50 protein-coding genes and 2 pseudogenes (2 of these 52 only partly in view) are annotated in these 57,671 nt (G+C 51.3%); 21 read left to right on the forward strand and 31 right to left on the reverse strand.

All coding sequences use genetic code 11. From position 1 onward, the window contains the following. The 7 genes from nagA to NNL38_RS21760 form a co-directional block, all read right to left on the reverse strand. Positions 1 to 423, reverse strand: the start of a protein-coding gene (nagA, locus tag NNL38_RS21730; RefSeq protein ID WP_255390947.1) for an N-acetylglucosamine-6-phosphate deacetylase. It extends 771 nt beyond the left edge of the window; only the first 423 of its 1,194 coding nucleotides appear in the window; it begins with the start codon at positions 421 to 423; the stop codon falls past the left edge of the window. Then, the gene (agaF, locus tag NNL38_RS21735) at positions 413 to 853 is read right to left on the reverse strand and encodes a PTS galactosamine/N-acetylgalactosamine transporter subunit IIA (protein WP_255390948.1); all 441 of its coding nucleotides are present in this window, start codon (positions 851 to 853) and stop codon (positions 413 to 415) included. The genes nagA and agaF overlap by 11 nt, the downstream gene beginning before the upstream one ends. 72 nt (positions 854 to 925) lie before the next feature. Then, positions 926 to 1,810: a PTS N-acetylgalactosamine transporter subunit IID gene (gene agaE / locus NNL38_RS21740; RefSeq protein ID WP_255390949.1), complete on the reverse strand. Its 885-nt coding sequence runs from the start codon at positions 1,808 to 1,810 to the stop codon at positions 926 to 928. Further along, on the reverse strand, positions 1,800 to 2,576 hold the full coding sequence (gene agaW / locus NNL38_RS21745) for a PTS N-acetylgalactosamine transporter subunit IIC (protein ID WP_255390950.1): 777 nt from the start codon (positions 2,574 to 2,576) through the stop codon (positions 1,800 to 1,802). Before agaW ends, agaE begins: the two co-directional genes overlap by 11 nt. A gap of 18 nt (positions 2,577 to 2,594) precedes the next feature. Further along, positions 2,595 to 3,068 (reverse strand): PTS N-acetylgalactosamine transporter subunit IIB, encoded by a 474-nt coding sequence (gene agaV / locus NNL38_RS21750; RefSeq protein ID WP_255390951.1) that lies wholly within the window; start codon positions 3,066 to 3,068, stop codon positions 2,595 to 2,597. A 52-nt stretch (positions 3,069 to 3,120) separates the two neighbouring features. Next, complete coding sequence (locus NNL38_RS21755; protein ID WP_255390952.1) at positions 3,121 to 4,290, reverse strand: SIS domain-containing protein; 1,170 nt, start codon at positions 4,288 to 4,290, stop codon at positions 3,121 to 3,123. Further along, the gene (locus NNL38_RS21760; protein ID WP_255390953.1) at positions 4,287 to 5,591 is read right to left on the reverse strand and encodes a D-tagatose-bisphosphate aldolase, class II, non-catalytic subunit; all 1,305 of its coding nucleotides are present in this window, start codon (positions 5,589 to 5,591) and stop codon (positions 4,287 to 4,289) included. Before NNL38_RS21760 ends, NNL38_RS21755 begins: the two co-directional genes overlap by 4 nt. Before the next feature lie 247 nt (positions 5,592 to 5,838). On the opposite strand from NNL38_RS21760, the gene NNL38_RS21765 reads away from it, so the two are divergent. Together NNL38_RS21765 and agaR are read left to right on the forward strand one after the other, a co-directional pair. Further along, positions 5,839 to 6,804: an ROK family protein gene (locus tag NNL38_RS21765; protein WP_255390954.1), complete on the forward strand. Its 966-nt coding sequence runs from the start codon at positions 5,839 to 5,841 to the stop codon at positions 6,802 to 6,804. Between the two features lie 164 nt (positions 6,805 to 6,968). Continuing rightward, the gene (gene agaR / locus NNL38_RS21770; protein ID WP_255390955.1) at positions 6,969 to 7,751 is read left to right on the forward strand and encodes a transcriptional repressor AgaR; all 783 of its coding nucleotides are present in this window, start codon (positions 6,969 to 6,971) and stop codon (positions 7,749 to 7,751) included. A 60-nt stretch (positions 7,752 to 7,811) separates the two neighbouring features. Here agaR and NNL38_RS21775 read toward each other — a convergent pair whose 3' ends face one another. Together NNL38_RS21775 and NNL38_RS21780 are read right to left on the reverse strand one after the other, a co-directional pair. Beyond that, positions 7,812 to 7,958, reverse strand: coding sequence for a hypothetical protein (locus NNL38_RS21775; protein WP_255390956.1), 147 nt, complete (start codon positions 7,956 to 7,958; stop codon positions 7,812 to 7,814). After that, entirely contained in the window at positions 7,955 to 9,064 is a 1,110-nt protein-coding gene (locus tag NNL38_RS21780; RefSeq protein ID WP_255390957.1) for a Gfo/Idh/MocA family protein, read from the reverse strand. Before NNL38_RS21780 ends, NNL38_RS21775 begins: the two co-directional genes overlap by 4 nt. 340 nt (positions 9,065 to 9,404) lie before the next feature. On the opposite strand from NNL38_RS21780, the gene NNL38_RS21785 reads away from it, so the two are divergent. From NNL38_RS21785 to NNL38_RS21825, 9 genes and pseudogenes are all read left to right on the forward strand, one after another. Further along, entirely contained in the window at positions 9,405 to 10,649 is a 1,245-nt protein-coding gene (locus NNL38_RS21785; RefSeq protein ID WP_255390958.1) for an ABC transporter substrate-binding protein, read from the forward strand. 63 nt (positions 10,650 to 10,712) lie between these two features. Next, a complete protein-coding gene (locus NNL38_RS21790; RefSeq protein WP_255390959.1) occupies positions 10,713 to 11,615 on the forward strand; it encodes a carbohydrate ABC transporter permease in 903 nt (300 codons plus the stop codon). A 13-nt stretch (positions 11,616 to 11,628) separates the two neighbouring features. After that, positions 11,629 to 12,498 (forward strand): carbohydrate ABC transporter permease, encoded by an 870-nt coding sequence (locus tag NNL38_RS21795; protein WP_255390960.1) that lies wholly within the window; start codon positions 11,629 to 11,631, stop codon positions 12,496 to 12,498. Between the two features lie 31 nt (positions 12,499 to 12,529). After that, positions 12,530 to 13,738: pseudogene (locus NNL38_RS21800) on the forward strand (ABC transporter ATP-binding protein). 495 nt (positions 13,739 to 14,233) lie between these two features. Continuing rightward, a complete protein-coding gene (gene rimJ, locus NNL38_RS21805) occupies positions 14,234 to 14,767 on the forward strand; it encodes a ribosomal protein S5-alanine N-acetyltransferase (RefSeq protein WP_255390961.1) in 534 nt (177 codons plus the stop codon). Positions 14,768 to 14,877: 110 nt separating this feature from the next. Next, positions 14,878 to 15,681: a carbon-nitrogen hydrolase family protein gene (locus NNL38_RS21810; protein ID WP_255390962.1), complete on the forward strand. Its 804-nt coding sequence runs from the start codon at positions 14,878 to 14,880 to the stop codon at positions 15,679 to 15,681. Between the two features lie 31 nt (positions 15,682 to 15,712). Continuing rightward, positions 15,713 to 16,087: a VOC family protein gene (locus NNL38_RS21815; protein WP_255390963.1), complete on the forward strand. Its 375-nt coding sequence runs from the start codon at positions 15,713 to 15,715 to the stop codon at positions 16,085 to 16,087. Between the two features lie 58 nt (positions 16,088 to 16,145). Then, positions 16,146 to 16,658 (forward strand): GNAT family N-acetyltransferase, encoded by a 513-nt coding sequence (locus NNL38_RS21820; protein ID WP_255390964.1) that lies wholly within the window; start codon positions 16,146 to 16,148, stop codon positions 16,656 to 16,658. Between the two features lie 124 nt (positions 16,659 to 16,782). Beyond that, the gene (locus NNL38_RS21825; protein ID WP_255390965.1) at positions 16,783 to 17,265 is read left to right on the forward strand and encodes a 2-thiouracil desulfurase family protein; all 483 of its coding nucleotides are present in this window, start codon (positions 16,783 to 16,785) and stop codon (positions 17,263 to 17,265) included. A gap of 105 nt (positions 17,266 to 17,370) precedes the next feature. Here NNL38_RS21825 and NNL38_RS21830 read toward each other — a convergent pair whose 3' ends face one another. Then, complete coding sequence (locus NNL38_RS21830) at positions 17,371 to 18,183, reverse strand: aminotransferase class IV family protein (RefSeq protein ID WP_255390966.1); 813 nt, start codon at positions 18,181 to 18,183, stop codon at positions 17,371 to 17,373. A gap of 132 nt (positions 18,184 to 18,315) precedes the next feature. On the opposite strand from NNL38_RS21830, the gene NNL38_RS21835 reads away from it, so the two are divergent. Further along, positions 18,316 to 19,305, forward strand: coding sequence for a LysR substrate-binding domain-containing protein (locus NNL38_RS21835; protein WP_255390967.1), 990 nt, complete (start codon positions 18,316 to 18,318; stop codon positions 19,303 to 19,305). Positions 19,306 to 19,317: 12 nt separating this feature from the next. Here the strand turns inward: NNL38_RS21835 and NNL38_RS21840 are convergent, their stop codons facing one another. The 3 genes from NNL38_RS21840 to NNL38_RS21850 all read right to left on the reverse strand — a co-directional run bounded on the left by NNL38_RS21840 (position 19,318) and on the right by NNL38_RS21850 (position 23,356). Then, a complete protein-coding gene (locus NNL38_RS21840; RefSeq protein WP_255390968.1) occupies positions 19,318 to 20,232 on the reverse strand; it encodes a pirin family protein in 915 nt (304 codons plus the stop codon). Between the two features lie 131 nt (positions 20,233 to 20,363). Next, positions 20,364 to 20,858: a hypothetical protein gene (locus tag NNL38_RS21845; protein WP_255390969.1), complete on the reverse strand. Its 495-nt coding sequence runs from the start codon at positions 20,856 to 20,858 to the stop codon at positions 20,364 to 20,366. Positions 20,859 to 21,082: 224 nt separating this feature from the next. After that, the gene (locus NNL38_RS21850) at positions 21,083 to 23,356 is read right to left on the reverse strand and encodes a multiheme c-type cytochrome (protein ID WP_255390970.1); all 2,274 of its coding nucleotides are present in this window, start codon (positions 23,354 to 23,356) and stop codon (positions 21,083 to 21,085) included. A 365-nt stretch (positions 23,357 to 23,721) separates the two neighbouring features. Between NNL38_RS21850 and NNL38_RS21855 the strand changes: the two genes are divergently transcribed. Beyond that, complete coding sequence (locus tag NNL38_RS21855; RefSeq protein WP_255390971.1) at positions 23,722 to 25,245, forward strand: arylsulfatase; 1,524 nt, start codon at positions 23,722 to 23,724, stop codon at positions 25,243 to 25,245. 83 nt (positions 25,246 to 25,328) lie between these two features. On the opposite strand, the gene NNL38_RS21860 is transcribed toward NNL38_RS21855, so the two are convergent. Continuing rightward, positions 25,329 to 26,255 (reverse strand): HAD family hydrolase, encoded by a 927-nt coding sequence (locus NNL38_RS21860; protein WP_255390972.1) that lies wholly within the window; start codon positions 26,253 to 26,255, stop codon positions 25,329 to 25,331. 307 nt (positions 26,256 to 26,562) lie between these two features. Here NNL38_RS21860 and NNL38_RS21865 point away from each other — a divergent pair, with 307 nt between their 5' ends. Then, complete coding sequence (locus NNL38_RS21865; RefSeq protein ID WP_255390973.1) at positions 26,563 to 28,158, forward strand: sensor domain-containing diguanylate cyclase; 1,596 nt, start codon at positions 26,563 to 26,565, stop codon at positions 28,156 to 28,158. Positions 28,159 to 28,235: 77 nt separating this feature from the next. Here NNL38_RS21865 and NNL38_RS21870 read toward each other — a convergent pair whose 3' ends face one another. Continuing rightward, positions 28,236 to 29,132, reverse strand: a complete 897-nt coding sequence (locus NNL38_RS21870) for a PhzF family phenazine biosynthesis protein (protein ID WP_255390974.1) — start codon at positions 29,130 to 29,132, stop codon at positions 28,236 to 28,238. Positions 29,133 to 29,273: 141 nt separating this feature from the next. After that, positions 29,274 to 30,944 carry an amidohydrolase gene (locus NNL38_RS21875; protein WP_255390975.1) on the reverse strand — a complete coding sequence of 557 codons (1,671 nt, stop codon included), beginning with the start codon at positions 30,942 to 30,944 and terminating at the stop codon, positions 29,274 to 29,276. A 391-nt stretch (positions 30,945 to 31,335) separates the two neighbouring features. Here NNL38_RS21875 and NNL38_RS21880 point away from each other — a divergent pair, with 391 nt between their 5' ends. Then, positions 31,336 to 31,809 (forward strand): MaoC family dehydratase, encoded by a 474-nt coding sequence (locus NNL38_RS21880; protein ID WP_255390976.1) that lies wholly within the window; start codon positions 31,336 to 31,338, stop codon positions 31,807 to 31,809. An 89-nt stretch (positions 31,810 to 31,898) separates the two neighbouring features. Here the strand turns inward: NNL38_RS21880 and NNL38_RS21885 are convergent, their stop codons facing one another. The 8 genes and pseudogenes from NNL38_RS21885 to NNL38_RS21920 all read right to left on the reverse strand — a co-directional run bounded on the left by NNL38_RS21885 (position 31,899) and on the right by NNL38_RS21920 (position 39,285). Continuing rightward, positions 31,899 to 32,549: a Qnr family pentapeptide repeat protein gene (locus NNL38_RS21885; RefSeq protein ID WP_255390977.1), complete on the reverse strand. Its 651-nt coding sequence runs from the start codon at positions 32,547 to 32,549 to the stop codon at positions 31,899 to 31,901. A 126-nt stretch (positions 32,550 to 32,675) separates the two neighbouring features. Beyond that, positions 32,676 to 32,869, reverse strand: a pseudogene (locus NNL38_RS21890) (integrase core domain-containing protein); the annotation flags it as partial. 99 nt (positions 32,870 to 32,968) lie between these two features. Beyond that, positions 32,969 to 33,862: a helix-turn-helix domain-containing protein gene (locus NNL38_RS21895; protein WP_255390978.1), complete on the reverse strand. Its 894-nt coding sequence runs from the start codon at positions 33,860 to 33,862 to the stop codon at positions 32,969 to 32,971. A gap of 243 nt (positions 33,863 to 34,105) precedes the next feature. Continuing rightward, positions 34,106 to 35,944 carry a TonB-dependent receptor gene (locus NNL38_RS21900; protein WP_369414643.1) on the reverse strand — a complete coding sequence of 613 codons (1,839 nt, stop codon included), beginning with the start codon at positions 35,942 to 35,944 and terminating at the stop codon, positions 34,106 to 34,108. After that, positions 35,902 to 36,276 carry a hypothetical protein gene (locus NNL38_RS21905; protein WP_255390979.1) on the reverse strand — a complete coding sequence of 125 codons (375 nt, stop codon included), beginning with the start codon at positions 36,274 to 36,276 and terminating at the stop codon, positions 35,902 to 35,904. The genes NNL38_RS21900 and NNL38_RS21905 overlap by 43 nt, the downstream gene beginning before the upstream one ends. Before the next feature lie 189 nt (positions 36,277 to 36,465). Further along, positions 36,466 to 37,977 carry an ABC transporter ATP-binding protein gene (locus NNL38_RS21910; RefSeq protein ID WP_255390980.1) on the reverse strand — a complete coding sequence of 504 codons (1,512 nt, stop codon included), beginning with the start codon at positions 37,975 to 37,977 and terminating at the stop codon, positions 36,466 to 36,468. 4 nt (positions 37,978 to 37,981) lie between these two features. Continuing rightward, a complete protein-coding gene (locus NNL38_RS21915; RefSeq protein WP_255390981.1) occupies positions 37,982 to 38,698 on the reverse strand; it encodes an energy-coupling factor transporter transmembrane component T in 717 nt (238 codons plus the stop codon). After that, entirely contained in the window at positions 38,698 to 39,285 is a 588-nt protein-coding gene (locus NNL38_RS21920) for an MptD family putative ECF transporter S component (protein ID WP_255390982.1), read from the reverse strand. The genes NNL38_RS21915 and NNL38_RS21920 overlap by 1 nt, the downstream gene beginning before the upstream one ends. A 397-nt stretch (positions 39,286 to 39,682) precedes the next feature. Here NNL38_RS21920 and NNL38_RS21925 point away from each other — a divergent pair, with 397 nt between their 5' ends. Continuing rightward, positions 39,683 to 41,500, forward strand: coding sequence for an ABC transporter ATP-binding protein (locus NNL38_RS21925; RefSeq protein WP_255390983.1), 1,818 nt, complete (start codon positions 39,683 to 39,685; stop codon positions 41,498 to 41,500). Next, complete coding sequence (locus NNL38_RS21930) at positions 41,490 to 43,244, forward strand: ABC transporter ATP-binding protein (protein ID WP_255390984.1); 1,755 nt, start codon at positions 41,490 to 41,492, stop codon at positions 43,242 to 43,244. The genes NNL38_RS21925 and NNL38_RS21930 overlap by 11 nt, the downstream gene beginning before the upstream one ends. A 102-nt stretch (positions 43,245 to 43,346) precedes the next feature. Here NNL38_RS21930 and NNL38_RS21935 read toward each other — a convergent pair whose 3' ends face one another. Then, positions 43,347 to 44,261, reverse strand: a complete 915-nt coding sequence (locus tag NNL38_RS21935) for a D-alanine--D-alanine ligase family protein (RefSeq protein WP_255390985.1) — start codon at positions 44,259 to 44,261, stop codon at positions 43,347 to 43,349. A gap of 399 nt (positions 44,262 to 44,660) precedes the next feature. Between NNL38_RS21935 and NNL38_RS21940 the strand changes: the two genes are divergently transcribed. Beyond that, a complete protein-coding gene (locus NNL38_RS21940) occupies positions 44,661 to 45,734 on the forward strand; it encodes a calcium/sodium antiporter (RefSeq protein ID WP_255390986.1) in 1,074 nt (357 codons plus the stop codon). Between the two features lie 232 nt (positions 45,735 to 45,966). Continuing rightward, on the forward strand, positions 45,967 to 47,025 hold the full coding sequence (locus tag NNL38_RS21945) for a GGDEF domain-containing protein (RefSeq protein WP_255390987.1): 1,059 nt from the start codon (positions 45,967 to 45,969) through the stop codon (positions 47,023 to 47,025). Here NNL38_RS21945 and NNL38_RS21950 read toward each other — a convergent pair. After that, positions 47,013 to 48,113 (reverse strand): linear amide C-N hydrolase, encoded by a 1,101-nt coding sequence (locus tag NNL38_RS21950; protein ID WP_255390988.1) that lies wholly within the window; start codon positions 48,111 to 48,113, stop codon positions 47,013 to 47,015. The genes NNL38_RS21945 and NNL38_RS21950 overlap by 13 nt on opposite strands. A gap of 607 nt (positions 48,114 to 48,720) precedes the next feature. On the opposite strand from NNL38_RS21950, the gene NNL38_RS21955 reads away from it, so the two are divergent. Beyond that, positions 48,721 to 50,559, forward strand: a complete 1,839-nt coding sequence (locus tag NNL38_RS21955) for a M4 family metallopeptidase (protein ID WP_255390989.1) — start codon at positions 48,721 to 48,723, stop codon at positions 50,557 to 50,559. 99 nt (positions 50,560 to 50,658) lie between these two features. Here the strand turns inward: NNL38_RS21955 and NNL38_RS21960 are convergent, their stop codons facing one another. From NNL38_RS21960 to aceB, 5 genes are all read right to left on the reverse strand, one after another. Next, on the reverse strand, positions 50,659 to 51,624 hold the full coding sequence (locus NNL38_RS21960) for a hypothetical protein (protein ID WP_255390990.1): 966 nt from the start codon (positions 51,622 to 51,624) through the stop codon (positions 50,659 to 50,661). Positions 51,625 to 51,873: 249 nt separating this feature from the next. Then, positions 51,874 to 53,109: a threonine--tRNA ligase gene (gene thrS / locus NNL38_RS21965; RefSeq protein WP_439651427.1), complete on the reverse strand. Its 1,236-nt coding sequence runs from the start codon at positions 53,107 to 53,109 to the stop codon at positions 51,874 to 51,876. Between the two features lie 184 nt (positions 53,110 to 53,293). Further along, positions 53,294 to 54,037 carry an SDR family NAD(P)-dependent oxidoreductase gene (locus NNL38_RS21970; RefSeq protein ID WP_255390992.1) on the reverse strand — a complete coding sequence of 248 codons (744 nt, stop codon included), beginning with the start codon at positions 54,035 to 54,037 and terminating at the stop codon, positions 53,294 to 53,296. 179 nt (positions 54,038 to 54,216) lie between these two features. Continuing rightward, a complete protein-coding gene (locus NNL38_RS21975) occupies positions 54,217 to 54,654 on the reverse strand; it encodes a GlcG/HbpS family heme-binding protein (RefSeq protein WP_255390993.1) in 438 nt (145 codons plus the stop codon). 186 nt (positions 54,655 to 54,840) lie between these two features. Beyond that, entirely contained in the window at positions 54,841 to 56,466 is a 1,626-nt protein-coding gene (gene aceB, locus NNL38_RS21980; protein WP_255390994.1) for a malate synthase A, read from the reverse strand. Between the two features lie 316 nt (positions 56,467 to 56,782). On the opposite strand from aceB, the gene gcl reads away from it, so the two are divergent. Then, on the forward strand, positions 56,783 to 57,671 hold the 5' end (the start) of the coding sequence (gene gcl / locus NNL38_RS21985) for a glyoxylate carboligase (RefSeq protein WP_255390995.1). Its footprint extends 899 nt past the window's final position; only the first 889 of its 1,788 coding nucleotides appear in the window; the start codon lies at positions 56,783 to 56,785; its stop codon lies beyond the right edge, outside the window.

Consider the following 57,671-nt stretch of genomic DNA (forward strand, 5'->3'; position numbering starts at 1 on the left):
ATTTTTGGGCGTAAAGTAGGGGCCTTCAAGGTAGGCGCCGAGCAATTCTGCACCGTCGACCCCGCGCTGTCTGCTCTTGCCGATTTGTTGCAGTGCGTCCTGAATGGCCTGTACCGGCGCCGTAACCGTGGTTGCGACAAAACCGGTCACACCCTGAGTGGCGAAGAATTCGGACATGGTGTTCAGGCTGTCATGGGTAGCGTCCATGACGTCACACCCAACTGCGCCATGGACGTGGCTGTCAATCAGGCCGGGAAGTAGCCAGCGCTCGCCCAGATCAATGATTACAGAATGCTGTTTGGGTTGATAGGGCGTAATCGCGGTAATCGTTCCGTTTGGATCAACGCTGAGAACGCCGTCGGTGAGCCATTGATCACTAACCAGAATCCGTGCCGCCCGGTAATGTCGTATCTCAGATCCCATCTTCGGTGGTTTCCTGTGTCTGTGGGGGTTGGCTTCTTAGTTCATCTGCCAGGGAGGTCATGCCGCGATGGCCACACGTTAATGCCTGTTCACGGAATTCAACTAAGGTCAGCTCATCGCGCTCCAGCAGCATTTCTGCAGCCATTTGCAGGTTGGTGCCAGTGATGACTTCAACATCGGCTCGCTCCTGGCTGATGAGAGAGGCGGTTCGAAATGGTGTTCCGCCCAGAAGATCGGTTAGAAACACAATTCCGTCACCGGAGTCAATGTCTTTCATCGCGGTACGCATAGTCTGGTTCAGTTCTGCGGTGGTCCGCTCTGCGGGAAAGTCGATGGCTCTGAACTGTGACTGCTCACCAATGATCTGCAAAACGGCCTGCTCAATGCCGGATGCAAAGGCGCCGTGCCCGGAAAGAATAACTGCAATCATAAAAATGTCCTTGGAGGGCCCGGCTGGGCCCTGATTGATGATATTGTTTTACCTTGTGCTGTCAGCGCGTGATCACAGGATGCCGAGCATTCGGCCGGCAATCCCGACGACCACAGTGATCCCGATGAGGCGGAGCGGGCTCCAGCCGCGCTTCACCAGGGCGTACATCGCCAGGGTATACACCAGAGGTAAAAATGCCGGCATCAACTTGTCGATCACATCGGCCTGGAGCTTGACCACAGCATCACCGGCAGTGATCTCTGCGGTGGTCGACAGGCGAACATAGGTGGCGACCAGAGCGCCAATAACCGTCATCCCGACCATTGAGGCGGCATGACCGACTTTCTGGGTGTTGGCCTTGATCATCGGAATGGCGGCAACTCCCATTCGGTAGGCGTAATGGGCCAGGCCGAAACGAAGGCCGAAGTGGACCAGGTTGAACATCACGAAGAAGAATATGGCCCCCATGATGGAGCCTTGCAGCGCAAGGTCTGCGCCAATTCCGCCGCAGATGGGGAGCAGGGTCAGCCAGAACATCGCATCCCCGATCCCGCCCATTGGGGCGCCGACGGCAATCTTGGTGCTCTGGATACTGCTGATGTTCTGCTTGGAACGTTCCATAGCCAGGATGATCCCCATCACGAATGTCACCAGGAAGGGATGGGTATTGAAAAATCCCATATGGCCTTGCATGGCTTTTGAAAGATCCGCTTTGTTGGTGTGGATCTTCTTTAGCGCCGGCAGCAAACCGTACAACCAGCCGGATGCCTGCATCCGCTCGAAGTTAAACGAAGCCTGCAACAGTAGGGAGCGCCACGCCATGCGGTTGATGTCCGCTTTGGTCAGCTCGGCACCAATGGTTTTGTTTTCATATTCATCCGAAGCGGTGCCCGGGGTGGGCTGTACGTCGGTCTGAGTTGGACGTACGTTAAGTTCGTTGCTGATATTAGATGCCATCTTCGTAGTCCTCTGCTGGGGCGGCAACCGGTGCCGGTTCTGATTTGCGCATAAAGTCGATAATGGCCATGGCGGTCGCGGCGCTGGCGATAGCCAGGATCGGTAGTTCGAGCCAGGCTGCGGCGACAAAACCTAAGATGAAGTAAGGGATGTAGGCGTTTTTCATCATGATTTTCATCAGCACGGCAAAGCCAATGGCCGGCATGATGCCGCCGGCGACGCCCAGGCCGTCGATGAGATCTTTCGGTAGGATTTCAACCATTTTTCCTGCGTGCTCAGCACCAAGAAAGATGGGCAGGAAAGCGCACAGAAAGTAGAAGGTCCCGAGCACGGCGAGTGCCAGGTAGTTGACCCGTTCAATGCCGTCCGTATCGGCATTCTGGGCATACTCATCACACTTGGACATCACTGCCGACATCGCGGAAAACAGCAGGGTGATCCCCATTTGAACGGCCACTGCGAAAGGAACGGCAACCCCGACGGCAACATTCGGTTCGACCTGCGTTGTAATGGCGAATGTGGTGCCGACAATGGTGCCGATGATGACGTTCGGCGGCTGGGCGCCGGCCAGCGGTGCCAGGCCCATCCAGATCAGCTCGAGGGTCCCGCCGACCAGAATCCCGGTTTGCAAATCACCGAGGATCAACCCGACCAACGGGCCCAGGACCACAGGCCGGTGAAAGTGGGTGAGGCCGTTGAACAGGTCCAATCCGGCGAAGAACGCCAGGATACCAAGCATGGCCGCCTGTAAGAATCCTATTTCCATAACGGTTATCCTTATTGGTTAAAGTAAGGTAAAGAGATCGGTTGCGTTTTCGGTCGGAACACCCTGGACAGTGCATGTCACGCCCAGTGCTTTGAGCTGGTTGAACTCTTCGACATCAGTGGCATCGACCGATACGGTTTTGGCGATTTGGTTTTTGCCTTCGGCATAGTGCATGTTGCCGACATTGATGTTTTGGATTGGGACGCCACCTTCCACCAACTGGCGAAACTCTTTGGGCGTTTTGCAAACCAGCAGAATGCGCTGGCGATCAGCTGCCTTATGGATGGTGTCGATGGTTTTTTGAACGGTCCAGAATCGAATGGCGATCCCGTTTGCCAGCACCATTTCCATCAGGTTTTGTTGGATACTGTCTTGCGCGACTTCATCGTTGACCACCACGATAATATTGGCGTCGGCAAAGCCCACCCACTGCACACCCACCTGACCGTGGACCAGACGTTCATCAATTCGGCTGAGTACAATATTCGGCATAGTTCATTCCTTGTGTTCTTATCGTTATTGAAGTTTTCTGTGCGGATTCGATTTATGGCTGTTTTGGCTGATACGGGTAAGGGTGTATCGTGACCCCCTGGACTACCCGGTTCACCTCTCCGGTCGGGCAGGGGTTATCCGGTCCCAGCCCTAACTGGAGTGATTTTTCAAAGGCCAGCATCTGGCTAAACATAATGTATGGAAAGCACAGCCAGGCATCACTGAGGTCGGGTAAACCCAGTTCAAAGACTGTTTCATCATTCAAGGCACTGCCGGTCAGAGCCAGGTGGCAACCGGTCTGGTTGTCTGTCTGAATCTCGCGATAGAGGTCCAGGTCATACTGGCGGGTATATGGATCATTGGAGAGAAACTGGATCACCATTGCTTGCTTGTTGATGGTGAATTTAGGGCCATGGCGAAAGCCCAGTGAGGAATCAAATGCGGTCATGACCTGGCCGGCACTGAGCTCCAGTGACTTGAGTGAAGCCTCCCGGGCCAGTCCGGCAAAGCCGCCGCTGCCCAACACAATCAGGCGATGATAAGGTTGCTTGGCAAGGGCTTTAACCGGTGCTTGCCAGTGACAGAGTTTCTCTTCACAGCGCTCAGCCACAGTATGGATGGTGCTGCGCAGCACAGCGGGATCGTCGTCCCCGAGCAGGGCGAGGGTGGCCATGAGCATACAGCTGAAGCTGGAGGTCATGGCAAAACTCTGATCGTTTGATCCTTCCGGCATCAACAGACAGAAGGCATTGTCGTGATCGGCAGCGATGCCGGACAGCTGACCGTTCGGATTACAGGTCAGGAATAAATGGTAGCTGTTTTGAAGTTGCTGATCGGCCAACGTCACAGCAGCGACACTTTCCGGGCTGTTGCCCGAACGGGCATAGGAGATCAGCAGGGTCGGGCTGTCCGGATCAAGATAGTCGCTCGGGTTGGAAACCAGATCTGTCGTCGGGATCGCGGCGACGTGGTAGCTGTGGGCTGCCTGGATGAATGGTGCTGCGGTGTCCCCGACAAAAGCAGAGGTACCGGCACCGGTGAGGATGATTCGCAGCCCGGGGGTTGCCAGAATCGGCTCGAGAAATGCCTGTAACCCCGGCGTATGGGGGATGCTGTCAGCCAGCTGGCGCCAGAGTGATGGCTGGTGGTTGATCTCTTTAGCCGTGTGAATGGCGTGACGGGCTCGCAACCACGGCTCTTCGTAACCTAAAAACTGACTCATGAAATAGACTCCTTCTGAGCGACGGTATTGGAAAAACAGGCGCAGGCGTAGGTTTGGGTCACTTCCATCACTTTGTGAATGACAATATCGCGCGGGGAATTGGTAAGCTGCGCCTGCGCAACGGCTTTGGCCTGATTCGGGAGATATTGGCTGAGCAAGGTGAGTGGGATGGGGTGCTCCAGTAAGTTCTGGAACAGGCGCTGCTGCGCTTGCTGAACTTCCGGATGGCTCCAGTAATAACGAATGCGATCACTGAGGCTGTAGGCACAGTCCAGGTACTGTTGGTGGCCGCGGCTGTGATAGTGCTGGCGCCAGTAATCAGGTTCTTCATGCATCACTTGCTCGATGGTATCGCGCAGGTGCGCAGCGCGATGGGCGCCTAACCATTCAATTTCGGCCCGGTCGAGGGCAAACAGTGCTTCACGCAGGGCAAAGGTCAGGGCTGGCCCGACTTTGAGGATGGCAAAGTGATCCCGGATCAGCTGGTGGTAGGCTGCCGGATTCTGGTAATCCGTTGAATGAGCTTCAAAAACCAGGTGGGGTTGAGTTTCAATTAGTTTTGCCAGCGGTTGAGCCAGTTCACTGCGATAGTGATGAATATTATGATGGTCAAATTCCACCCCGGGTTGTACCACCAGGCCGATGACGCGTGACCAAACATATCCCAGCCCTTGATCAGAAAAAGCCTGGTGGTGAGTATTCAGCGTTTCCTGTACCTCTTCCGGCTGGGTCACCGCGAGTCCGGTAAGAGACTCCAACGCTCCACCCGGCGTGGGGACTTCAGTACCTATTACATAAACCGGCGGCTCGCCGCCACATTCCTGCCATGCTGCTTCGGCGATCGCACACAGGCGTGCCGCACGCTCAGCTAGTTTGAGTTCGTCCAGTGGCAGGGTATCGTCGGCACAAGCCATGGAACAATCAAGATGGATCTTTTTGAAACCAGCCTGAACATAATCGCGGATCAGGGTCTCTGACCGTGCCATGGCCTCATCGGAAGTCAGGTGCTGCCAGCAATTCGGACCGAGATGATCCCCGCCAAGGACCACCATGTCCTGCGGAAACTGAAGGCGCTCTGCCAGTTCAAAGACAACGTTGGCAAAATCACGTGGCGTCATACCGGTATAACCACCATCCTGGTTCACTTGGTTTGAGGTGGCTTCAATCAGAACCGGACGCTGGTCGTTCTTGGCTTGCAGGATCGCGGCTTCCAGAACCAGCGGGTGAGCTGAACATACCGAGTAGATCCCGACGGGCTCTCCTTGCTTGTGCGCTGAAATAAGCTCAAGTATTGGTTTCATTCTGTTTCCTACTTATTGGTGTTGATGGTAGTGCATCAAACAGGGTATTAATTATCGCCTTGTCTTTCGTTTTGTTTCTTTTTCTTATTTAATCACTGTGTTCTTAGAAAAAAAGCTACTCAGATCACAACTACTATCTTTGTGTTATCTTTCATTTTCTTTTTTGTTTTGCGACTGGCACAGGTTTATTGCGTTGGGGAATATGGTACTTATTGGTCCGATGATGGATTGAAGTAAGGACAAAGTGATGTTGGCAGGATTTGACATTGGTGGAACCAAGATTGAGTTGGTGGTCTTTGATGAGGCATATCAGGCTGTATATCAGCAGCGAGAGCCGACCCCGACGCAGGATTATGAGCAATTTCTTGAAACGCTGGTGGCGATGCTGCAACGTGCTGAGGAGGCTTGCGGGGAAATCAGTCGGGTTGGGGTCGGGATGCCCGGTATTGTCGATATCGACACCGGCGCGCAGCTTTCCTCGAATATTCCTGCGGCCACGGGGCATTGTATTGCAAAAGATATCGAAGTCAGACTGGCGCGGCCGACGGTGTTGGGCAATGACTGTCAGTGCTTTGCACTTTCCGAAGCCAATGGCGGGGCGGCAGCGCAGTACGAGTCCGTGTTTGGGGCTGTGCTTGGCACGGGCGTTGGTGGGGGGGTGTGCCTGAACGGGCTGCTTATCAAAGGCCGTAATGGCACCGCCGGGGAGTGGGGCCACTCACCGCTGCCAGCGCAGTTTGTGGAAAAGTACGGTTTACCGCTTGTTCAGTGTGGCTGTGGGAAAACGGGCTGCGTTGAGCGTTACATCTCCGGACCGGGCTTGGTATTTTTATATCAGCATTGTGGCGGTGAAGCGCGCTCTGCCATTCAGGTGATTGACGAAATGAGAGCCGAAAATCCGCAGGCAGAGCAAGCTTTCACGATGTATCTTGATATTTTGGCCTGTACTTTGGCTTCTTTTGTTCATATCTATGACCCGCAAGCTGTGGTGTTTGGTGGTGGTTTGAGCCGGGTGCCTGAGCTTTATCAGCGACTTCCGGACTCTCTTCGTCAGCACTTGTTACCCGCGATCAAAACGCCGGCCTTATTGGCACCGAAGTTTGGGGATTCCAGCGGCGTTCGCGGGGCGGCGATGTTGGCTGAATCCTGTCACTCTCCTTTATTGCGTAGCAGCAAAGCGATTGACTCGAGAGATCACTGCACAGCGACGTGATCCGAGCTTTGGCAGAAATTGCACTGTAAAGATGAAGGCAAAATTTCACTTTTGTTCTTTTGCTTACGGTGCGCTTCACTTTTTATCAATTACCTTGATGTGATATTTCGTTAAGTTTCATTGTTTTGTTATGATACGCATCATATAGGGTAGGAATGTTGGCTATGAAACAAACCAGTAAACGAAGAGAAGAAATTTTAAGTCAGCTGAAATCCGAAGGCAGTGTTTCGGTCTCTCAATTGTCGCAGTCGCTCGGTGTGAGTACCGTGACCATCCGCAATGATCTCGCTTACCTTGAAACGAAAGGGCTGCTGATGCGATCGTACGGCGGCGCGATCGACTGTCAGGTGCAGGAGGCGACACCAGAAGTGGTGCAGGAGACTAATATTCAGGAAAAGGCCACGCTGCATGCCAGGGAAAAGGCCAGTATTGCCAAGGCGGCTGCCAGTCATATTCACTCGGGCGAAACTATTATTCTTGATTCAGGCACCACCACTGAGCAGGTGGCCAAGTTGCTCCTGAACAAGCAGGGTATTGTGGTGATGACCAATGGTTTGAACATTGCAGCGACACTGTCTGAAGCGGATGATGTGGAGGTCATGATGACCGGTGGTACTTTGCGCAAGAAAAGTTTGTCTTTTTATGGCTCTCAGGCAGAAGAGAATATGAAAGCCTATCACTTTGATAAAATATTTTTAGGCGTGGATGGTTTTCATATCCGGGCCGGGATCACCACGCATAATGAGAATGAAGCGCGCTTGAATCGGGCGATGTGCGATGCGGCTAAGGAGGTCATCGTGGTGACCGACTCCAGTAAATTCGACAAAGTCAGCCTGCATAAGATTATTCCGTGCGATCTCATCAACACCCTGATCACCGACAAAAATATTCCACAAGATTACCTACACGCGTTGAGCGGGCAGGGTATCAAGGTGATTACGGTTTAAGCTCAAACAAAAGCCACTGAAACTTTCAGTGGCTTTATTCTACCTAGTGTCCTTTCTGAACTAGAGCACGACGTCGACAACACGTTTCTCCCGGCGGGATTGCTCGGCAGCAAACACGGTGAGATGGGTCTCCAGGGTTTCCGCAGAGCCGGATAAAATCAGTGATTGATCTTCTTTTGCGACGGCTTCGATAAACCTTTGCATCATGTGGTAGTCCCCCCGCCATGCCCGGTCATCGTTGTTTCGTCCTGAATTGCTTCCACATCGTAAACTGTTTCACGATTGGTTTTAAAATCAAACACTTTGATATAACGGCCATCCCCCTCGATTTGTCCCAGGGTACCGAATAGCCGTGTCTTGCGATCGGCATATTCAGTAAAGGCCGTCATTGTAAACGAAGCGGACCTTCCGTCTTCAAACTGGAAATTGACCACCTGGTGGTCGACGACGTCATTGTCACACAGATAAACGCATCTGCCGTAGGGACCTTCTGCCAAGGCGCTCAGCAGGGCCTGCTCACCATCTTCCGGAGTCACAATCTTTCGGGTGTACTCACCACCATGCTGGCTCTCGAGGTAGATTTTTTTTGCAGAATACGGACAGCCGGTTTCAACCTGACAGTCAACGCAGCGCTCGGCAGCACCTTCGGGTTGATTCTCTGGTTTGAAGTGGTACAGACCGCCAAACGATTGGACCGCGCTGACCGGGCTGCCCATGATAAAGCGGATCCAGTCTAAGTCGTGACAAGCCTTGGCGAGCAACATGAAGGTAGACTCTTCTTGATTGCGCCAGTTGCCGCGAACGAAAGAATGCGCCTGGTGCCACCAGCCGACCGGCTCCAGGTGTTGCATCGAGACAACGTCACCAATGATATTCTCGGCGAGCAATTGCTTGAGCCGGGTTGTATATCGGGTATAGCGCATGACATGGCAAACGCCGAAGATAATACCGTTTTCATCGACGGCATCGACGATTTTCCTGCATTCCTCTGCGCTGGGAGACATCGGCTTTTCGAGGAGCATGTGGTATTTCTGCTGGGCAAAGGTGATCGCCGGCTCTGTATGCATTTTGTCCTGCGTGCAGATCAGCACGGCATCCGCTATTTTGCCCAGTACAGCGATTTGTTCCCAGGATTCAAAAACGCGATCTGCGGGGAGGTTATGTTGATGTGCCAGTGCGGCGCGATACTTCGCGCGCGGTTCGGCGACAGCGACCACCTTCATTTTATCCGGGTGCTCAAGCGCATAACGCGCATAGAGTTCACCGCGGGCGCCACCGCCGATAACAGCGACCGTCACAGGTTGGTTATCCATTGCTCACCTCGTAATTATCCTTATTGAGTACCAGACGAATTGCTACGGGAAAGATATCAAAAGGTTTCGAAAGATAATAGCTGTTTGATCACCAATCTTGTTTTTATTTGTGCTGAGGTGGAAAAATCGCTGTTTCTCAGGCTGAAATGGAATAATAATACTTTATTAAACAGTGTTTGGGGCGTAAATGTCGACATGTTAGGGTTGGTGTGTGAAATGTTATCAGGATTTTGTTATTTCGATCGTAATCACACCATTATCAAAATTGATGTGATAAAAAGAAAAGGAAAGAAAGTGAAACTTATGCAATGTGTGCGATGAATTATAAAAGGGAAGTTATATGTTCAAAATCAACAACCTGGCAAAAGCACTCCTCTGTACCTCAATCTTGAGCGCAACTTCTGTGCTGGCTGCAGACAAAACTGAAATTCGTTATGGGATATGGGATCGCAACCAACTGCCTGCAGTGGAAGCCATCATCCAGAAGTTTGAGGCCCGCAATCCTGATATCGATGTGGAAATTGAGCTGACGCCTTACAAGCAATATTTCGTCAAACTGAATGCTGCGGCCAGTGGTGGTGTTACGCCCGATGTATTCTGGATGAATATGCCGAATGTGAGCACTTATACTAAACATGGCTTGCTGGAGCCGTTGGACGGTTATCTCAAGGGTTCAACCGTTGAACTCGACAAGTTTGTGAATAGCTCGGTTCAGGCTTATCAGGTGGATGGCCAGCAATATGGCGTGCCACGCGATATTGATGCGATTGCGGTTTGGTATAACAAAGCCATTTTTGATCAGGCCGGGGTCGCGTATCCGACGAATGATTGGACCTGGGATGAGATGGCGGCAAAAGCTGCAGCCATTCAGAAAGCCACGGATGACTCGGTGTACCCGATCATGATGAATCTAACTGATGGTCAGGAGACTTATTTTAACCTGATCCTGCAAGCAGGCGGTGACATTATTCGTCCGGACAAGAAAACCACAGATATTGCCGGCAAGGATGCTCTCTCGGCGTACAAACAAGTTCAGCAGTTGATGAATAAGCAGCTGTTGCCGACTGCGCAGCAAATTAGTGAGTTGAATATGAGCGAGGTGTTTCAGTCGGGACGTGCAGCGATGGCTTACTCAGGTTCATGGAATGCCTTACCTTTCTCATCCAATGCACAAATCAACGATCATATCGGCGTAGTGACCATGCCGAAAATTAAGCGCAATGCAGGAGTATCACACAGTATCGCCTATGTGATGTCCCGTAAAACCCAGCATAAAGCGGCCGCATTCCGGCTCCTTGAGTTCCTGAGCAGCGATGAAGCGCAGTCGGTGTTGGCGAATTCACGCACGGTGATCCCGGCCAAGAAAACGGTGAGCCATTTTTGGGTCGAAGCGTTTGATACGGTTGATGTCTCTGCGTATACCAAGGCGCTGGAGACGGCACACCAATATCCAACGGCTGCGAATACTGCGAAATGGCACTCGCTGCTCAACGATGGGCTGAAAAAAGTCTGGCTCGGGCAGGATCCGGAAAAAGTTATGCCGGGCGTAGAGAAGAAAGTCAACCGCGTGCTTAAGAAAGGTTAAGCCAGGGAAAGGGGGGAGTGGAATCGCTTTCCCCCTTTGATATTGCTGACAAAAGGACTTGCAATGGTGCAGAGTGCTAAACCTCAACTCAGTGAGTTGGAAAAAGAATCCCGGTTCTGGGGCTACGTGATGATTGCCCCGCTTGTACTTGGGATGACGGTCTTTTTCTTCCTCCCGTTTTTTCAAAACGTCTTTTACAGCTTTACCGATCTGGGTGAATTTGAAATATGGACCACCGTCAGCCTCGAAAATTATGAGATCTTGCTGGAAGATGGCGAGTTTTTCTCGTCGCTGATGAACACGCTATTTTACGTGGTGGTGTGTGTGCCGGTGATTGTCTTGCTGTCTTTGCTGCTGGCCATCGGGATCAACCAGAACATTGTCGCTCAGGGTACTTTTCGGACGCTGCTTTTTATTCCTGCGGTAACTATGCCGGCGGCTGTCGCTATGGTTTGGAAGTGGCTTTATAACAGTGATTACGGATTGTTGAATCAGCTACTGCTCGGAGTCGGTCTGGAGCCCGTGAGTTGGCTGTCTGATCCTGATCTGGTCCGACTGAGTTCAGCAATTGTGGTGATCTGGTCTTCAATTGCGTTGAAGATGATCATTTTGCTGGCGGGGTTGCAAGGAATACCGTCGCAATTATATGAAGCCGCAGCGATCGATTGCGCAGGCCCGATCAGGCGTTTCTTTTCCATCACATTGCCCATGATGGTCCCGACCTTGTTTTTTGTCTCGATTATTGCCTTTATTGAAATATTGCAGACGTTCGATGTGATCTACCTGTTATTTGGTGAAGGTTCGATGGTGGAAGAGCAGACGATGACAATTGTGTACCTGTTTTATAAATACGCGTTCGTTTATCAGGAAAAAGGTTATGCGTCGGCGATTGCGGTCGTTTTGTTCCTGATCACGATGGCGATCACCCTGTGCCAAATTGGACTTGGAAAACGGCTGAATCACTAAGGATTTCAATATCATGACAACAACGACACTATCGACACGGCACGGTGCCAAATCGATTCAGTCCAGGATCGGTGGCGGGAAGCTACTGGTCTATGGGTTTATGCTGCTGGCGACGGTTGCGACGATTTTGCCATTTATCTGGATGATACTGACCTCCGTGAAGACGCAAAGCGAAGCGTTGAGTATTCCGCCGCAGGTCTTTCCGCAAACCTGGCAGCTTTCAGCCTATGAGAAAATTATCGCCGAATTGCCTTTTGTACAATTCTATATCAACTCGGTGCTCGTCACTTTGGCCATTGTGCTGTTGCAAACTCTGATTGCGGCAATGGCGGCTTACGGGTTTGCCCGTCTCCGATTTCCCGGGCGGGATGCCATCTTTTTAATCTGTGTCTCGATCCTGATGGTGCCCGGACAGATTTTTCTGATCCCTCAATTCCTGATTGTACAAAAAATGGGGTTGCTCAATACACTGACCGGTCTGGTGCTACCCGGGTTATTTAGTATTTACGGCGCTTTTTTACTGCGACAGTTTTTTATTTCGGTCCCGAAGGAAATTGAAGAGGCTGCGATTGTCGATGGCCTCAATCATTTTCAGATTTTCTATAAAATCATGCTGCCATTGATCAGACCGGGCATCATCGCTTGCGTCATCATTAACGGCTTGTGGAGTTGGAACAACCTGATGTGGCCGCTGATTGTCAATACATCGTTTGACAAAATGACTTTGCCGGTCGGATTAGCATCACTTTCCAGCCGTGCCGGGGTCGAGTACCCCATGTTGATGGCGGGTGCCCTGATGGCCATTGTGCCGATGTTATTGCTCTACATGGTGTTCCAAAAGCAGTTTATTGAAGGCGCGGCAAGCGCGGGTGTGAAAGGTTAATGTCGGCACGAGCCGAATCCAGGAGGATCCCATGGCTGGGGTAAAATTAAAGCAATTGGAAAAGCAGTACCCGAACGGTTTCAAGGCGGTGCACGGTATTGATCTTGATATCCGGGACGGCGAGTTTATGGTGCTGGTCGGCCCGTCCGGGTGTGCCAAGTCCACTACACTCCGTATGGTGGCTGGGCTTGAAAGCAATACCGGCGGTGAAATTTGGATCGGTGATCAGTGTGTGAATCATCTGCTGCCGAAAGACCGGGGCATCTCGATGGTATTTCAGAATTATGCACTCTATCCCCATATGACGACCTATCAGAATATGGCCTTCGGACTGAAAAATGCCGGCTAGGATAAAGCGATTATTCATCAGCGTGTCATGGATGCTGCAGAGAAGCTTGAACTGATGGCGCTGTTGGATCGCAAACCAAAAGAAATGTCTGGCGGCCAATGTCAGCGTGTTGCGGTCGGTCGGGCGATTGTTCGCAAACCGGATGTGTTTCTGTTCGATGAGCCACTCTCGAATTTGGATGCGAAATTACGGGTTTCGATGCGGGTCAGCCTGATGCAGTTGCACCGCCAACTGCAGGAAGAAGGGGTGAGCTCAACGATGATTTATGTCACCCATGATCAGGTCGAAGCTATGACGATGGGGGATCGAATCTGTGTGATGTGCGAAGGTCGGGTGATGCAGGTCGACACACCCATTAACCTGTATCATTATCCGGCGAATAAATTTGTTGCTGGCTTTATCGGGAGCCCGTCGATGAATCTTCTGCTGTTGGATTACCATCCGGACTCAGCCAGTGTCTCTCTGACTGCCGATTATCGAATGGCAATTCCGGCATCGGTGCGCTCACACATGCAATATTACCAGGGGGGTAAGATTTGGTTTGGGCTCCGCTCTGAACATATTAGAATTCTACATCAGGCGTCGTCATCGACGGTGGCGGCGACAATTACCAACGTTGAGCGGATGGGAAATGAAGATCTGCTGCATTGCCAGGTCGGCGATCACCGCTTGGTGGTTCGAGCGCCATCCCGGCCGGATTGGCTGCCGCAGATCAATGCGCAAATCTTTCTTGAGCCGGATCTTCAGTCGGTCCATTTGTTTGATCCGGATACGGAGCAGGCATTAGTTCAGAGAAAACCTGATTTGAAGGAGCATGCCGACCCGTTCACTAACCAGCAGGAGCCGAGTTCAGGTAAGTTGGGGCCACAAACGCAGCAAGCGGCTCTTTGATGATTTTACTTTGACCTTGAACTGGATTGGCCTCTTTGTGAGGCCTTTTTTCTTTTGATGTTCATCCCCAAAATGATTGTTAATTTATTGTTTTGGACGGGGGAGATTATGCTAATATTTAGCCCTTATGCAGCCAGGTGACTAATGTGCCGGTTGTTTCGGACTGGTTTTATAAGGAGGTAGGCACGAGTCTCGAAGTCTGGATGTCTTTTATGGCCACAGCAATGTTGTTGTGCTTATGTCCCGTAGCTCCTGGTTCTTGGGGCCTCGTACTTAGCGGTTTCGGCAGCCAGTGCGTCATTCTATTCGCTTTTCTCCGGTTATCTGCGCAGCAAAGTCACCTCCGTATCGTTTCAAAACCGCTTTAATAAAGTCAGCGGCGGGATGTTGGTGAGCGCCGGTGCCCTGACTACAACTATCCAACAATAAAACTGAGCCATGCCCGGCGATTGAAGCCGCCGAGGGCGTGGCGAGATCACATGGAAAAGAAGTGACATGATGCAAACCAAGCGAACCATCATTGAGATCCTGCCGGTGCAAGACGCCTCCCTTTTGCTGGACTATTACGTTGAAAACCAAGCACACTTATCGCCGTGGGAGCCAAGCCGGGGCGAGGATTATCTGACGTTGGAGAACTGGCACAATGCGCTGCAGAAAGCGACGGAAGATTTTGAAAGTGGCAAAGAATACCGGTTTGTTGCGCTGACGCCGGATCGACAGGAAGTGATCGCCGTCTGCAATTTTACCGGTGTAGTGCGGATGCCATTTCAGGCGTGTTTTCTTGGTTACTCCATCAGTAAAAAGTATGAAGGTCAGGGGTTGATGACGGAAGTTCTGACTGCAACCGTCGATTATATGCTGAGTGACGTGGGTTTGAACCGTGTGATGGCCAACTATATGCCGCGGAACGAGCGTAGCGGGCGTGTGCTGGAAAAACTCGGTTTTGAACGAGAAGGCTATGCCCGGCGGTATTTAAACATTGCCGGAGTCTGGGAAGACCATGTGCTGATGGCGAAAATTAACGATTAAACCGGAAAATGAGGCCAGCGGCTCTGATGAAGGTGAGTTGCTGGTCTTTTTGTTTTCTGAGGATTTATTAAACCATTCATGAGATCATGAGAGAACGCGAAGGAGACGGCGTGAGTGACGAACGCATTACGGTAAGCCTGGTTCAGGCTCCGGTTTTTAAAGGGGATATTTCAGCCAATCTGACGATGCATCTGGATGCTATCGCCGCTTCCGCCCGTCAGGGTGCGGATGTGGTGGTGTTTCCGGAATTGTCGCTCACCGGGTATGAACTGTCGTTGGCCGGAGAATTGACGTTAGATTCGCGCCCTGAGGTTATACAACTTTTATCTGAGGCCGCGATGCGTCATCAAGTCGTGGTGATCGCTGGCGGACCGCTAGCTGCACACGGTGATCATCAAGACGATGACCAAGAACAACGCCAAGATCCGCGGCCTTATATTGGCGCGATCATCTGCTTGCCTTGCGGCGCAGTTGAGAACTACGCCAAACAGTATTTGCATGAAGGTGAAGCAACCTTCTGTGCGGCCGGGGAGCGAAATATCACGATCACCTACAAGGGCTATACGCTTGCCCTGGCAATTTGCGCTGATTTTTCAAACCCGGCTCATGCCGCAGATGCAGCAGCCAACGGCGCCGATCTGTACCTGGCCAGCGCGCTGATTTCTGAAGCTGGTTACGCCGCGGACGCGCAGATCCTGTCCGAAATTGCCCGAAGTCATCAGTTGCCGGTTTTGTTGGCGAATCATTGCTGTGAAACCGGCGGCTGGATCACCTGCGGCAGCAGTGGCATGTGGGACCCATATGGTGAGCTGGTGGTTGCTGCGGAAGGGATTGAGCCCGGCATGGTGTTATGTACGCTGAAGGGAGCTGCCGTGAGTGGAAAAATGGTTTGTTTCGCCGATTTAACGCAATAGCCGTAATGTTTTTATATTCAATGGAGTGTTGATGATTATCAACCATGTATCTGTCGGGACAGCCGATGTTCGTGCGGTAGTTCAGTTTTATGATGCGGTGCTTGGCGCCTTATCGATCAAACGGACCCATTTGATCGATCATGTTGCAGCTGCCTATGGCGAGCAGTTTGAGTTTTGGGTCGGGAGCCCCTGTGAGCATCAGGCATCGGCCGGGAATGGCGCTCATGTTGCTTTTCAGGCGCCGGATCAGGCTGCCGTCGATGCATTTTATCGCGTTGCCATCGAACTGGGAGCGCAATGTGAAGGTGCGCCGGGCCTGCGCCCTGAATACGGGCCGACGTATTATGCGGCGTATGTTCGTGATCTGGACGGTAATAAGATCGAAGCCGTTGTGATGTCCGCCTAATCTGATACCGAAATTGGTGATGGGAAAGTGATGATGGAAGTTCTAAGAAAGGGAAGTGATGGCAAAAATTACCGTTCGTCTCAGTGAGCCAAAAGATGCTCAGGCACTTCAAGAAATTTATGCCGGAAAGGCGGCATATTCGGGGACGCTGCTGTTGCCATTTTCGTCGAAGGCAAGCTGGCAGTCCCGGATGGAGAATATTCCGGATAATATTTACAGTTTCGTGGCGGAATATGAAAGCCGGGTGGTGGGCAACCTCGGATTTGAGTTGTATCAAAATCCCCGGCGCAGACATGCGGGGACTTTTGGGATGGCCGTGCGGGATGACTTTCAGAGCAAGGGCGTCGGTAGTGCATTGCTGGCCGCGATGCTGGAGCTGACTGACAACTGGCTCAATGTCCGGCGAATTGAAATCACGGTATTTACTGACAATCATCCGGCGATGGCGTTGTATGAAAAATTTGGATTCACAGTTGAAGGAGAATCCAAAGACTACGCCTTCCGACAGGGCGAATATGCTAGTGTCTACCATATGGCAAGGATCAAGCAGCACGATAATATAAACGGTTGAATTGAAAAGGATTGGCAGCGGTTAATCGGGTTCATGTGTTCGTCGTCGATCGGCTAAAGTGATGTAAAGGATACTCATACCGGGCACTTGTATTGTGTCTTGATGATTGGAAGGGATTGATTCTGTGGAAAAAATACTGGTCAGCGCCTGCTTGCTGGGGAGCAAGGTTCGTTATAACGGTAGCGACTTAACCGCAGAGGGAGATGACTTTGCGTGGTTGCTTCGCACTCAGCACATTGTCTCGTTCTGTCCGGAGGTGTCTGCCGGGCTGCCGACCCCGCGAGCGCCGGCGGAAATTCTGTACGGTGTCGGCGAAGATGTGATGTCGGGTAAAGCCAGGGTAATGGCGGACGATGGCGCCGATGTCACTCAGGCGTTTATGGCCGGGGCCCAACTGGCACTGGATAAATGCCGCCAGGCGGACATTCGCTTTGCCGTGTTGACCGAATCTAGCCCATCTTGCGGTCGAAACACCATTTATGATGGCAATTTCAATGGCCGCAAGATTACCGGAAAAGGCGTCACAGCTGCTTTGCTGGAAGCCCACGGGATCAAGGTCTACAGCCAGCATCAAGTGGGGATGTTGCGGGCTGAGTTTTTAAGTTAAGCCTTAAATCAACACTGGAACAAAATAGTGCTGGCCTGATAACCGGCATCAATTGATGGATCACGTGCCACCAAAATTTTGGGGCACGTGATACTTGAAGCTGGGTTATGGTGCGATCAGTGGCTCGTTTTGGTAGGCCTGATGCAGAATGTCGAGAAACGGCTGGGAAGTGGGGAAAGACACTGTATCAATCTGGCGGACCGGGACCGCTGGTGTCCAGGAGTTCATCACAACGGAACCGTTTAAATGCGTAATGTCCACAAGGGTGAGTTCTTGCTCACGCTGAGGAATACCGAGCTTATCAAGCTGCCGACGGACAATTCCCATGGTCGTGCCCGGTAGCACCGGTGCTTGGGGCCAAATCACAGCTTCACCATCCCAAAAAGCCAGGTTCCAGATGGACGCCTCACTGTAGCGACCCAAGCGATCGATAAAGACAGCATCATCAAACCCATCAGCGACCGCCTGGCGCATCCAGTAGGTTTTTCCAATTTCTCCAACATGCTTGAATTGCGGCAGGATGCGCTCATATTCGAAGGATTTAAGCGCTAATGGGCCTTGAGGACCATTGTGTGGCGGAGCCGTTCGGAGCAGCAAAGAGAGTTGGGCGTTGTTTTCCGTCGGGGTGAATTCGCCGCTGGCGGAGTAGACATAAGCCATCAGTGAAAAGTGACCCGGGCTTAAGGTACACACCTGACGTAACTGCGTGCACACCTGTTCGTCGGAAATCGCTTGGCCGTACAGGGCCAGTGAGGCGGCGCGTAGTCTCGCCAGGTGTAAATCCAGCCCACGGATTTGATGATCCCGAACTTGCATTGCCGTAAAGTGCGCGTGACCGGCAAAGGCCAAAGGTGCCAGATCTTCGCTGGTGGCCGTCCGGCCATTGAGCAGGGTGAGGGGTTTCCATTCTGATGACATGATCACTCCAGATAATATTGTGAAAGAGACGCCGCAGCGTCATTTGTTGGGGTGAGGCTGATTCTGACGGATTGACGCCTTTCCGTGAAACGAGTATTACTTGATGGTTCATTAAAATCGGCTTGTAAATAAATGATTTATAAAAACCTGCCTGCAACCCGCGCCTTGAGGACTTTTGAAGCGGCTGGTCGGCACTTGAATTTCACCAAAGCGGCGGATGAAGTGGGCCTAACGCCTGCGGCTGTCAGTTATCAAATCAAGGAAATTGAAGCGCAACTGGCGCTGAAACTGTTTCACCGAACCAGCCGCACGATTGCCTTAACAGCTGCGGGGGAGATTATGCACAGTGCGGTGACAGCATCTCTCGATGGCTTGCAGCGGGCGCTCGGCCAGGCACGTCAAGTATCCAGGGACACGGATCAGCTTCGTGTCTCTTTGGGGGCGCGATTTGCCACGAACTGGCTGTTTCCCAGACTCGGGGCGCTGAAGGCTGTGCATCCTGATCTTGAGCTTTCCTTTGATGTTACGGATGAGCTACGGGATTTCGAACGTGACGACATCGACGTCGCGATTCGATTTGGCCACGGGCAGTATCCGGGCACGCGTGCGCATCAGCTGTTCGGCACTGAGGTCGTGCCGGTGTGCAGTCCCGAATGGCTCAACCGCCACCAAGACCTTCGAGCTCCTGAAGATTTGCAGCGCTACACCCTCAGTTATGTCGATTGCACGACACAAGGGAAGTCATGGCCAAATTGGTCGATGTGGATGGCCGCTGCCGGTATCGATGATTTTGATGACAGCCGGGCGGTGGGGTTTTCCGATTTGAGCCATGTGGTCCAGGCGGCGCTTGAAGGTAGTGTGGTGGGGTTGGCAGAGCCGGTGATGATTGAGCGAGAGCTGGCGCAGGGCAGGCTAGTCAGGTTGTTCGAGGAGGTTCACCTCAGGGTTGCGCCTCATTTGTCCTATCATGTGGTGTGTCCGGATGACCTGGATGAAATCTCCGCTGCGGCCCGATTTCGTGACTGGCTACTAGGTGAGGTTCATTCGTCAAGTTCGGCGAAGTCTATTGATAGTCATCAAGGGCGGAAAGGGTGTATAACCCTCTCCGCAGATTCGTCTTGATGGGTGAAGTGCTTAACCGGGAAGCGGAATAAACTCTTCTTCGTCGCCGGGAACAACCGGATACCGCCGGGCCTGCCAGTCCTGCTTGGCTTGCTCTATTTTCTCTTTCTGGCTGGAGACAAAATTCCATTCGATGAAGCGGCGGGAAATCGCGGCGCCGCCGACCAGCGCGACTCGGGCATTCGTGGCCGCCTGAACTGAACATTGGGAAGCGCCCGGCAATACGGCGAATCCATGCTCCGGGATTGCTTCATTCCCGAGGGTGACATCTCCCTGAACGACATAGAGCGCCTTTTCTTCGGTGACCGGGAGCGGGAAGGTATGTCCGGCCGGAATATCGGCTTCCAGGTACAGGGTGTCGTAGAAACATTTCACCGGCGATTGCATTCCAAAAGCTTCTCCCATCATCACCCGGATAGTGACGCCGTCCCGGTTCAGGAGTGGGATGGTGGTTTTCGGGTAGTGATAAAAGGCCGGCTCAATATCTTCCATCGCCTCCGGCAATGCGAGCCAGAGCTGCAGGGCATGCACGGTTCTTGGCTGGCGGGCCCTTTCCGGTCGTTCTCGCTCGGAGTGCACAATCCCTCTTCCGGCAACCATCAGGTTGATATCGCCGGGCTGAATGGCTTGCTCGGTGCCCAGAGAGTCCCGGTGCAAAATTTCGCCTTCGAACAGGTAAGTCACTGTGGCAATCCCAATATGCGGGTGCGGCCTGACGTTCAAGCCGTGCTCGGTATCGAATTGCGCCGGTCCCATGTGGTCAAAGAACACCCAAGGGCCGACTTTCTTGAGGTGGGCGCTGGGCAAGGCGCGGCGGACCATAAACCCGCCGATATCTTTATCTTTGGGGAAGATCAACTGGCTGATGGTCTCCCCACAAGGGAGCTGTTCGCAGGGAAGTTCGGTGGTCTGAGTTTCATTGCTCATGAGATGCCTCTGGCGTTGATCGCGGATGCATTTCATCAGTGTATGCAGAGAAAGGGGGAGATTCCTGTTTTAGCGCGAGTTCAGACCATCAGTATTCCGTGCCACCGGCGTGACACGGATGTTGGTTGAGGCTACTCCTGGCTGTTGGGGGAAACCGTATAAGCTGCACTCCATAGGTACTGCTCAGATGAGTTGCGTTCGTAGACTTTGACGCCCCAGGTATCTTCCTGAGTGTCGGTGAGGACCCAGGTTACTTTCCAGTTATTGGGCATGGAGATGTTGAGGTATTTATCGTTATCAATGGTCCAGGATATTCTCTCCTCGCCGCTTTTGCCGACGTATACCCCTTGGCCGGCAGAATCAAACCGATAATATACCACCTGGCCTTTGTTGTTTTTTCGGGCGAAGGTGCGGTTCTGAATCATGGCCCGTTCAACGTTCTTCGCCCCGCCGCAATCCTGGATTGATTGCTCATAGGAGGTCCAGTTACTGCGCATATCTTTGTAGTCATCGCCAATATTACAGACGGAGACGGCAGAGTTTGTATTGACGGTTGGTGTGGCTGTGGACTGGCACCCGACTAAGGCGAGCACAGCCAGTGCCGGTGTGATTGCATATGACTTCATGATATCCCTTCCCCTTTTATTGTGTATTTTATTTCCTGCCTTTATATCAATAGTTGTCGTGGTAAAAATGTACAACTGGCCGCTTAGAGAAGGAGGCAGCGTTGAAGTATATCTGTGATATTACTCCCAGATAATTCAGGCACCATAGCAGGTATCTGAGCTGTACGCCGGCTTTGGCTAGGCGCTGAACACCAATTCGTGCCATGTGCGAGCGGCAGGACGCGCTAGCGCTTTGACCTGGCTTGAAGCTGCTCAATATAGTGTGCGACCTGGGGATTGTCCGGCAGGAGTCGCCTGAGCTGTGCGGCATAAAACAAGGCGGCCTGATAATTGCTCACTTCAGCATAAGATTGCGACAGGGTATAGACCAAGTCCGGGTTGTTCGGTGAAAGATGGTAAGCGCGCTTGAGTGCCTGGATGGCCTGCATCGGCTGACCAATATCTTTAAGCAGCAGGGAGTAGGTGTAGTGATAGCGCAGGCTCTCCGGCTCAGCTTCAGCCGCTTTTTGTAAATACGTCGCAGCCTTGGGCTTGTTCTGGCTTCGGACCAGGCTCATCGCCATAGCGTAATTGAGCGCAGCAGCTTCCGGGGCCAGTGCCAGGCCCTGGGTGAGAACATGTCGGGACTGCGCCTCATCTTGTTTGAGCCGGTAGGTATCGGCCAGGTTCACGTATGCGGGAATGAATATCGGCTCAACATCAATCGCTTGGTTGAAGTGGCCAATGGCATCTTCAATTTGCTGGAGGCTGAGCGCGAGGTTACCAAGCGCCGTGTGGGCGTAGCCGCGATCAGCCTGGTAACGCTGCACGGTTTGATATTCGCGCAGTCCTGCATTGAGTTGTTTGTACTCGCCCGGCGTCAGCTGAGACGCCGGCTGTAACAGCATGGGTGCCAGAGCCCGGGCTGCCTCGGTGCGAATGCTCAATCGGGGATCATGCAGCAGGGGATTGAGTAAACGCCAGCGTTGTTCCAGCGGGAAGTTTCCGGCTGCCTGGATGGCACCCATACGTTGAAGTGGTTCGTCTTTTTTAACGGCCCTGGTGATGGCAATCATGGCATTAGCATCCGGTGGCATGGACGCCATTCGGCTGAGGGCGGATGCCCGGATCATCTCCGGGGTGTTGCTGTTCTGGGCGATCCGGGATAGGGCAGTGCTGTCGGTCAGCATTCCCTGATCGGCGGCATGAAATACCGTGGCAAAATGTTGTTCATTTTGAAGTTGGCTGGCCGGAAACCACTGGTGCAGCTGCGTTTGTGCCCACTGGGCGGATTGATCCTGATGGCAGCCGTTGCAGGCATTGGGCGTGCCGATGGTCTGGGTGAGATCGGGGCGAGGCACCCGGAAACTGTGATCCCGCCGCGGATCCACCTGCATGTACGTCGTTGCCGACATGTGGCAGTCGACACATTGATTGCCCGCATTGAATGCCTGATGGTGATGGTGCTGCTCGCTATCATAAGTCGCTGAAGTGTGGCACTGAGTACAGGTTTGATTGCCGGATAGCTTCAATTGGCCGGAGTGAGGGTTGTGGCAGTTGGTGCAAGTGACGCCAGCCTGATACATCTTGCTCTGGACAAATGAGCCCCAGACATAAACCTCATCCTGAATTTGGCCGTCGGGGAAATACAGCCCGGTGGTGAGCAAACTTGGCTGAAAGGCGTTGAACAAGTCATCAGGCGCTTGGCGATCACCGAGCTGCGCCCTTCTGGCATGACAAGTGGCACAGGTTTCGATTTGTCGGGATGCCTGTAGCGGGGTTACCGGAACCAGTGCACCGTTTTCATCCGGGTGAAAGCCGGACGTCTTGGCTTTGATGGCGGTGTCGAACCCTCGATGTTTGATGCCTTGATCTCCTTTAGCCCAGGCCAGGTGTCGGGTGGGAGAGCCATGGCAGGCATCACAGCTAACATTGACGGATGCATAAGTGGATTGATACGTGTTCGACTGTGAGTTGAAGTGTTTCTCAAAATTTGTGCTATGACAGTCCGCGCACATCTGATTCCAGTTCTGGCCCATTTGTGTCCAGTGGAAGCTGTCTGATTTCGATTGCTCGGGGTGCAGGATAAACCAGCGCTGGCCGCCTTCGGCTTTGCTCCGGCTATCCCAGGCAAAGGGAATCAACTGTAATTTCCCGCTCTCTGCCCTGAACAGGTACTGTTGAAGCGGACGATAGCCGAAGGTATAGACGACGGACAGTGTGTGCTGGCGCTGGTGCTCATCGAAAAACGTCACCAGATATTGATCGTCCTGGCGAAAAAAACGGGCTGGTCGCCCGAGATAGGTGATTTGCTCATTTGTAAATGCCGCCAGGATCGACTCGGGGCCGGCTGGTTCCATGGCATGAAAATGGTGTGATTGTTGCCATGCCTTAACTTGTTGCTGATGGCAATTGCCACACAGGGCGGCAGGGTCATTGATCTGCGTATCGGATGCGGATGCCATGCCCGACAGAATTGTGAAAGCGATAATCATGGCCTTGAAATAGATGGCTGTCACATGACCTCCTTGGTCTGAGCGCCCCAATTGGTCTTATCTTTCAGGGGTTGTTCGAGCTGGAGTGGTTTTCGCCAGTCCGGCCGACTCGTCTTTTGTGTATGAATGTCCCGCCAGATGGTGATAAATGAAGCCAGACTGCGGATCCGACAGACTTTGCAGCGCAACCATAGACATTGCTATTAAGATTAGCCCAGAGGCTCGGTTTTGATTCTTGAGAGTGGTACTAAATCAGCAATACTTAGGTGTTATTGAATTCGTGTCGGAGGTGGCGATGGGCTGATTTCCAGAAATCGTTGTGTTGGTGTGGTTGCGCCCATGCTCCGTAGTGACGTGTGGTGTGAAATCAAGTCGCGCAGGAGGAATTCATGCGTAAGAAGATAATAAAGACTTTAGCGCTGTGTAGTGCATTGGTGGCGGCAAATGCGTTTGCCGAAACGGATAAACCCAATATCCTGGTGTTTTGGGGCGATGACGTCGGTGTGTACAATGTCGGTGCTTATCATCACGGGATGATGGGCGGGCAAACGCCGAATATCGATCGCATTGCCAAAGAAGGGGCGCTATTTACCGATGCCTATGCCCAGCAGAGCTGCACGGCGGGTCGTGCTTCGTTTATTTTGGGTCAGCACCCGTTTCGGACCGGTTTGTTGACCATTGGGATGCCGGGGGCAAAAGAGGGGATCCAGGATAAAGACCCGACGATTGCCGAACTGCTCAAAGAGCAGGGCTACACCAGCGGTCAGTTCGGGAAGAATCACCTGGGCGATCAAGATGAGCACTTGCCGACCAAGCACGGGTTTGATGAATTTTTCGGCAACCTCTATCACCTCAACGCAGAAGAAGAGCCGGAATCCGAGTTCTATCCCAAAGATCCGGAGTTTCGGAAAAAATTCGGCCCCCGGGGCGTGCTGAAGTCGTCATCGGACGGCAAAGTGGAAGATACCGGCCCGCTGACCCGCAAACGGATGGAAAATGTAGACCAGGAGTTTTTGGAAGCCAGCCTGGCGTTTATGGAAAAAGCGGTGAAAGACAACAAGCCATTTTTCATCTGGCACAACTCGACCCGGATGCACGTCTGGACGCACTTGAGTGAAAAATATCAGGCGAAATCGGGTTATGGTCTGTATGCCGATGGGATGATGGATCTCGATGATCAGGTGGGGGCGATGCTCGATAAGCTTGATGAGCTCGGGGTGGCCGACAACACCATCGTCATCTTTGGCACCGACAATGGGGCTGAGAAATTTACTTGGCCTGATGGCGGGGTCACGCCGTTCAAAGGGGAGAAAGGGACGACCTGGGAAGGGGGGTTCCGAGTACCGATGCTGGTTCGCTGGCCGGGTAAAATTAAGCCGGGTACTGTGATCAATGATATCTTCTCCCAGGAAGACTGGATGCCAACCTTGCTGGCTGCCGCCGGTGAGCCGGAAGTGAAGGAAAAATTGCTGACAGGCTACAGCGCCGCGGGAAAAACCTTTAAAGCCCACCTCGATGGCTACAACCAGATGGATCTGCTGACCGGGAAAGGGCCGGGCGCCCGCAATGAGATATTTTACTTTGATGCCGCGGGAAACCTCAATGCGCTGCGCTACAAAGACTGGAAAATCCATTTCAGTATCATGGAAGGGGCGATCAATGAAGCGTATCGCAAAACGCCCAGCTGGCCGCTGCTGATTAACCTGCGGATGGATCCGTTCGAAGTCGGGCCGGATTCCGCACTGTATATCCGCCACTTCTATGCCGACCAAATGTGGACCTTTGTCCCGGCTCAGGCCTTGGTGCGGCAGTTCCTGGAAACCTTTAAAGACTTCCCGGCAACCAAAGGCAGTTCGTTGAGTATTGAAAATGTGCTCGAAACCATGACGCGGCAACCGCCGAACCGACAGTAATTTGTCGGATGACACAAAAAAAGACCTGCCGCGGCAGGTCTTTTGATTTGGGGACTGAACGCATCCCAAAGAAAGAGCACGGCTCAGGGCTTATAAATCGTCTTCCAGTCATTTTTCATATCGACAAAGAGCCAGCCTTCTTTTTGGCCGACCTCAAAGGATTTGTCTAACCGGCCGACCGAGGAGTCTTTATCGTAGGCCCATTCTCGCTTGTCATCGGTATGGTGGATGATTAATGACAGGCGGGGGCCGGGGCCGGCTTTGGTCCATTGCAACATTTGCATATCCCCATCAGAGTTGCCGAAGGCCATCACCGGGCGCTTGCCGATATAGTTCTGGATGGTGACTGGTTTGACGGACTTATCATTGACAAAATCCAGCTCTGACAGTCGCTGAATCGCCGGTTTGCCGTCGATGATTTTATACTCGGTTTTTAAGGTAGTGCCGACAATATTTTCGGTCGGAATTTGATAGACTTCCGGTGCCCAGACCCGCATGAATTCAATCCCGCCGCCGGAGATAATGAAGGGTTGATAGTCATTTTCCCGAAGATAGTCGAGCAGCTCCAGCATGGGTTGGTAAACCATATCGGTATAGGGTTTACCTGTGGTTGGATGCTTTGCTGTTTTGAGCCAGTCTCGCACAGCCTGATGAAACGCTTCGGTGGTCATATTGCCGTGTGAGGCCATCACCAGCTTCATGATCCCGTCAAGTCCCTGGGCGCTGAGCGCTTCGACATCTCCTTTGAGCGTGGATGCGAAAGGCTCGGTGGTTTTCCACTCCGGGTGTTGATCCGCCATGGCTTTGACCCGATCCATCGCAAAGTAAACTTGCAGATAAATCGGCTTTTCAGACCATAAGGTGCAGTCATTGTCGAAGGTCGCGATGCGATCCGCGACGGCGATGAAGTCATCCGAACCCGGTGTTGTGGTTTGGGTGACAAACTCGATGATCTGTTTTTTCACCGCAGAATCATGCCAGGAGGGCAGAGGATCTGTGGTTGATGCCATTGCTGCTGAACAAGTGGATGCAACCAGAAGGGCTAACAATTTTGGATAGCGCTGCATGTGGGTACCTCTGTCGTGTCAGTGAGCGGGGATGCATGCTTGTTAAGTGTAGAGGATCCCCCTGCCTGTCAGTTTGTCTTCAGGCTGAGTCATCAGGACGCGGCAATATAGAATTACCCTGGTGCAATGGGTGAAGAGATAGGGAGTAGCCTTTCATTCTGATAATATACTGCTTGCATAGCGCTTGACACTGATTTAGATTGGCCGACTTCATTGACCGTCCACCTTTGAGCTCATAACAGGGATTTTAATGGCTTCATTGCTGAACCCGAAAGTTGATCTGCGTAAACTCATTTTGTTACTGACCATTGCTAGTGTGTTGATCACACTGAGTAACGCCTTATATTCCATTTACAAAGTGCAACGCGAATTGCTGATTCAGAAAACGCTGGATGCGAACCAGGTCTACGCCGATAAGATGGCAAAAACGACGGATACTTTTATTGAAGCGGCGCAAGAGCAGTTGGCATACAGCGCCGGGATTTTGCGTTATGTGATGACTGAAGACGCCGAATTGATGTCTGAAGCTGATCGCCTGCGCCGGCAAACGAAAACCTTTAACTCGGTGGTTATTGTCGACGCCCAGGGGATGATTGTCGCGGTGTCACCGGAGACGTTGGAAATCAAAGGAGCACGGGTTTCATCAAAGAACTCGTTGCGGCCATTGCAGGCGCAGCGTCCGCTGGTGAGTGATCCCTTTATTTCGTCCGTCGGGAACTATCTGATCAGCATTTCCCACCCGATCTTCTCGGAGCAGGGCGAGTATTTAGGGTATGTCGCCGGGGCGATTTACCTGGAAAAGCGTAATATTATCGCCAGTATTTTAGGCAAGCACAGCTATCAGGACGGCTCGTATCTTTATGTGGTTGATCGGAACAAAACTCTGATTCACCATCCGGACAAGGTGCGGATCGGTGAAGTAGTCACCGACAATGTGGCTATCAATACTGTGCTTTCCGGAAAGGATGGGGCCCAGGGTATCGAAAATCATCTGGGACTTGAGATGTTAGCTGGGTACGCGCTGGTTGGGCGCACCGGCTGGGGGATCGTGGCCCAACGATCTAAGTCAGATACTTTATCCGAGCTCGATGAGCAGATGACGGATGTCTTTGTGAAGACGATCCCGATTGGGTTGGTCACTTTGCTGGGGATTTGGGTGTCGTCTATTTTCATCTCCAGGCCGTTATGGCAGCTTGCCAGCGGTGTTAAGAGCATGGAGCGCGCGGAGACTGTGGAGCATATCCGGCAAATCCGCTCCTGGTATTTTGAAGCTGCGCACCTGAAAGCGGCGATCACCCGGGGATTTGATCTGATGTCCCGTAAAATTACCCAACTGGATTTGGACAGCCATACTGACCCGATGACCGGATTGCTGAACCGGCGTGGGATGCTCAAGGCCCTGGATGTTTTCGGGGAAAAACAGCAGCCGTTTTCGGTGGTGGCATTAGACATTGATTTCTTCAAGCAGGTGAATGATACCCATGGGCATGATGTCGGCGATGAAGTGATCACAGTTGTTGCGAACCTGATGCGTGAGCAGGCCCGCCGGGATGACATTCTCTGTCGCTCCGGCGGCGAGGAGTTTCTGGTTTTCCTGGCTGATACCAGTCCGGAAACCGCCTATGAAGTTGCTGAGCGTTTAAGACAAGTGGTTGAACGATTTGATATTCCGGTAGTCGGAAAAGTGACGATTTCTATTGGCATAGCCTATTGGCCTGGACGGACTGCCAATATTAATACGGCGATGAAACAGGCTGATAATGCTTTATATGATGCCAAAGCCAATGGTCGCAATCGCACTGAGGTGTGCGTAGAACTGGTAAGTATGGTACCGCAGATGAGCTAATGCTTGAGGCGCGACCTCAATGGCCGAATCATCACATTAGGGCAATGATCGAATTATTGCCCTTTTTTGATCGTGTTTTAAGCGTAGGTGATGTCGCGTTGTCCTATAATCGTTGCTTTACCTTGCACCATGACGCGGGTGATCGACTGGCACGAATACTCGAGTGCGGCTTCAATGCTTGACGGGCTGCCCATCGCCAGGCCTTGCTCAAACCGAAATTGGGTCTTGCCCGGGTAGCAGTGTTTGGCCAGGTAGCAGCTCAATGCACCGTTGCCGCTGCCGGTCGCCGCTTCTTCATCGATCCCATACAAAGGGGCAAAGTTGCGGCAATGGGCGGTGATCATCTCGTCTTCACCCAGTTCAAACACATGAAAGCCAATGGCTTCAAAGTTCCGGCTACATTCTGCCAGATGTTGAAAGTTGGGCTGCAACCGGCTCAGGTAGCCGGAGGCAACTGGCACCAGTATATCCGGCAATCCGGTTGAGATGATTTCAATCGGCAGCTGCGTGTCGCGGATTGCTGCTTCAGGGATCCCCAGCGCCCGGCATACGCTATCGACCGCCGGGCCGGGGCGTGTTTGGGGCAGGGCTTGCTCCATCCGGACCACGTCTGTTTCGATCTCAATGCCCAGAATCCCGGCTTTGGTTTTCTGAGTGTAATGCCCCGGTTGGAGGTGGCCTTGATCCCGCATGGCCGAAAAGGTCGCCACGGTGGCGTGACCGCAAAAATCGACTTCACCTTCCGGGGTGTAGAATTCAACGTGAAAGTCAGCGTCGGAGCCGGTTTGTACAAAAGCGGTTTCCGAATAGCCGACTTGGCGGGCGATGTCCGTTTTTTGCTCGCAGGTCAGGTCTGGGGCGTCCAACACCACGCCTGCGGGATTCCCGCCACTGCCGTTATCGGTAAACGCGTTGACCAGCAGTACGGTGAGTGAGAGGTGCATGGCAGTTGCTGAAGCAGAAGGTGTTGTCATTTCGTGGCCTGTCCTGAAGCGGGTATTTATCCTGAACGTCATCATAAAAGAAAATCTGATGTACCGCACTTTGATTTATGCGCACTGATTTATTGCGTTTTGATTTACTGTGTTTTGAGGAGTGCGCCTGCCTCTTCTGAACTACCGCTCTGCGTCGTAGATGATATCTCCCTGTAGCACCGTCATTAAGATTGGTGTCTCTGGGATTGCGTCGATCGGCAAGCGGGTAATATCCTGCGCCAGAAAGACCAGATCGGCTGATTTCCCGATTTCAAGCGAGCCGGTGATATCACTGATCCCCAAACTTTTTGCGGCGTTAATGGTGTAGGCATCAATCGCGGCATGAATATCCGGCAACCCGGTGCTACCCATTTTCAGGCTATTGGCGATGCCCAACAATGGGTTGATATCGTGGACATTCCAGTCGCTGCTTAAGGTGACGTTGGCACCGGTCGCATAAATCGCGTTTAGATTCATCAGCGCGCGGGTGCGCCTGGCGCCGAGAAAAGCCTCTGCCCATTGATGATCGTGGTGGGCGATATAATCAGAACCAACCTGAAAATCTGCGGTGACATTGAGCTCGGCGAACCGTGGGATATCTTTCGGGCTGATCAGCTCGACATGAGTGAGTGTGTAAGGTCTTTTCGAGCCCTGATGGCGAACATGGTCAATGGCATTGAGTGACTCCCGGATTGCCCCATCGCCGATGGCATGGATATGGGCGCTGTAACCGATCTGATCCAGGGCATTCAGCCAGGTTTTCATTTGTTGCGGCGGAATATAATTGATGCCGTACGGCTCGTCAGGGATGTAAGTGTCCCGATAGGGAGCCAGGGTTTTGGCCGTTCCGTTAATGAAAATCCCATCGCTGTACATTTTGACCTGATCGGCCCACAGCAGTCGGTTGTGGTTGCCGGACTGAATTGATTTCAAAAATGCCAGTTGTGACGCCATCGGCTCGGTCGGGTAAATCCACGGTCGCAGGGAGACCCGCGCCGTTAAGGTGCCGTCTTGCGCGGCTTGCTGCCACACCTCATACCAGCCTCGTTTCCAATACAAGCGGCCGTCACCGATGGTGGTGATACCGTGTGCGGCGGCTTCTTCCAGGCCGGCCATTAAGCCATCGTAACTTTGCTGAAAAGGACGCTCCATGCTGTTCCATGCCAGCTCCATTACAATGTCGCCTGCGTTATCGAGCAAAATGCCATTCAGCTCACCGGTTGCTTCATCCTTGAGGATTTTCCCGCCCTGCGGCTCTGGCGAACGGCTGGAGAGCCCGGCGCGTTTCAGGGCTTCTGAGTTTACCCACATTGAGTGGGAGGTTTGCTCCATGATCACCACTGGCTGATCCGGGAAAATGCGGTCAATCACGGCTAAGGGGGTATCTTGGTTCTCATCATCTAAAATGGCATCCAGCGAGAAGCCGTAGCCCATCAGCCAGCTGCGTGAATTCGCTTGCTGACGACACGCTTTCAGATGCGGGACTTGCTCTGCCAGCGATGCTTCCGCGCTTAGCTCGCAGTTGCCGCCGACTTCGGAAGCGGCTTCAAACACATGATTGTGGTTATCGATAAAGCCCGGCATCACAAAGGCCTGCCCGGCATCGATGAGTTGGGTTGCCGGAGCCTGATAACGGCGTCCTTCGCTGGCTTGGCCTACAAACACAATTTTGCTGTCATCAATGGCGAGGGTATCGGCATCGGGATAGCCATAAATTTGAGCGTTGGCGATTATTACATCGGCGGGCTCTGCTGCCATCAATGGGGTACTGCATAGAATGCTCGTGATTGCTAGAAAGTGGGCTGGGCGCATGGATCTGTCCTTGGCTGTTTCACCTAATCGGGAAGTGTGATTCTGTTGGGGGCAGTTTACTGCATTGGTAAGCATTGCGGAAAATAGTGAGTATCAGGGGTTTCGGATAGTGTGTAAGTGTCTGGTCTGAACATTGTGGACAGTTGAAATCCGATGGCTTTTTGAACCAGTTTTCCGGGCGCTTCTGCGCTGTCATGGGTTCGATATCGAGTTAAATCTGGACGAGTTGATGCTGTTCATGGCTGCGCCAGGCGTTTCTTTTACTGCGAGCGCAATGGCAAATTTACAAATGCGCATGACAAGATTGTCGAAAATTTCACCGAACTCAGGCATCTTTTCGTTTTCAGCATCGCTTCAACTCATCGCTTTAGCTTTCAAAAGGAAATGATTCATGGAAAACGGAAATAGCATGATGCGATCAGAGCAGACCTCAAGCTTGTATCTTGAAGATCTGGCTGTCGGGCAGGAATTTCTGAGTAAAGCGCATCAACTGGATGCCGAACAGATCATCGCGTTCGCGAGTGAGTATGATCCGCAGCCTTTCCACCTCGATCCTGAAGCCGCCGAGGATACCTTGTTCCAGGGGCTCGCCGCGAGCGGTTGGCATACGGTGGGGATTACGATGAAACTCTTAGTGCAAAGTATCCCACTCGCTTGCGGGCTGATTGGTGTCAACAGCGCTGTGAGCTGGCCCCGGCCCGCTCGGCCCGGAGATATCCTACGAGTTAAAAGTCGGATCGTTGAAATAAAGCCGTCGCAGTCCCGACCGGATCGTGCCATTGTTCAGATCCACAGTCTCACGTTGAATGGTGCGGATGAAGTTGTTCAGGAATTGACGGCAAAGTTAATGGTGTTCAGGAAGTAGCGCCTGATCAGACAGCCGTACAAGCGATCCGAAAATGTGGGTTTCCGGAATTTTGGATCGCTTGTTGCGAGTTTTACCCTGTGAACTTGCTACAGGATCACCAGCCCTAAAGGTGATAAGAGCTGTTCTTGTTGCCAATCACAGATTTTGACGCCGAAAAGCGACACCTGACGAACATCCAGTCCTTCCAAATCGACATGGGTTAAGTCGCATTCTTCCAGATTGAATTGATCCCATTGATCGGAACTGAACTCACCGCGGGATAAGTCAGAGCCTTTGAAACTCGCGCCGGATAGATTGGCGTCACTCCAGCGGTTTTCAAACAAATCGCATTTCTCAATGATGACCCGTTCAAAGTTACTGTAAGCCAGATTGCATCCGGTGATAAACGCAGAGCAAAAGTAAACGGTATGGCTGACATGGTTGGCGAAACTCGCGCGCTGAAAATTGGCACCTTTCAAATCGCATTTTCGCAGCTCCAGGCCAAAGCAGTCGGCATGGCTGAAGTTACACATCGCCAGCATACAATTGCTAAAGCTGGCATCCTTGAGGTCGGCGGACCGAAAGCTGCAGCCTTCGAGGGATTTGGTGTCGATAAACTGGCAATCGGTGAACTTTGCATCCTTTAAATCAGCATGGTCGAAGTCGCACTTGAAGAAATGGCAACGCTTGAATGTGTGGCCTTGTAGATCCTGTCTAGAGAAATCATGTTGTCGAAATGTCAGATCCGTTTGAATCACATTTTTCTCCTATGGGGCCATCGGTGATTTTAAGAGAAAGCATCGTATCTGATGTTTGGGTATTGATCACTTAAAAATATGGTGATTTGGTAATCCTCCCATTTTAACCGCAGTAACAAGTAGAAGTTAAGCTGCCATCAAAGGTGGCTTACCTCCGTTGGCCTGATGTGCCGCTTATGATTGTAGAATCATAATCATTTTATTGCGTATCTCTGAGCTTCTTCAAGTGAGTTAAACAGGTCTTTGCTTACCCAGCTATATCTCATCGTATGATTATGACGCTCAATATACGCGTTTTGCTGTGGATTGCCTGTCTGAATGTTAATATTTCTGTTATTTAATTCTGGGTTTACCTACATTCTATTGTCTCTTTATTTGGTTAGAGGATAGTAGAAATTGTTGTAGGTATTTCTTTTTTATCATGCGCATTGTTTTCTTGATGGAATAATTTCTTTTCTAGCCTCTTTGGGCTTGATATTAAATTCTTTACTAAAGGCAGCGCTAAAATGACTGACATTACTGTAGCCTAAGATCATGGCTGTTTCAGTAACGTTATTATCCTTTAACAATGGCATTGCTTTTTTCATGCGCTCTTTTTGAAAGTGGGCATAAATACTGTCGCCGTACAGGTGCTTAAAGCCTTTTTTAAGCTTACATTGATTTAACCCTACGACATTTGAAATATCAGCAATAGTGGGGGCGATACTGAGGTCTTTAAGTAGATAATTACGGGCTGACTCTAATTGATATTTTTCTCGGATAGAAAGTCCTTGGTTATTTTTTCTTTCATTGAAAGCGTCAATTTGCCAGTGAATAAACTCTAATACCGCAGAGTGTAATAGCAGTTTACAGGTTGGCCTTTCAATTAACGAGGCAATATGGCTGGCCGTGGACTTCAGCTTTATATTGTTACAAGGAGACTTAATGAAAAAAACCACATCGTGCAAATCAATGCCGAGAAAGTGTTTTTCAACCAGAGTTGCAAGTAGTTCTGGTGTGATCATAATATCCAGATTACAAAATGAAGGTGAGTTCATTAAATGAAATGGCTCTCCACAGGAAAAACCCATAATTGCATCACCTTCATTTAACTCTATCAATGTATCACGTACTCTGGCTTTAAATCGGCCTTCCAATAGATAATTTAGGTGTATGTATTTATCATCACTTGGAAATGAGCCATTAAGGCAATTACAGCTAGAATGACAAATAGATACAGCTAATCCGGGCTGGATAGTAATATTTTTCTCTTCACTTAGATATTGCTGTGCCATTTGGGCTAAAGGTAATACAGTCAAATCATTGGAGCACATAGCTAAATGCTGTCCTTAGTTTATAGTTTTTCCATCAATTAAAAAGCGTTACAACATAACAAGGCTGATACTACCAAAAATAACAACGCCATGTAAATGAAATTTATTCTCATTCAAAAAGGGGTGAAGTCAGTAGAGACAACAGAAAATATGAGTCAATCGGGGAAAAATGGCCGGATATGACCAAACCAATTCAGTGCCAATAAACAGGACCTGCCTTAGACAGGTCCTTATTCTGGTTGCTTAGTAGTAAGCGTTGAACGTCAGACCAAAGCTTTGTGGGTCGCTGGCTTCGACGGTATGGCCGGAGCCAAAGTCGAACTCTACGGTGGAGTAATATTCATCGAGCGCATTCTTCGCCCACAGGTAGACATCCCAGTCCTGGGCTTCAACTCCCAGCTTAACATTGACGAGTTGGTATGGGTCTTGTTGGAGGGTGTTCAGGCTATTGAAGTAGTACTCGCCGACATGAATGACATCCAAACGGCTGAACAGTGACAGCTGCTCCGTCAGCGGACGGGTGTTCTGCAAGGCGAAGTTGGCTGTTAGCTCAGGGGTGTTAACCATCTTATTGCCGCTGCAGCTTTGCAAGCTGGTCATAGCGCAGTTCTCGTAGTCTTTGTACTCAGCATTGGTATAGCTGCCGCCAAGTTCCATCAACCAGCCGGGTGCCGGAGTGTAACGGGTTTCAAATTCAATACCCTGGCTGCGGCCACGGCCGGCGTTATCTGTCATGATGGTATTGGTGCTCTGAACCAGTTGCTGGACCTGCTGATCTTTGATGTCGATATAGAACAGGGCCGTACTGAGTTCAAGTGAGTTGTCGAGGAATGATGCCTTGTAGCCCAGCTCGTAGTTGGTGCTGGTTTCAGAATCGTATGTTGGATCGTCCTGGTTCGGATACAGGTGATCAAAACCGCCGGCACGGTAGCCTTGGCTGATAGTCCCGTAGATCAAGGCACTGCTGTCAGGAGCGTAAGAAACCCCCGCTTTTGGCAGCCACTCGTTAAAGTCCTTGTCACCCTGGATGTTGACGCTCGGGCTGCTCTGGTTATTGGACTGGATATCGGCATTGCGTTTTTCCATATCAACCCGTAGACCTGCCGTTAAGGTCAAACGCTCAGTCAGACTGTAGTCAACCTGACCGAAGGCTGCGTACCCTGAGTTTTCCTTTTCCACATTGGTATAGTCGGTGTAAGGGCCTCCCCAGCCAATGGCTGTATAGTCGAGCATGTTGGTGCTCTTGGTTTTGTATTCGGCATAGTAGCCGTAAAGGCCAGCCAGCCACTGCAAATCGCTCGCGGTGTTTGAGGCCCAGCGTAGTTCTTGCGAGAACTGCTTCTGCTCTTCTTTGGCTATGTTGTGGTAGATATAGTTCGTCTGGCTGCTGGCATCCTGGTCGGCAGAGTTGTAGCTGTCCCAATCGCGCCAACCGGTGATGGAGGTGAAATCAAAACGGCTGAACTCGTTTCTCATCACGAGTGTAATACCGTAGGCATCGCGGTTATCTTCACCGTCATAGTCATGGTCGACTTTGTCCGGGTTGTTTTTGATAAAGGCTGCACTCCCCAGAGCATACGAATCGCCACGCAGTCGCTGGAAATCAAGAATAAGGTCAGACTCAAAGGTATAGGTCGGCTCCCAACGTAGTTTTGCGCGTGCAACAAAGTCCTCTCTGGCACCGTAGTCTTTACCGTTATGGATGTTGGTCAGGTGGCCATTGTTATCGGTAAAGGCAAGGCTCAGTCCACCGTATAGCTGGTCTTCGATCAGGGGAGTATTCACGCCGACACTGACCTTACGGCGCTCAAGGGTATCAGCAGTGACGGATACGCGGGCATCAGTGAAATTGTCTGGTTTTTTGGTGATCACGTTGATGATACCAGCCAGAGAGTTACCACCATAAAGCGTTCCCTGAGGCCCACGTAGTACCTCAATACGTTCGACATCAGTGAGATCTAGGTCAAACATACCGTTACTGGTATAGTTAACCCCATCGACATAAAAACCTACGGTAGGATCGGTGAATAGGCCCGGACCTATACCCCGAATGAAGATGTTGTTTTCTCGCGAGCCCCCCAGGTAAAAATGTGCAGGTTAGGTACATGTTGGCTCAGCTCTGTAATGGAGCTGATCTCGGCATCTTTCAAATCCGAGTCGGTAATTGCGGAAACACTGGAGCTAACATCCATGATGTCGGCATTACGTTTTTCGGCAGTAACCGTGATGACCTCCAGTTCCGAAGATTGACTTTCTGTCTTTTCGTTGGTGTTGGCCAGTACATTGGGTGTTGTGCTGATAGCGCTGCAGAGAAGCCCTGTTTTCACTAGTAGCGCGAGTTTATTGATGTTGTGTGTGTGGGGTGGTTTATTTAAGACTGATAGACCCTGACCCCGTAATGGTGCGGCTTGCATACCTCTCGTACTCCTTGCAATAGCAACATGTTGTTATTGATAATCATTCGCGCAATTGTCTTGGTTGAGAGGATCTGCTGCTACCCGAAAGAGATATTTCAAACCCGAAACGGATAGATTTGTTACCAAAAAGAATCGCCACCGGAAGGTGGCGGTTATTAGGAAGCGGGAATCAATAGCGGTTTTGATTTAGGCAATGAGTGTGCTTAACTTCTGAAATGACCGAAGCTCAGCTAGCAATTGCTGACCTTGATCTGCCCCAACATCAAACTGTGATTTCAAATAGCCAGATTCAAGCACCAGCACTTGTTGGCTTACTTGGGCAATAAACTCAGGGTCATGGCTAATCACTACAACAGTTCGGTTGCAGCGGCAGGCGTTCTGGATAAGTTCGGCAAGTGCTGCCATATTGCGCCAGTCCAACCCGCTGGTAGGCTCATCTAACAGCAGCAATTCGCGTTCACTGGCTAAGGCGGTTAACAGTGCCAAACGCTGTTGTTGGCCTCGAGACATTGCTAACGGGTGTGTATCGGCTAATTCTTCTAACCCTACCTGTTGTAGCCACTCGCGCGCGCCTTGCTCGGAAGGCTCCGGCATACTAAGCTGGATTTCTTCTAACACTGAATCGGCTATCAACTGTTGATGAACGTGTTGGGATACAAAAAAACTGTGCCGCTGACGTGCTCGCCAACGCCATTGTGTTTGATTGTCGCTAAGCACCACTTTGTCACGGTGCTGTCCGGCAAGCACCTTCATTAAACTGGACTTACCTGCGCCGTTTGCACCGATAATGGTCGTCACCTGCCCCTTAGGTAAAGAGAGTGACGGCATATCAAGCCACACCTGTCCGTTTCTGCCTAATCGAATGGGTGATAACCGATAGCTATCGTCAGGCCGGCTTGCTGCTGAAGCTGAGCAGCAAAGGTCGGCAAAATGGGCGGGCCGTAACCCCTGTTGTTCTAAGGCGTGGCTCGAGCGAGAAAAGAATTGCTCCCCGGTCATCGTGTCCTGGATTTGACCTTCGGCCATATGAAACACGCGATCAACCAAGCCATTTAGGTAATATAAGCGATGCTCGGCGATAAGAATCGTCTTACCTTGCGTACGCCACCGCTGAATCGTCGCGCGTAACATGGCGATGCCCTCTGCATCTAAATTAGCTGAGGGTTCATCAAGTACATACACATCAGGGTTCAACATGCTGGCCGAGGCACATGCCAGTTTCTGTTGCTGGCCACTAGAGAGATCAAAGATAGACTGGGGTAATTGATCCTGTAATGAAAACTGCTCGGCAACCTCAGCAAGGCGCTGGTTGATTGATGCAACTGGATAGCTTTGATTTTCGAGAGCAAAGGCCAGTTCATCCTCCACTGTGGTGGCGAAGAACTGGCTTGATGGATTTTGAAATACACTGCCAACTTGCTTTGCCATTAATGCCAAATTAAAGTGCTCGAGGGCTTTCCCCTGAACTTGAATACTTCCTTCTACATCAGCATCAAAATAGTGCGGAATTAAGCCATTTGCTAGTCGCAGCAATGTACTTTTGCCACAGCCAGATGCACCGCAAAACAGAACGACTTCACTTTTGGCTATCTGCAAGTCAATGTTTTTAAGGCTCCAGCACGCAGTATCGTGATGCTCGTAGCGTACGCTGACATTGCGCAAATTTAGCAACTCGGTGTTTGAAGTAACTGAATTCATAAACCTACCCGAACAACAAAGAGATGAACAACAAACAAAGAGGCAAGGTTACGATCGTCAACACAAGGTAGTCGTGCCAAGAAAATGTTAGTGATTGACGTTCGCTGCGCTTTACTGAGGCAGATAACCCGCGGCTTAACGCAGCTGCTGATAATTCTTCACCGATGCGAGTGGTGTTGATCAGAAGCGGCAGCAGTCTTAAACGGATGATATGTTTGAAACGTAAGCCGCGCATTGCCAAGCTTTTTTCAATGGCAATGGCTTCGGAGAAAAAGGTCGGAAAGAAACGAAATACAACAGCGAGTGGAATCGTCATTTGTTGCGGCAGGCCAAGCTTACGGCAAGCTGCCAAGAATTCGCTCACTGTCGTCGTTGAGACGAGATATATACCCGAAAATATCGCGGGCAGAATTCGCGTAAACACTCCGACTAATACCAGCAGCATGGAGTTAGTTAAACCCTCTGTGATGGGCACCAGTACATAGGCTATGTATAGACAGGTGCTGTATATTGCACCATAACATCCGGCTAAATATAAACGTCCTTCTAGTCCTAAAAGCAATAAGGGGATGACTGCCAATAGATAGGTTGATGAGCGAACCCAGGCATGGCTGCCGGCTACCCCGCTGACCACAAATACGCTGATGCTGAGTAACAATAAAATCTTGGTTCGTGGATCGAGACTGAATCGCCGTTGCAAAGAGTGGCTGTTCAATCGCATTAAACAATACCTGCGCGTTTGAATTGAATGGAACAAACTCGTTTACCGATCACACTGCCAATAGCACCACACAAAATGCACGTTATAAATAAAAACGGCAGTGACCACATGGGTAATAAGGCTTCTAACTGCTGCGCGTAAGACTCACTATAACCTTGTTTCAACATGGCAAAGTATTCTTCGCGACCCACAAAGAAGGGGATAAAGTTTCCAATTACCCAACCACTAAACAAGGTGTATCCACACAAGCTCAATTTCGGGCTTTTGTATTGTCCGAGTGCAAGTACGAGGTCTGCGATTAAGCCAAACAACAAGCCAGTGAGGCAAGCCCAATAGCCCATACCTGCGATAAACATTAATATCCCATTGATGGAGCCTAGTAACGTCACCATTCCGAACTTGTCAACCCGCGTCAGGAACAGCATGAACGGAATACCACCGAACAAAGCGGGAATGACCGCAAGCAAAGGAATAAAAACGGGGATAAAACCTAAAAAACCGATAACGATCATGATGAAGAAATACAGAACCGAGTAGATTCCGACATTGATCAGGTCTTTAGCCGTTAGGCGAGCTTGTTGATTCATTTTTTATTCCCAAGAATTATTTAGATGAAGATGCCTAATCAGAAGTACGCCTGATTGGGGTTCGGCAGATCCGCTGTTGGTCATGTCTTCGTTGGCGGAATATTAAGGCCTTCTGACAGGCTGCTAAGGTTCGCCCTGTGCCTGTTCCAGATAAATTTCAGCAATTATGTAAGCCGCGAACAAATGGAACTACCCGCATCGGGCGAAAAAGCCCCGACTAGGGTGAATGAGAGCATTCTGATCAGGAATGGGAATGTCCGCATCGGGTTAAGTTCTCCTTATTCTTTAGCCCATTGAACCGATTGGGGCAGACGGCGACTGATCTGGGTAGCTTGTGATTAGATCGAAATTTATGATCTGCCGGATTGTTTCCTGTTGCTGTGAAGGACTGACAACGATGTCTAATTTGGAAGATGACACTGGCTGGCTGACGTTATGGCGAATGGTAAAAGTTCGGCAAGGGTGTCTTTCTGCGTCGCTGATATTTACCTGTTTTGCCGCGTTGCTTGAGTTGCTGCCTTTCTGGCTTGTTTTTCAGGCAATGGAAGTTGTGCTCGGATACTACCAGCAATATCTTTCTTCCCCCGAACTGACAACCGCGCTCTATCACTCAGCGTTATGGATGATGGCGGCTCTGGCGGCAAAGACGATGGCGTATGCGCTAGCATACGGACTGAGCCATAAGGCTGCATTTGGCATTTTGACTCATACCCGCCGCCTTCTTGTAACTCGCCTGGCCTGGGCACCGGTACATTGGTTGCAAAAGTACCATTCTGGCCAGTTGAAGCTGGCTGTGCTCCAGGATGTCGAGCGGGTGGAAAATTTCGTTGCCCACCATACGGTAGAAGTGTCGGTGTCGGCCATTGGTCCGGTGGTGGTAACCGGCTATTTGCTCTGGGTGGACTGGCGTCTGGCTCTTGCTAGTTTGCTGGTTGCACCGCTGGCGGTGTTCAGTTCAATGCTGGTGATGCGCGGGATGGATCAACTCTATACCGAGTATCACCAGGCATCGGTAAGCCTCAATCGCACCACGATAGAGTACCTGCGTAACATGCCGGTGATGAAACTGTTTCAGCAAGACAGCCGTCGCTTTAAAGCGATGATGGACAGTCTCGATCAGTATTACAGCATGGTGGCGAAGATTACCAAAGTGACTGTGCCCAGGTGGGCAATGTTTACCTGCTTGCTGGGGGCAAACCTGCTGGTAATTTTGCCTGTTGCGATGGCGCTCTATCAGGCTGGTGAAGTGCGTTTGCTCGATGTTCTGATGGCGGTACTGCTTGGGGCCGGAATGCTACGTCCCTTGCTTAAGATCAGCAATTTTTTTACTGAAATTAAAGAGGTGCTGGCCGGCGTTAAACGACTCGCCCCGATCATGGCAGCGCCAACAACCGAGAATACATCACAACTAACGGCGCTGGAGACACCTTTGCAAGTGACCTTTAAAGATGTTTCGTTTGGCTATGATGACTTGCCGGTGCTGAATGGTCTCAATCTGGCCCTGGCGCCGGGGACAACCACTGTGCTGATGGGGCGATCCGGGGGCGGAAAATCGACTCTGGCCCAGTTGCTGGCAGGTTTGCTGGTACCTGATAGCGGCGAGGTGCTGGTCAACGGGGTGCCTGTCTCGTCATTGGATAACCAACAGCGCGCGTCACTGATTGCTGTGGCTTCGCAGGATGTGTTTTTGTTTAAAGGGACAATTCGAGATAACCTGCAACTGGCACGTGACGGTATTACTGAGGAAGATATGCACCAAGCCGTCACCGTGGCACAAGCGCAGGAACTAATTCAACGCTTGCCGGAAGGCTATGATACGCAACTGCAGGAGCAGGGTGTTCGCCTGTCTGGTGGTGAAAAACAGCGTATTGCATTGGCTCGGGCGTTGCTCGCCGATACGCCTATCCTGGTACTTGATGAGGCTACTGCGTTTGCCGATAGCCTGACCCAAAAAGCATTCTATCACGCATTGAAAAAGCACTATCCGGAGAAGACGGTGCTGGTAATTGCCCATCGTACGTACGGCCTTGAAAGTGCGGATCTTATCGGCATCATTGAAGACGGACTCATTCAGTTACAGGGTAATCATGCTCATCTTCTGGGTACCAGTGATTACTACCGGCAGATCTGGCAGCTTCAAAACGACACTGATAATTGGTCTATCGGTGTTGTTAAACGCCAATCAGTTGCAAAGGAGGTCGTCCATGCAGGCTGATAGTATTTTGGGCGTTATTCTGCGGGTGATTCAACGCAGTGAGCGTTCTTCCGCGCAACTGTTGAGCGGAATGATTTGGCGTATTGCCGAGCGTTTGCTGGATGTGTTACCGATGCTGGTCTGTTTCTGGTGGCTGCAGGCTGTATTGATGGCTGACGTTGGTGGCACTGGCGAGGTGACGCCTTCGATCGCTATGGTAACGGCATTGCTGGTGGGTATTTTTTCTCTTCAGCTATTTTGTGCAATACATGGACAGAAAAATAGCTTTCTCGGTAGTTATTCTATCATGGGGGGATACAGAGAGAAGCTACTTGATCGGGCGCACCAGTTGCCGCTGGGCGCGCTGTATCGTTATCGTACCGGCCAGCTGACCGATATGGTGACTGACGATGTTCTGCGGGTCGAAAACATTTTCACCCATTTGGTGATTGAGGTACTGACTACCTTATTGATCCCCGTAGTGCTGGTTGCGGGGTTGATGTGGGTTGATTGGCAGCTGGCGCTCAGCCTGATTATCGGTATGCCGTTTGCCTTCTGGGTGTTGCAGGTGACACGCAAGCTGTTTGTCCGGATGAGCCAGGATAAACAAGCGGTGTATCGCGATACATCAGGTCTGATTGTTGAGTTTGTGAGTGGCATCAAGACGTTGCGGTTCTATCATCGCGCTGAGCTGTGGCTGGGCAAGCTTTATCGTCATTTCGATGAGATGATCCGTATGTCGATTAAGGTTGAGCAATGGGGGGCCGTCCCGGTTGTGCTTTACCGGCTGTTGCTTGAGCTCGGGTTGGTGGTGTTTTTCCTGATTGCAGCGAATAAGATAGACGCCGGTAGCGCGAGCCCGTTGACGTTGCTGCTGTTTATGCTGCTTGCCCATCGCGTGATCTCTCCCTTGCTCGAAATGGGCCAGCATCTGACCATACTACGTTATGCAGTGCAGTGTGAAGGAAAGCTGCAAGGGCTTTATGATGAGGCGTTGTTGAGTGAGCCTGAGAAAGCTGCCGGGATCACCGAGTATTCAGTTTGTTTCGACGGGGTGAGTTTTGGTTATGAGTCAATGCCAGTACTGCACAACATAAGTTTTACTGCCCGGCACCAGGCCGTGACGGCGATTGTCGGGCCTTCCGGTAGCGGCAAGAGCACCGTGATGAACCTGCTGGCACGCTTCTACGATCCGGATCAGGGCACTATCAGAGTCGGGGGTAAAGACGTCAAGGCGTTGGGTTCTGAAGGGCTTTACCAGCACATCAGCATGGTATTCCAGCAAGTGCAGTTATTTGACGGCACCATTATGGACAATGTGCGCATTGGTCGGCCGTCGGCCAGCGATGAAGATGTGTTTGCAGCTTGTAAAATGGCATATTGTGGAGAATTCATTAACCGGTTACCGGCAGGCTATCAGACACTCATTGGTGAGAGTGGAGCCAGTTTGTCTGGTGGTGAGAGGCAGCGACTTTCTATTGCCCGGGCACTGCTGAAAGATGCGCCAATCATCTTGCTTGATGAAGCCACAGCCTCTGTCGATGCCATTACTCAGCACTATATCCAGCAAGCGTTATCCGAGCTGGTGAAAGATAAAACCGTGATTATGATAGCCCATCGCCTGAGCACTATTCGGGATGCCGACCAAATTTTGGTGCTCGATAGTGGGCAGTTGGTTCAGCGAGGGTGTCATGATGAGTTGCTTAAGCAAGAGGGACTATATCAGGAATTGTGGTCTGCCCAGAATGGCGTGCTGACGACTTAGCTGGGGGGAAGCTTTGCTAGAAACGATGACGTTTTGAAGTAAAGCCTGATCCCGTTAGAGTGGGGGGCAGGCATTCTATTATGGCTAGATTGCCAGTGGCAGTTACTTGACGTAGTCAAACGTTGCAGAACTGAGCAGTTTTTCTATGACGCCTTCAAAGCTGATCCCCGCTTGTTTCGCGGCCATCGGGAATACACTGCGCGTTGTCATCCCGGGGACAGTATTCATTTCAATGAGATAGATTTCGCCATCTTCATCAAGGAAAGTGTCAATACGACCCCAGCCCCGGCAGCCAAGAACTTGATAGGCCTTGAGGGCGATGGCTTGCATTTGCTGCTCTTGTTCCGGTGTCAGATCGGATGGGCAGTGGTAGGTCGCTGTCTCATTGCCAAATTTGGCATTCCAATCGAAGAAAGTCTCTGATTTGATTTGGACGACTGGTAAGGCTTGGCCGTCCAGAATGGCACAAGTGTATTCGCGTCCCTGAATAAAGGCTTCAACGATAACTTCTTCATCATATTCAAATGCAGCAGTCAGTGCCGAAAATAAGTCTTGCGGGTTATCGGCTTTCGTGACGCCCAGGCTGCACCCTTGGTTTAACGGTTTTACAACCACAGGATAGGAGAGCTTGGAAAGTGTCTCTTTGATTGCGTCGGAAGGTGTGTTTTTGTTTACAGTTATCCATTCAGCCGTGTTGAGGCCATTGGCTTTCCAAATCTCTTTGGTTTTGTGTTTATTTAATGACGTAGAAGAGGCAAGCAACCCACTGCCGGTATATGGAATTTTGAGCATATCGCACAGTGCTTGAATATGACCGCTTTCACCGATACCACCATGTAAAGCGATAAATATGCGATCAAGATTGAAGAAACCCTGCAGGGTCACATCAATGTGGCGAGGATCAATTTTAATCGCTTCATACCCCAGAAGTTCCACAGCCTTGGCGATACATTCGCCTGATTTAAGTGAGACAGAACGTTCACTTGAATCGCCGCCGTTTAGAATACCAATTCTCAAATTCTTACCACTATTGATAACTAGATACAATTTGGGTGAATGATATTGATAAAGATGTTAATTTGCAACACTTAAGGCTTTGTTTTTGAAGGCTTAAATATGTTAACCAGATAAATTGAGACTTAAGTGAGGTATGACCAGTCAGGCTGCATGGGCAAGCTCGGCGCTGGCCGCAAGTGTTTCCGATTCGGTGAATCAGGGCCGTCCGGGAAAAACTCCGGCGCTTAGCCCGGCGTATTCTCATCTTGTGGTTTGATAAATGTGACACGGTTGCGCTATCGCAATTATCTATACTATCCCGGCAGGGCCCGTAGCGATCGCGATACGCCATAGAATATGCATGCTATCGAGTCGCGTCTCTGTGCTTCAAACAGGCCCGCCACGATAGCGAGGTTACAGTTGGACTATTTATTGATGATCATCGGCTTGCTCCTGCTCATCGGCGGGGCAGACGGCCTAGTGAAAGGTGCTGCCCGACTCGCCGAAAGAATGGGGATCCCCAGCTTGGTGATCGGCTTAACCGTGGTCGCATTCGGAACCAGCGCCCCGGAGCTGGCCGTCAGCATTCGCGCTGTCCTCACGGGTCAGCGTGAAATGGCTATGGCGAATGTTGTGGGGAGCAATATCTTTAATGTCTTGTTCATTCTGGGGCTCTCGGCCATGATTATCCCCCTCACCATTTCCAGGCAGTTGATTCGTCAAGACGTGCCGGTCATGATCCTCACCAGTGCACTCGTGCTCTCTATGGCAATTGATGGGCAGCTCAGCCGGGGGAATAGCGCCGTACTGGTTGTGCTGCTCATGGGGTATACGGTGTTTTTATTTGTTCAGGGCAAACGGACGGAGCATCTGAAAACGCCAGTATCAAATCGCGATGCTGGCACCGAGCCCACGGAGAACATGTCCCCGGTCTGGCACAGCATACTATGGCTGGCCGTCGGACTGAGTTGCCTGATCTTGGGGGCGAATGTATTGGTCGGTAGTGCGGTAAATATCGCGAGAGTCTTTGAGATCAGTGAAGCTGTCATCGGGCTGACAATCCTGGCCATCGGGACCTCATTACCCGAGGTTGTCACCTCAATCGTGGCCAGCCTCCGAGGCCAACGTGATATCGCGGTGGGGAATGTGGTGGGCAGCAATACCTTTAACTTATTGGCTGTGCTTGGCATTTCAGGTCTAGTCAGTGAGCAGGGGCTGACTGGCAGCCTCCAACTCGTGCAGCAGGATTTTCCCATCATGCTGGCTGTCGCTTTACTGTGCTTACCGTTTTTTTTCACCGGCGCATCCCTGAGCCGTGTCGAAGGCGGGCTCTTCTTCAGTTTATACCTGCTCTACAGTGCATTTTTAATCGGTATGACAACCCAGGCCCAATGGCTCAGTCCACTCAAGTTATTCATCTGCTACTTCTGTGTACCAGTGACGGTATTGACGGTTACCGGCTCACTGATCCGTGACTTGCGAAAAAGAAGATAGGGGCCCCCGCATCCGGGAGATGACTTCCATCACTAAAATCAAATAAAACCAATAACCCAAAAGTGCTATATCTGTGGATGAAATCCAGCATTTTTCAGTCTTAAAAACTATCTCTCAGGAAATCGGTAACACGCTATACATCTGATACATATATCCGATATCATTTCTATCAATAGATGATTCTTGGGAATCAAAAATAATGATAAGACCAGCCCACAGCAAGAGGTTTCCCGTGTTCACTGCTTGGATAGAACAATGGCTGACGCTAAAGTCAGATGATGAACGCTACAAAGATTACTCCTTTTTAATTATGGCGCTGTTGGTCCTGGTCCTGACCAATGCGTACTTCCTGTACTACAACATCTTTGTCGTTCCCAACACCTTCATGCGTCATACAATGTCGGTTGCAACTCTCTCATGCTTGGTCAGTTTGTGGCTGATGAAAGGTCGGCGAGCACCGACAGCGGCGGCATTGATTATGCAGTTGGACATCACGTTTTCGAGTTTTTTCTTGGTGTTGGCAGCGGGACACCACGAGTTTGCACTGGCCTTTATGTTTTTAACACCTGTGGTTTCGATGTTTATTCTGGGTTACAAAAGAGGAGCCTGGTTTAGTTTGGCCACCTTTATCGGAACCGCGGCCTTTACCCTATCGACCATGGACACCTGGGGCGCTGCGCGCTTTGAGCCAATTAGCTTTATTCATTTTACGGCAGTTTATCTGTTTCTGTTTATTGTCGGTTTTTTTTATGACTCGAGCCGCCGCCAGACTTTAGCTGCCTTGCGGGAGTCGAATCAAAAACTGCAAGCTTTGGCGACGCAAGACCCTTTAACAGGATTAGTCAATCGACGCTACCTTGATGATTATTTGCTTGACTCCAAAACTATACGCTGGATAGCTATTATTGATGTGGACGACTTCAAGCAGGTCAACGATGTTTTCGGCCACCATGTCGGCGACTCCGTGCTATCTACCGTGGCCCGTTGCCTCGAGCACGTTGCGCACTCCGGTGATGTGGTTGGGCGTTGGGGGGGAGAGGAGTTTTTGTTTTCCATCAATGAAATGGATGCTTTCAAGGCCCAGAAAAAAGTGGCTGACTTATTGCGGCAAGTATCGGCGCATGATTTCGGTATCGGACGTCCTGTGACCGTCAGTATCGGTTTGGCGCTTCATCAGCCAGGGCAGCATAGAAGTGCGCTGTTGCTCGCTGATGAAGCGCTGTACCGGGCGAAAGCCTCAGGCAAAAACCAGTTCTGCCTTGCGAATGACAAGTTCGATTACGCAATATGAAGCGGGTTGTATTTCACCGGTGTCATATCCTGCATGATATCACCCATGGTTTGGGATGCCCTGAATTGTGCGTCCAGCGTGATAGCTCGCGCTTGTTTCAGTGATTTAGGGATCTCCACCCAAACCGTTTGAATATTATTGTTACTCTGCAGATAGTAGCGTTTGTGATGGCAATCACTGATGTTGGTCCACAAAGTAAATGAGTTAAACGTAATCCCGGCTTTTTTCTCGAGGCATTCTTCCAGGTTCATTGGATGGAGCGCTTCAAAGCCTTGCGGGACCTTGCAAGGTGAGATCATCGCGCCTACCTGGGCGACACGGTCAACGTTCTGCAGGTCCGTATTTTGTAGCATACGATAGTAACTGGCGCGTTCGAAACGCTGCACGGATGTATGCCCGCCGGGAACTGTAAAGACCGGGGTGTTATTTAAAGTGTCGGTCTGATTCCACTGATAGCGCCAGTATGTCGCGAGTTCGAGCTGGGTCTGATAATCCGGCTCGTTGGTCATAACTGTATTCTGACGATCATGATAGATGGTCAGTTTGCCCTGATGCACTTCCAGAATGGCTGAATCCCCCCGGTGATCAGAGATCGCCGCATGCAATTGTGCGGGCGCGTTCGGGTCTCCGGGAACATTGCTGCCGAACAGGCAAATATCAATTTCTCGGGCGGGAGAAGAAAAATAGCTCACCACTTCCTGAACACTGGCAAACCGGTCAAGGATAAATTGTCCCCAACGCAGTACACTCAGCCCTTTTTCATTCTCGGTTAACGGGCCTTGATGAAAACTGCTATTGGTATCGTAGAGCACATTGGCGACAAGCCCTTTTTCATTCATTCCGTCACAGAAACCAAAACCGTTGTCCTGGTCACCGAGCAACGTGGCAACACTGGTGTACTTGACCTTCCATTTCAGTACTTGGCTTTTGCATAAGCCTTCTTTTTTCCGTTCAGATTTACTCATGCCTATTGCCTGTCCACCGGCTGGAGTTAGCAACAGGGTCGCATTCAGATGAAACTCCCAATCCATGTTGCGAGCCACGGCGACGTGCTTGTTGTCAATATTGTTGAGAATGCGAGTACACATATCTATCTGTTTTCCTTGTTGTTAGATAGTACAAACGCCAGTATGGGAAGTTATGGCCACTAAAGTCAAATCTATCAATTTCTTGGCAAGTGCCACTTGCTGGGGAAATTCGTAGCTTTGGCATACTTACGCAGAGGAAGGCTCATGTTAAATTGCGCTAATTGAGGTTTCTTGCTGCAATGATCTGCTGGCTACGATATCTATTTCGCTCCACACAGCGATAGAAAACAGTTCCGAATATAAAGCGAATTTTATCAGTACGTAGCATTATCCCTTTTGCTGTAAAGTCGCCATGACACCTAGCAACTTGGGTGTGGGCAAATCTGTTCAGGGTTAGAATCGCTTTTAGTTGTTAATGACACAATGATCAGTAACCTATGTAAATTTATAAATACACGTCAAGTTGCGAAAATATTGTAGCAAAGTGGATTTTTCCTGAATCCTTTCCCATGGTTTATCCACTGTTATGAAAATGAAAATCATAACAGATGAGCGAACTGGTACAGGTTGTTCTCATGCAGTCACACCAGTAGTTTCCGGCAACAGGATGTCGGATTGGTTGAGAGTTGAAGGACAGTTCAACACAATCATTCTCCAGGGAAGAGTTATGAAATCACAACTTAATAAAATTACAATTGCTATCTCGCTAGGTTCACTCTTTACACTTACTGCTTTGCCGAGCGTGGCCGCTGAAATGGTCAGCGTGACTGACCCGGCAGTGCTGCAGCAGGGGATTAGCGCGCAGTCGGCAACACCGCTGGCGACGCGTTTTCAGCCGGTCAAAACCATCACTTTACCGAACGGTACTCAAAAAGTGCGTTACCAGCAGGTCTATCAGGGTATTCCGGTGTTTAACACGGCGGTGACCGCGACGGTTAGTGCGCAGGGAGCCAGCCAGGTGCACGGGATGATGGCTCAGGGATTGCAACAGGATATTGCGGCGATTTCACCGAAACTGGACGCCCAGCAGGCGCTGGCGATTGCCAAGCAGCAAGTGAAACGAGCGGTGAAAGGTATGGGTGCTAAAGGGGAATTGACTGAAAACGAGCAAACTCGATTGATGATTCGCCTGGATGATAATGATGTCGCCCGCCTGGTGTATCTGGTCAATTTCCTGATCTTGGATGAAACGCCGTCTCGTCCGTATTTCTTCATTGATGCTAACAGCGGTGAGATTATCGAACGTTGGGAAGGTCTGGCTCATGCCAAGGCGCACGGGACAGGCCCAGGCGGGAACCAGAAGACGGGTCAATATCAGTTCGGGATTGACTACCCACCGCTCGATATTGAGAAAGTCGGTACCACCTGTACCATGATCAACGATGCCGTTAAAACCGTGAATCTGAATGGCGGTACTTCTGGCTCGACTCCTTTCAGTTATGAGTGTGCCACCGACGATAACGTCAATGCGTATAAGCCAATCAATGGCGCGTATTCTCCGCTCAATGATGCCCATTATTTCGGGAAAGTCGTCTTTGACATGTACAAGGACTGGCTCAACACTGCGCCGCTGACCTTCCAGCTGACCATGCGGGTGCATTACAGCAGCAACTATGAAAATGCTTTCTGGGATGGCCAGGCGATGACCTTTGGTGACGGGCAGAACACTTTCTACCCGCTGGTCGATATTAACGTCAGTGCCCACGAGGTCAGCCACGGCTTTACCGAGCAAAACTCCGGGCTGGTTTACCGTAACATGTCCGGCGGGATCAACGAGGCCTTCTCTGATATTGCCGGGGAAGCCGCGGAGTATTACATGCGTGGTACAGTTGACTGGGTTGTCGGCAGCGACATCTTCAAGCAAGAAGGCGGCTTACGCTATTTCGATCAGCCTTCAAAAGACGGCCGGTCGATCGACCACGCCTCGCAATACACCAGCGGCTTGAATGTTCACTATTCCAGCGGTGTCTTCAACCGTGCGTATTACCTGCTGGCGAATAAAGCCGGGTGGGATCCCCGTAAAGGCTTTGAAGTGTTTGCGGTGGCAAACCAGCTGTACTGGACGGCCAATTCAACTTTTGATCAGGGGGGCTGTGGTGTCGTGAAAGCTGCCGGTGATCTGGGCTATAACAGTGATGATGTGATCAGCGCCTTTGCAACCGTCGGTGTGAATGCTGCGTGCGGCACACCCCCTCCGGGTGGCGACGAGTTGAAGAACGGCGAGCCGATCAGCGGGCTTTCCGGCGCCTCAGGCAGTGAAATCCATTACTCCTTTACTGCTGCTGTCAATGCTTCGGCCCGAATCGCAATGAGCGGCGGCACTGGCGATGCGGATCTATACGTGAAAGCCGGGAGCAAGCCGACAACGCAGTCCTGGGATTGCCGCCCATACCGGAGCGGGAATAATGAAACTTGCACCGTGAATGTGGCCGCCGGGCAAACTTACTATGTCATGATGAAAGGCTATCGCCAGTATTCCGGCGTCACGTTAAGCCTGAACTACTAACGTTCAGATTGGCCTTGAGCTATCAACCAGCCGCAGCTCCCGGAGCTGCGGCTGGTTGGGTTCTACGGGGCTCATGAGTGACCGGACGGACGCGATGGTTCAACTGGCGTCATTGCCCACCTGAAACAGTAAGACCTGCTGATCGGCCAGCCGCAGCAGATATGGGTAAGGAGAGATGCTTCCTTGTTTGACCTGAGCCTCAAACCGGGCTTTTTCTGCTTCGCTCTTAAAGTGCATATCGCCGCCCGTCCATTCATACGCCGGTTCATAGACGTAGGTATTGGCATAGCGAGATTGCTTCAGTTGGGCTTCCAGGGCTTGGTCATAGTAAGCGTAGGAGACGACAAAATAACGATCCGCAGCTGGCACACCCGGAATCGGTAATTGTCCTTCGATGATCTCCGGCTCATAAATAAAGCCGTGACGTCGGAGATAGCAGCTGCGCAGGTGATCCGGCGCTTCGAGGTAATCCAGATTAAACGTTTCACTGTCGAGATAGGCCTGGCACGCTGGGGTATGGTTATCCCAGATGGCAGTGAACTTGGTGATATCGCCGAATACACTGTCTTCATACTCAAAAATTTTGTGCTCATTGCCGGGGTATGCTTTCCGGATGGCATCGGTTAGTTTTGCCTGCACCCGGGTATAGGCTGTTTCGATGGTTTCGGATTCGGAGAACGGCTCAATAAACAGGACGACGTTTGATTTGTAATGGCCAAACAGTTGATCGTATTTGCTGGTGGCGAAGAAGAAAGATGCAATATCGAGATTACTTAACCCCTTCATGTACATCATGAAAGAAGTGAGCGCGATCAGGTTATTATGGTCAGCCATGTCGCGGTAATAATCCTTGGAAAGCGTATCCAGGTTATTGTGACGATTGGGCTCTTTTTGGGTGCCTAAATAAAACAGCTGCATGGCGGTGCTGTATTGCTCATCGTCATCTGTCGGGATGACGGCGTCCTCTGCGGGAATGACTTCCTGTTCCAGGGCATCTGCCAGCCGGACGGTACTGCAACCGGCAAGCCAACAACAGGTGAGGAGGAGGAGAAGATTTCTGATCATGATGTTTATTTCTTATGGTTGTTTCGGAAAAGCAGTGCAGCAGGGGGCACTTATGATAAATCCGGACGCATATTAGCTTATATATCAAAAGGTTAAAATGGCCAAGCGCTGTATTCGCTGATATGCCCATAAAATTGTGAAGATAAGCTTGAAGCTTTACAGGTAATGCTGCTGATCGTCAGTGATTGGCGCTTGTTGTGAAAGAGCGGCCACTTGCGAATGCAGTGGCCGCTCTGGTCCCGGTACCCATTATATGGCCCTGAACGCAAGCAACTGCGCGATCAACTGCGACTTCTCAATGACCGTTACGGCTTTTCCGCGGCGCAGCGCGACTTGCTCATTGCTTACCTCCTTCTCGCCGACAATCAGGATATTGGGGATCTTCAGCTGGTGAAAGCGTTTGATCTTCCGCGATACCGAGCAATTGCTGTGATCGGTCATGACCGGCAAATCGGCCGCTTTGAGCAATTCCGCCAGTGCATCGGCATACTCGGCCGCCGCTTCATTCACCGGGGCAATGGCTGCCGGAAGCGGATGGATCCACTTCGGCAACGCGCCCTGAGTGACTTCCAGCAGCATGCCGATCCAACGTTCAATCGAGCCATACATTGCCTGGTGCAAAATCACCGGGTGCTCGCGCTCTCCGGCAGCATTGGTGAAGGCAACCTCGAAACGGCCCGGCAGATTAAAGTCGAGCTGGATTGTCCCACATTGCCACTCACGGCCGAGACTGTCCTGCAGCGCCAGCTCAATCTTGGGCCCGTAAAAGGAGCCTTCACCGACTTGTAGTTCATAATCCATCGATTCATCCCGGCACACCTCCATCAGGATGTGTTCGGCCTGATGCCAGAGGGCTTCATCGCCCAACGCTGCTTCGGGGCGCGTTGAGATTTTCACCGCGAGCTGCTGATAGCCGTACTGGCGATACACCTGCCGGGCCCGTTCCAGGAACTGGCTGACTTCGTGTTTGACCTGAGACCAGGCGCAAAACACGTGGGCATCATCCTGCGTGAATTGGCGCAGCCGTAAGCATCCGTTCAGTGCGCCTGAGGCTTCATTGCGGTGGACTAATCCGAACTCGAACAGCTTGACGGGCAGATCCCGGTAACTGTGTACGCCGCGTTTGAACAGCAGGATATGGCCCGGGCAGGACATCGGCTTGAGGGCATAGTCCTGCTCGCCTGCCGGATCGCCGCCGAAGAACATATCTTCGCCGTACATCGCCAGGTGGCCGGATGTTTGCCATAACTCCTTTTTCAGGAATTGCGGTGTGCGCACTTCCTCAAAACCGTATTGCAAATAAAGCTCGCGGATATGCTGCTGAATGTCCTGAAACAGACGCCAACCGTTCGGGTGCCAGAAGATCATGCCCGGTCCCTGGGGCTCGGAGTGGAACAGGTCGAGTTGTTGTGCGATTTCACGATGCGTTTTCATAAAGGTCTCCTTGGATTGTGAGACTCTGAGCGAAACGCAGGAAGCGGATATAGAAAACCCTCTGGCGAATCGCTCAGAGGGTTGAAGAAAAAGAACTCGAACCTACCCCCCGAACAACCTGGTGGTTTCGGTGGTGGTGGTTTGCTGGATCGGCATCGCCGATTGTCGGTTCGAGATATTTTTCATCATGATCAAATTAGTAACAGACTGTTTTTGAGAAGACAATCACTTTTTGTTAGCCCGCTGCGTTATTGTTGAGAATGATTTTGTCGACCGAGCATTTACGGTCTTGCTCTAAAGCAAACCGCAGTGCATTGAAGACGTTGCGCGCCGTCATATTGCGGGGAGCACTTGCTTCTCGAAGCTCGTGCCAATCGGCTTCATTAAGCGGTGAGGGATTATCGAAATCATTGGGATAAATCGCGATCACCCGGATCCCTTTCACTCTTAACCGCGTCCGCAATCGGTCGGCAAAGGTCGACTGTGCTGCTTTTGCCGCGCTAAACGCATCGTTGCTGGTGGGATGGCCGTCATTGGGCAGGCTTGCCGTGCTGTTGATAAAGACGATATCGGCCGCGTCGGATTTTTCAATCAATGGTAACAAATGTTTGGTGAGCAACATGCTGCCGGTTGCGGTTGAGTTCATGGTTTGCAGGATATCCAGATCGTCACTGCCTAAGAACGATTTGGGCGGCCAGTAGGACGCATTGTTGATCAGCAGATCGATTGTGGTGCGTTGCTCGCGCAGTTGTGAGGTGAGCGCGGCAATCTGCTCCGGCTGGGTGATATCGAGTGGATAACACTGGATCTGGCAATGGGGCGAGACACGGTGAACCAAGGCGGCTGTTTGCTCCGCCTTTGCTTGTGTTCGGGCCGTGAGGATTAAGTTGGCCTGCGCTTTAGCAAACTGAATGGCGAGGGTTTGGCCAAAATCGGGGCTCGCCCCGGTGATTAAAACTGTTTTATTGTGGTAGTTCATTTGATGCTCCTATTGTCCGAAATCGGGGTTGAGATCGGGTTCGGGTTGAACAAGATTTCGGCCAGGATAAAACCTCAAGCGCAGTTGAGGTAAAGTGTTTTTTCAAAAAGAAAAGGCCGCAATGCGGCCTTTGTCATGCTCTCGGTGTGGTTTCCCTGACGTGGCGGGAATGGTCAGTGTCAGGCGGCGAACTCATCGCTGAACAGATCGGCAAATCCGATGCCGTTGAGGGCACAACGTTCGTCGATATCCGACAGATCCCCGCTCACGCCCACGGCCCCGACGACATTTTGCTGGGCATCGCGGATCAACAGGCCGCCGGGCACAGGGACCATGTTGCCGTGGGCGAGCACGTTCACGGCAGAAATAAACGCGGGACGAGCGTCTGCATCTTGCGCCAGTTTTCTCGATGAACACCCCAGGGCCAGAGCGCCCCAGGCTTTCGCGATGGCGATGTCCGGACGCATCATACTGGCACCATCCTGGCGTTGCAGCGAGATGAGTTTTCCGCCGCTGTCGAGTACTGCGACAGTGAGCGGGGCCGTGTTCGACTGGATACCCGCCTCAAAGGTGCCATGCGTGATGGCTAGCGCTTGTTGTAGACTTAAACTTCCCATGTTTACTCCTGATTTCTGTTAATTATACCAATCACAGTAAGTAAATGATTAGAAACTAGCGTAGGAAAAACGCTTGAGAACAAGGCAGAATTTTTTGATAAGTAGTTATTCTACAATCAAAAATTCTAACGCAGTTAGCGAGCGTTTTAACAAGCTAGGATGACCAGTTACTCACTACGATTGGTATCAAGCTGCTCCTTGCAGCAGCGCATAACTGGGTAGAGTCAGGAAGTTGGCGAAGGCGTCAGCTGTGGACAGTTTATAAAAAAGGTCAGCGGTTTCTTTAAACCGACCCGCAGCATAACGCGTATCACCAACTTCCTGTTTTATGGTCTCCAGCTCCTGATAGAGCCAGGTCTGAAAGAGTTCCGCCGTAAAGCGTTGCCCGTCATCGAGCGTGATCCCGTGATGGATCCACTGCCAGATGTTGGCGCGGGAGATCTCCGCGGTGGCAGCATCTTCCATCAGGCCGTAAATCGGCACACAACCCATGCCCTGGATCCAGGCTTCGATGTAATAGAGCGCAATCCGGATGTTTTTCCGCACCCCGGCTTCATCGCGGGTGCCGGGGCAGGGTTGCAGCAGCAACTCGGCGGGGATCGGATGCGTCGGGCTCTGGAAGTTCAGCTGGTTGGGCTGACCGTCCAGGTATTGGTTAAAGACAGACATCGCCAGATCGACCAAAGCAGGGTGGGCGACCCAAGTGCCGTCATGGCCGTTGCGCGCTTCCCGCGCCTTGTCTTCAATGACCTTGGCGGTGACCTTTTCCATCTCGGCCGGATCTTTGGCCGGAATAAAGGCAGACATGCCGCCCATCGCCAGGGCGCCGCGGGCGTGGCAGGTGCGCACCAGTAACTGGCTGTAGGCATTGAGGAACGGCTGATCCATCCCGATCCCATGGCGATCGGGCAGGATCCGATCGGGATGCTTCTTCAACGTTTTGATGTAGCTGAAAATATAGTCCCAGCGGCCGCAGTTCATCGCCACGATGTGATCTTTCATCGCATACAGCATCTCTTCCATCTGGAATACGGCGGGCAGGGTTTCGATCAGCACCGTGGCCCGGATCGTCCCGCGCGCAACGTCAAAATGATCTTCGGTAAAGCGGAACACATCGTCCCACCACTGCGCCTCTTCCATGCTTTCCAGTTTCGGAATGTAGTAGTACACCCCGAGACCTTGCTCGGCACGGGCTTGGTAGTTGTGAAAAAAGTACAGCGCGAAGTCCATCAGGCAACCCGGGATCGGCTGACCATTGAACGTGATTGATTGCTCCGGCAGGTGCAGGCCTCGCGGGCGGGCAATCAAAAGGGCAGGGTCGTCATTCAGCGTATAGTGTTTATTTTTTTGTTTATCGTGAAAGCTGATCGTTCCCCGGTTGGCATCGCGCAGATTGATTTGCCCTTCAACCATATTTTCCCAGGTTGGCGAAGAGGCATCTTCAAAGCAGCACATGAAGACCTTGGCGCCGGAATTGAGCGCATTGATCACCATTTTGCGATCAACCGGTCCGGTAATTTCCACCCGACGATCCTGCAATGCTGGCGGAATGGGGGCAACCTGCCAGCTTTTGTCGTTGCGAATGGCTTGGGTATCTTCACGAAAGTCCGGTAGCGCTCCGGCATCAAAGCGCTGTTGCTTGCGATCGCGCTCAGCCAGCAGGCCATTGCGACGTTCACCGAATTCACTGACCAGCTTCCCTAAGAAGTCCAGCGCCTCCGGCGACAGAATCGCTTGATATTCCTCGTTGTGGGTCGATCCCCGTACTGCTAAACAGGCACCCGGTGCCTTGTCTGTCTCTGGTGTAAGCATGTGTATGTCGTCTCCTTTTGAACAATATCTTACGATTTTGTGTACAAAAAATAAGATATGGGAATACTTATATTGGAAATCGTGTAAACAAGCAAAGTTTTTTTAACAATCTTGTTTCATTTGAAAAAGGCGAAAAATATTTCCATCTGTGGTCTTTGAATTATTTATCAATAAAGACAGCAGGTTATGAGGGGACGGGCAAAGGGAAGGGTCGCCAGATGTTAAGAAAAAGTTTTTTCAAGGCTTGCGAAATTTTCTACATCAGCCATAGTACACAAAACGGCGATAAATTGTATACAATGAAATGGAGGTCTGAATGGCTAAGATGAAAGCAATCGAAGCTGCGATTGAAGTGCTGAAGCGCGAAGGTGTGGATATCGCCTTTGGGGTGCCTGGTGCGGCGATTAACCCGATGTATGCGGCGATGAAAAAGCTGGGCGGGATCGACCACGTGCTGGCCCGTCACGTGGAAGGGGCGTCACATATGGCCGAAGGCTATACCCGCTCTGCGCCGGGAAATATCGGGGTGTGTATCGGCACATCCGGCCCGGCTGGCACTGACATGATCACCGGGATGTACTCGGCCTCGGCAGATTCCATCCCAATTCTGTGTATTACCGGCCAGGCGCCGCGTGCCCGTCTGCACAAAGAGGATTTTCAGGCGGTCGATATTGAGTCCATTGCCAAGCCGGTGACTAAGTGGGCGACTACGGTGCTGGAGCCGGCGCAGGTGCCACGCGCATTTCAGCAGGCGTTTCATCTGATGCGCTCTGGCCGCCCTGGTCCGGTGCTGATCGATTTGCCGCTGGATGTCCAACTGGCGGAGATCGAGTTTGATATCGACAGCTATGCGCCGCTGGAAGCGTATAAGCCCAAAGCGACCCGCGCTCAGGTAGAGAAGGCCCTGAGCATGATGAATGCGTCTGCTAAACCGGTGATTGTGGCCGGGGGCGGCATCATCAATGCGGATGCTTCTGAGCTGTTGCAGCAATTTGCGGAAATTACCGGGGTGCCGGTGATCCCGACGCTCATGGGTTGGGGCACGATTCCGGATGATCATGAGCTGATGGCAGGCATGGTCGGCTTGCAGACCGCGCACCGTTACGGCAATGAGTCCCTGCTGAGCTCCGACTTCGTGATCGGGATCGGTAACCGCTGGGCTAATCGCCATACCGGCTCGCTGGATGTGTACACCGAAGGGCGCC

This window comes from Photobacterium atrarenae, assembly GCF_024380015.1.
Classification (GTDB): domain Bacteria; phylum Pseudomonadota; class Gammaproteobacteria; order Enterobacterales; family Vibrionaceae; genus Photobacterium; species Photobacterium atrarenae.

What these genes read in the sequence shown, in the direction of transcription:
- agaF (WP_255390948.1), bottom strand. Translation starts at nt 853, where the DNA reads ATGATTGCAGTTATTCTTTCCGGGCACGGCGCCTTTGCATCCGGCATT.
- agaE (WP_255390949.1), bottom strand. Translation starts at nt 1,810, where the DNA reads ATGGCATCTAATATCAGCAACGAACTTAACGTACGTCCAACTCAGACC.
- agaW (WP_255390950.1), bottom strand. Translation starts at nt 2,576, where the DNA reads ATGGAAATAGGATTCTTACAGGCGGCCATGCTTGGTATCCTGGCGTTC.
- agaV (WP_255390951.1), bottom strand. Translation starts at nt 3,068, where the DNA reads ATGCCGAATATTGTACTCAGCCGAATTGATGAACGTCTGGTCCACGGT.
- NNL38_RS21755 (WP_255390952.1), bottom strand. Translation starts at nt 4,290, where the DNA reads ATGAGTCAGTTTTTAGGTTACGAAGAGCCGTGGTTGCGAGCCCGTCAC.
- NNL38_RS21760 (WP_255390953.1), bottom strand. Translation starts at nt 5,591, where the DNA reads ATGAAACCAATACTTGAGCTTATTTCAGCGCACAAGCAAGGAGAGCCC.
- NNL38_RS21765 (WP_255390954.1), top strand. Translation starts at nt 5,839, where the DNA reads ATGTTGGCAGGATTTGACATTGGTGGAACCAAGATTGAGTTGGTGGTC.
- agaR (WP_255390955.1), top strand. Translation starts at nt 6,969, where the DNA reads ATGAAACAAACCAGTAAACGAAGAGAAGAAATTTTAAGTCAGCTGAAA.
- NNL38_RS21775 (WP_255390956.1), bottom strand. Translation starts at nt 7,958, where the DNA reads ATGATGCAAAGGTTTATCGAAGCCGTCGCAAAAGAAGATCAATCACTG.
- NNL38_RS21780 (WP_255390957.1), bottom strand. Translation starts at nt 9,064, where the DNA reads ATGGATAACCAACCTGTGACGGTCGCTGTTATCGGCGGTGGCGCCCGC.
- NNL38_RS21785 (WP_255390958.1), top strand. Translation starts at nt 9,405, where the DNA reads ATGTTCAAAATCAACAACCTGGCAAAAGCACTCCTCTGTACCTCAATC.
- NNL38_RS21790 (WP_255390959.1), top strand. Translation starts at nt 10,713, where the DNA reads ATGGTGCAGAGTGCTAAACCTCAACTCAGTGAGTTGGAAAAAGAATCC.
- NNL38_RS21795 (WP_255390960.1), top strand. Translation starts at nt 11,629, where the DNA reads ATGACAACAACGACACTATCGACACGGCACGGTGCCAAATCGATTCAG.
- rimJ (WP_255390961.1), top strand. Translation starts at nt 14,234, where the DNA reads ATGATGCAAACCAAGCGAACCATCATTGAGATCCTGCCGGTGCAAGAC.
- NNL38_RS21815 (WP_255390963.1), top strand. Translation starts at nt 15,713, where the DNA reads ATGATTATCAACCATGTATCTGTCGGGACAGCCGATGTTCGTGCGGTA.
- NNL38_RS21820 (WP_255390964.1), top strand. Translation starts at nt 16,146, where the DNA reads ATGGCAAAAATTACCGTTCGTCTCAGTGAGCCAAAAGATGCTCAGGCA.
- NNL38_RS21830 (WP_255390966.1), bottom strand. Translation starts at nt 18,183, where the DNA reads ATGTCATCAGAATGGAAACCCCTCACCCTGCTCAATGGCCGGACGGCC.
- NNL38_RS21835 (WP_255390967.1), top strand. Translation starts at nt 18,316, where the DNA reads ATGATTTATAAAAACCTGCCTGCAACCCGCGCCTTGAGGACTTTTGAA.
- NNL38_RS21840 (WP_255390968.1), bottom strand. Translation starts at nt 20,232, where the DNA reads ATGAGCAATGAAACTCAGACCACCGAACTTCCCTGCGAACAGCTCCCT.
- NNL38_RS21845 (WP_255390969.1), bottom strand. Translation starts at nt 20,858, where the DNA reads ATGAAGTCATATGCAATCACACCGGCACTGGCTGTGCTCGCCTTAGTC.
- NNL38_RS21855 (WP_255390971.1), top strand. Translation starts at nt 23,722, where the DNA reads ATGCGTAAGAAGATAATAAAGACTTTAGCGCTGTGTAGTGCATTGGTG.
- NNL38_RS21860 (WP_255390972.1), bottom strand. Translation starts at nt 26,255, where the DNA reads ATGGCATCAACCACAGATCCTCTGCCCTCCTGGCATGATTCTGCGGTG.
- NNL38_RS21865 (WP_255390973.1), top strand. Translation starts at nt 26,563, where the DNA reads ATGGCTTCATTGCTGAACCCGAAAGTTGATCTGCGTAAACTCATTTTG.
- NNL38_RS21870 (WP_255390974.1), bottom strand. Translation starts at nt 29,132, where the DNA reads ATGACAACACCTTCTGCTTCAGCAACTGCCATGCACCTCTCACTCACC.
- NNL38_RS21875 (WP_255390975.1), bottom strand. Translation starts at nt 30,944, where the DNA reads ATGCGCCCAGCCCACTTTCTAGCAATCACGAGCATTCTATGCAGTACC.
- NNL38_RS21880 (WP_255390976.1), top strand. Translation starts at nt 31,336, where the DNA reads ATGGAAAACGGAAATAGCATGATGCGATCAGAGCAGACCTCAAGCTTG.
- NNL38_RS21895 (WP_255390978.1), bottom strand. Translation starts at nt 33,862, where the DNA reads ATGTGCTCCAATGATTTGACTGTATTACCTTTAGCCCAAATGGCACAG.
- NNL38_RS21905 (WP_255390979.1), bottom strand. Translation starts at nt 36,276, where the DNA reads ATGCAAGCCGCACCATTACGGGGTCAGGGTCTATCAGTCTTAAATAAA.
- NNL38_RS21910 (WP_255390980.1), bottom strand. Translation starts at nt 37,977, where the DNA reads ATGAATTCAGTTACTTCAAACACCGAGTTGCTAAATTTGCGCAATGTC.
- NNL38_RS21915 (WP_255390981.1), bottom strand. Translation starts at nt 38,698, where the DNA reads ATGCGATTGAACAGCCACTCTTTGCAACGGCGATTCAGTCTCGATCCA.
- NNL38_RS21920 (WP_255390982.1), bottom strand. Translation starts at nt 39,285, where the DNA reads ATGAATCAACAAGCTCGCCTAACGGCTAAAGACCTGATCAATGTCGGA.
- NNL38_RS21925 (WP_255390983.1), top strand. Translation starts at nt 39,683, where the DNA reads ATGTCTAATTTGGAAGATGACACTGGCTGGCTGACGTTATGGCGAATG.
- NNL38_RS21930 (WP_255390984.1), top strand. Translation starts at nt 41,490, where the DNA reads ATGCAGGCTGATAGTATTTTGGGCGTTATTCTGCGGGTGATTCAACGC.
- NNL38_RS21950 (WP_255390988.1), bottom strand. Translation starts at nt 48,113, where the DNA reads ATGTGTACTCGCATTCTCAACAATATTGACAACAAGCACGTCGCCGTG.
- NNL38_RS21955 (WP_255390989.1), top strand. Translation starts at nt 48,721, where the DNA reads ATGAAATCACAACTTAATAAAATTACAATTGCTATCTCGCTAGGTTCA.
- NNL38_RS21960 (WP_255390990.1), bottom strand. Translation starts at nt 51,624, where the DNA reads ATGATCAGAAATCTTCTCCTCCTCCTCACCTGTTGTTGGCTTGCCGGT.
- NNL38_RS21970 (WP_255390992.1), bottom strand. Translation starts at nt 54,037, where the DNA reads ATGAACTACCACAATAAAACAGTTTTAATCACCGGGGCGAGCCCCGAT.
- NNL38_RS21975 (WP_255390993.1), bottom strand. Translation starts at nt 54,654, where the DNA reads ATGGGAAGTTTAAGTCTACAACAAGCGCTAGCCATCACGCATGGCACC.
- aceB (WP_255390994.1), bottom strand. Translation starts at nt 56,466, where the DNA reads ATGCTTACACCAGAGACAGACAAGGCACCGGGTGCCTGTTTAGCAGTA.